The sequence below is a fragment of the Xanthomonas sp. BRIP62409 genome (assembly GCF_003992965.1).
Lineage (GTDB): Bacteria > Pseudomonadota > Gammaproteobacteria > Xanthomonadales > Xanthomonadaceae > Xanthomonas > Xanthomonas euroxanthea.
On record NZ_QEZJ01000012.1, the window covers coordinates 1 to 55,401 of the forward strand.

55 protein-coding genes and 2 pseudogenes (1 of these 57 only partly in view) are annotated in these 55,401 nt (G+C 67.0%); 21 read left to right on the forward strand and 36 right to left on the reverse strand.

Annotated elements, in window-relative coordinates:
• Positions 1–58 precede the first annotated feature (58 nt).
• The 5 genes from EO170_RS02285 to EO170_RS02305 are packed head-to-tail and all read left to right on the forward strand — an operon-like array spanning position 59 to position 3,117.
• On the forward strand, positions 59–550 hold the full coding sequence (locus tag EO170_RS02285) for a TPM domain-containing protein (protein ID WP_164739227.1): 492 nt from the start codon (positions 59–61) through the stop codon (positions 548–550).
• Between the two features lie 54 nt (positions 551–604).
• Entirely contained in the window at positions 605–1,495 is an 891-nt protein-coding gene (gene lgt, locus EO170_RS02290) for a prolipoprotein diacylglyceryl transferase (RefSeq protein ID WP_126942243.1), read from the forward strand.
• Positions 1,492–2,286, forward strand: a complete 795-nt coding sequence (locus tag EO170_RS02295) for a thymidylate synthase (RefSeq protein ID WP_126942246.1) — start codon at positions 1,492–1,494, stop codon at positions 2,284–2,286. Before lgt ends, EO170_RS02295 begins: the two co-directional genes overlap by 4 nt.
• Positions 2,287–2,338: 52 nt before the next feature.
• Complete coding sequence (locus EO170_RS02300) at positions 2,339–2,626, forward strand: hypothetical protein (protein WP_115676160.1); 288 nt, start codon at positions 2,339–2,341, stop codon at positions 2,624–2,626.
• A complete protein-coding gene (locus EO170_RS02305; protein ID WP_115676162.1) occupies positions 2,623–3,117 on the forward strand; it encodes a dihydrofolate reductase in 495 nt (164 codons plus the stop codon). Before EO170_RS02300 ends, EO170_RS02305 begins: the two co-directional genes overlap by 4 nt.
• A 73-nt stretch (positions 3,118–3,190) precedes the next feature.
• Here EO170_RS02305 and EO170_RS02310 read toward each other — a convergent pair whose 3' ends face one another.
• The 9 genes from EO170_RS02310 to EO170_RS02350 form a co-directional block, all read right to left on the reverse strand.
• Entirely contained in the window at positions 3,191–4,153 is a 963-nt protein-coding gene (locus EO170_RS02310; protein WP_104584972.1) for a symmetrical bis(5'-nucleosyl)-tetraphosphatase, read from the reverse strand.
• Positions 4,154–4,181: 28 nt separating this feature from the next.
• Positions 4,182–4,565 carry a Co2+/Mg2+ efflux protein ApaG gene (gene apaG / locus EO170_RS02315; RefSeq protein WP_115676164.1) on the reverse strand — a complete coding sequence of 128 codons (384 nt, stop codon included), beginning with the start codon at positions 4,563–4,565 and terminating at the stop codon, positions 4,182–4,184.
• 36 nt (positions 4,566–4,601) lie between these two features.
• On the reverse strand, positions 4,602–5,390 hold the full coding sequence (gene rsmA, locus EO170_RS02320; protein ID WP_104584976.1) for a 16S rRNA (adenine(1518)-N(6)/adenine(1519)-N(6))-dimethyltransferase RsmA: 789 nt from the start codon (positions 5,388–5,390) through the stop codon (positions 4,602–4,604).
• A gap of 114 nt (positions 5,391–5,504) precedes the next feature.
• Complete coding sequence (gene pdxA, locus EO170_RS02325; protein WP_126942249.1) at positions 5,505–6,473, reverse strand: 4-hydroxythreonine-4-phosphate dehydrogenase PdxA; 969 nt, start codon at positions 6,471–6,473, stop codon at positions 5,505–5,507.
• Positions 6,474–6,477: 4 nt separating this feature from the next.
• Complete coding sequence (locus EO170_RS02330) at positions 6,478–7,869, reverse strand: peptidylprolyl isomerase (protein ID WP_126942251.1); 1,392 nt, start codon at positions 7,867–7,869, stop codon at positions 6,478–6,480.
• Positions 7,866–10,298 (reverse strand): LPS-assembly protein LptD, encoded by a 2,433-nt coding sequence (lptD, locus tag EO170_RS02335; protein WP_104584987.1) that lies wholly within the window; start codon positions 10,296–10,298, stop codon positions 7,866–7,868. Before lptD ends, EO170_RS02330 begins: the two co-directional genes overlap by 4 nt.
• A 125-nt stretch (positions 10,299–10,423) precedes the next feature.
• On the reverse strand, positions 10,424–11,332 hold the full coding sequence (locus EO170_RS02340; RefSeq protein WP_104584989.1) for a histone deacetylase family protein: 909 nt from the start codon (positions 11,330–11,332) through the stop codon (positions 10,424–10,426).
• Between the two features lie 37 nt (positions 11,333–11,369).
• Positions 11,370–11,927, reverse strand: coding sequence for a cob(I)yrinic acid a,c-diamide adenosyltransferase (locus EO170_RS02345; RefSeq protein ID WP_126942254.1), 558 nt, complete (start codon positions 11,925–11,927; stop codon positions 11,370–11,372).
• Position 11,928: 1 nt separating this feature from the next.
• Positions 11,929–12,507: a hypothetical protein gene (locus EO170_RS02350; RefSeq protein WP_126942257.1), complete on the reverse strand. Its 579-nt coding sequence runs from the start codon at positions 12,505–12,507 to the stop codon at positions 11,929–11,931.
• Positions 12,508–12,795: 288 nt separating this feature from the next.
• Between EO170_RS02350 and ubiH the strand changes: the two genes are divergently transcribed.
• From ubiH to EO170_RS02375, 5 genes are all read left to right on the forward strand, one after another.
• Positions 12,796–14,004 (forward strand): 2-octaprenyl-6-methoxyphenyl hydroxylase, encoded by a 1,209-nt coding sequence (gene ubiH / locus EO170_RS02355; protein ID WP_126942260.1) that lies wholly within the window; start codon positions 12,796–12,798, stop codon positions 14,002–14,004.
• Positions 14,001–15,182: a UbiH/UbiF family hydroxylase gene (locus EO170_RS02360; RefSeq protein ID WP_126942263.1), complete on the forward strand. Its 1,182-nt coding sequence runs from the start codon at positions 14,001–14,003 to the stop codon at positions 15,180–15,182. The genes ubiH and EO170_RS02360 overlap by 4 nt, the downstream gene beginning before the upstream one ends.
• 115 nt (positions 15,183–15,297) lie before the next feature.
• Positions 15,298–16,020, forward strand: a complete 723-nt coding sequence (locus EO170_RS02365; RefSeq protein WP_104649456.1) for an alpha/beta hydrolase — start codon at positions 15,298–15,300, stop codon at positions 16,018–16,020.
• Positions 16,021–16,102: 82 nt separating this feature from the next.
• The gene (locus tag EO170_RS02370; protein WP_104649457.1) at positions 16,103–16,534 is read left to right on the forward strand and encodes a nuclear transport factor 2 family protein; all 432 of its coding nucleotides are present in this window, start codon (positions 16,103–16,105) and stop codon (positions 16,532–16,534) included.
• 128 nt (positions 16,535–16,662) lie between these two features.
• Positions 16,663–17,697: a transporter gene (locus EO170_RS02375; RefSeq protein ID WP_126942266.1), complete on the forward strand. Its 1,035-nt coding sequence runs from the start codon at positions 16,663–16,665 to the stop codon at positions 17,695–17,697.
• Positions 17,698–17,893: 196 nt separating this feature from the next.
• On the opposite strand, the gene EO170_RS02380 is transcribed toward EO170_RS02375, so the two are convergent.
• On the reverse strand, positions 17,894–18,568 hold the full coding sequence (locus tag EO170_RS02380) for a GntR family transcriptional regulator (RefSeq protein ID WP_104585007.1): 675 nt from the start codon (positions 18,566–18,568) through the stop codon (positions 17,894–17,896).
• A gap of 235 nt (positions 18,569–18,803) precedes the next feature.
• Between EO170_RS02380 and EO170_RS02385 the strand changes: the two genes are divergently transcribed.
• The 3 genes from EO170_RS02385 to EO170_RS02395 all read left to right on the forward strand — a co-directional run bounded on the left by EO170_RS02385 (position 18,804) and on the right by EO170_RS02395 (position 21,147).
• A complete protein-coding gene (locus tag EO170_RS02385) occupies positions 18,804–19,709 on the forward strand; it encodes a gallate dioxygenase (protein WP_104585009.1) in 906 nt (301 codons plus the stop codon).
• Between the two features lie 10 nt (positions 19,710–19,719).
• A complete protein-coding gene (locus EO170_RS02390; protein WP_039523676.1) occupies positions 19,720–20,079 on the forward strand; it encodes a protocatechuate 3,4-dioxygenase in 360 nt (119 codons plus the stop codon).
• Between the two features lie 66 nt (positions 20,080–20,145).
• Entirely contained in the window at positions 20,146–21,147 is a 1,002-nt protein-coding gene (locus tag EO170_RS02395; protein ID WP_104585011.1) for a LysR substrate-binding domain-containing protein, read from the forward strand.
• Between the two features lie 194 nt (positions 21,148–21,341).
• Here the strand turns inward: EO170_RS02395 and EO170_RS02400 are convergent, their stop codons facing one another.
• The 7 genes from EO170_RS02400 to EO170_RS02430 form a co-directional block, all read right to left on the reverse strand.
• Complete coding sequence (locus tag EO170_RS02400) at positions 21,342–22,820, reverse strand: AMP-binding protein (protein ID WP_126942269.1); 1,479 nt, start codon at positions 22,818–22,820, stop codon at positions 21,342–21,344.
• Between the two features lie 206 nt (positions 22,821–23,026).
• Positions 23,027–24,496: an aldehyde dehydrogenase gene (locus tag EO170_RS02405; protein WP_126942272.1), complete on the reverse strand. Its 1,470-nt coding sequence runs from the start codon at positions 24,494–24,496 to the stop codon at positions 23,027–23,029.
• An 83-nt stretch (positions 24,497–24,579) separates the two neighbouring features.
• Complete coding sequence (locus tag EO170_RS02410) at positions 24,580–25,407, reverse strand: p-hydroxycinnamoyl CoA hydratase/lyase (protein WP_016900748.1); 828 nt, start codon at positions 25,405–25,407, stop codon at positions 24,580–24,582.
• Positions 25,408–25,441: 34 nt separating this feature from the next.
• A complete protein-coding gene (locus EO170_RS02415) occupies positions 25,442–25,915 on the reverse strand; it encodes a MarR family winged helix-turn-helix transcriptional regulator (RefSeq protein ID WP_104585082.1) in 474 nt (157 codons plus the stop codon).
• 133 nt (positions 25,916–26,048) lie between these two features.
• Positions 26,049–26,444: an EF-hand domain-containing protein gene (locus tag EO170_RS02420; RefSeq protein ID WP_126942275.1), complete on the reverse strand. Its 396-nt coding sequence runs from the start codon at positions 26,442–26,444 to the stop codon at positions 26,049–26,051.
• 208 nt (positions 26,445–26,652) lie between these two features.
• On the reverse strand, positions 26,653–27,375 hold the full coding sequence (locus EO170_RS02425) for a hypothetical protein (protein WP_119130779.1): 723 nt from the start codon (positions 27,373–27,375) through the stop codon (positions 26,653–26,655).
• 81 nt (positions 27,376–27,456) lie between these two features.
• Positions 27,457–28,359, reverse strand: coding sequence for an SMP-30/gluconolactonase/LRE family protein (locus tag EO170_RS02430; protein WP_126942277.1), 903 nt, complete (start codon positions 28,357–28,359; stop codon positions 27,457–27,459).
• Between the two features lie 262 nt (positions 28,360–28,621).
• On the opposite strand from EO170_RS02430, the gene EO170_RS02435 reads away from it, so the two are divergent.
• A complete protein-coding gene (locus EO170_RS02435) occupies positions 28,622–29,731 on the forward strand; it encodes a Gfo/Idh/MocA family oxidoreductase (protein WP_115676190.1) in 1,110 nt (369 codons plus the stop codon).
• A gap of 344 nt (positions 29,732–30,075) precedes the next feature.
• On the opposite strand, the gene rlmM is transcribed toward EO170_RS02435, so the two are convergent.
• The 6 genes from rlmM to EO170_RS02465 all read right to left on the reverse strand — a co-directional run bounded on the left by rlmM (position 30,076) and on the right by EO170_RS02465 (position 35,501).
• On the reverse strand, positions 30,076–31,119 hold the full coding sequence (gene rlmM / locus EO170_RS02440) for a 23S rRNA (cytidine(2498)-2'-O)-methyltransferase RlmM (protein WP_126942280.1): 1,044 nt from the start codon (positions 31,117–31,119) through the stop codon (positions 30,076–30,078).
• Positions 31,120–31,155: 36 nt separating this feature from the next.
• Positions 31,156–31,716, reverse strand: a complete 561-nt coding sequence (locus EO170_RS02445; protein WP_104585025.1) for a nucleoside deaminase — start codon at positions 31,714–31,716, stop codon at positions 31,156–31,158.
• Positions 31,716–32,129: a hypothetical protein gene (locus EO170_RS02450; RefSeq protein WP_104585027.1), complete on the reverse strand. Its 414-nt coding sequence runs from the start codon at positions 32,127–32,129 to the stop codon at positions 31,716–31,718. Before EO170_RS02450 ends, EO170_RS02445 begins: the two co-directional genes overlap by 1 nt.
• Positions 32,130–32,301: 172 nt before the next feature.
• Entirely contained in the window at positions 32,302–32,553 is a 252-nt protein-coding gene (locus EO170_RS21420) for a hypothetical protein (RefSeq protein WP_126946864.1), read from the reverse strand.
• Positions 32,554–32,614: 61 nt separating this feature from the next.
• Positions 32,615–33,544, reverse strand: coding sequence for a DMT family transporter (locus EO170_RS02460; protein ID WP_104649468.1), 930 nt, complete (start codon positions 33,542–33,544; stop codon positions 32,615–32,617).
• A gap of 217 nt (positions 33,545–33,761) precedes the next feature.
• Positions 33,762–35,501, reverse strand: a complete 1,740-nt coding sequence (locus tag EO170_RS02465) for a glutamine--tRNA ligase/YqeY domain fusion protein (RefSeq protein ID WP_126942286.1) — start codon at positions 35,499–35,501, stop codon at positions 33,762–33,764.
• 315 nt (positions 35,502–35,816) lie between these two features.
• On the opposite strand from EO170_RS02465, the gene EO170_RS02470 reads away from it, so the two are divergent.
• Both EO170_RS02470 and EO170_RS02475 read left to right on the forward strand, forming a co-directional pair.
• Complete coding sequence (locus EO170_RS02470) at positions 35,817–36,458, forward strand: glutathione S-transferase family protein (protein WP_126942289.1); 642 nt, start codon at positions 35,817–35,819, stop codon at positions 36,456–36,458.
• Between the two features lies 1 nt (position 36,459).
• A complete protein-coding gene (locus EO170_RS02475) occupies positions 36,460–36,690 on the forward strand; it encodes a DUF2007 domain-containing protein (RefSeq protein ID WP_039409981.1) in 231 nt (76 codons plus the stop codon).
• 92 nt (positions 36,691–36,782) lie between these two features.
• Here the strand turns inward: EO170_RS02475 and EO170_RS02480 are convergent, their stop codons facing one another.
• The 3 genes from EO170_RS02480 to EO170_RS02490 are packed head-to-tail and all read right to left on the reverse strand — an operon-like array spanning position 36,783 to position 39,858.
• A complete protein-coding gene (locus EO170_RS02480; protein ID WP_104585035.1) occupies positions 36,783–37,247 on the reverse strand; it encodes a response regulator in 465 nt (154 codons plus the stop codon).
• Positions 37,244–39,154: an ATP-binding protein gene (locus tag EO170_RS02485; RefSeq protein WP_126942292.1), complete on the reverse strand. Its 1,911-nt coding sequence runs from the start codon at positions 39,152–39,154 to the stop codon at positions 37,244–37,246. Before EO170_RS02485 ends, EO170_RS02480 begins: the two co-directional genes overlap by 4 nt.
• The gene (locus EO170_RS02490; RefSeq protein ID WP_104585039.1) at positions 39,151–39,858 is read right to left on the reverse strand and encodes a response regulator transcription factor; all 708 of its coding nucleotides are present in this window, start codon (positions 39,856–39,858) and stop codon (positions 39,151–39,153) included. The genes EO170_RS02485 and EO170_RS02490 overlap by 4 nt, the downstream gene beginning before the upstream one ends.
• A 124-nt stretch (positions 39,859–39,982) precedes the next feature.
• On the opposite strand from EO170_RS02490, the gene EO170_RS02495 reads away from it, so the two are divergent.
• Entirely contained in the window at positions 39,983–40,498 is a 516-nt protein-coding gene (locus EO170_RS02495) for an SgcJ/EcaC family oxidoreductase (RefSeq protein ID WP_126942295.1), read from the forward strand.
• A gap of 82 nt (positions 40,499–40,580) precedes the next feature.
• Positions 40,581–41,231 (forward strand): peptide-methionine (S)-S-oxide reductase MsrA, encoded by a 651-nt coding sequence (msrA, locus tag EO170_RS02500; protein WP_104585043.1) that lies wholly within the window; start codon positions 40,581–40,583, stop codon positions 41,229–41,231.
• 351 nt (positions 41,232–41,582) lie between these two features.
• On the opposite strand, the gene EO170_RS02505 is transcribed toward msrA, so the two are convergent.
• The 6 genes and pseudogenes from EO170_RS02505 to ahpC form a co-directional block, all read right to left on the reverse strand.
• Positions 41,583–42,152, reverse strand: a complete 570-nt coding sequence (locus EO170_RS02505) for a type 1 glutamine amidotransferase family protein (RefSeq protein ID WP_126942299.1) — start codon at positions 42,150–42,152, stop codon at positions 41,583–41,585.
• A gap of 396 nt (positions 42,153–42,548) precedes the next feature.
• Positions 42,549–43,517: a transaldolase gene (gene tal / locus EO170_RS02510; protein WP_104585047.1), complete on the reverse strand. Its 969-nt coding sequence runs from the start codon at positions 43,515–43,517 to the stop codon at positions 42,549–42,551.
• Between the two features lie 56 nt (positions 43,518–43,573).
• Positions 43,574–44,015, reverse strand: a pseudogene (gene rnk, locus EO170_RS02515) (nucleoside diphosphate kinase regulator); the annotation flags it as partial.
• A gap of 394 nt (positions 44,016–44,409) precedes the next feature.
• Entirely contained in the window at positions 44,410–45,351 is a 942-nt protein-coding gene (locus tag EO170_RS02520; protein ID WP_024940621.1) for a LysR substrate-binding domain-containing protein, read from the reverse strand.
• A gap of 78 nt (positions 45,352–45,429) precedes the next feature.
• Positions 45,430–47,022 (reverse strand): alkyl hydroperoxide reductase subunit F, encoded by a 1,593-nt coding sequence (gene ahpF / locus EO170_RS02525; RefSeq protein WP_126942302.1) that lies wholly within the window; start codon positions 47,020–47,022, stop codon positions 45,430–45,432.
• A gap of 217 nt (positions 47,023–47,239) precedes the next feature.
• Positions 47,240–47,803 (reverse strand): alkyl hydroperoxide reductase subunit C, encoded by a 564-nt coding sequence (gene ahpC, locus EO170_RS02530; RefSeq protein WP_003488826.1) that lies wholly within the window; start codon positions 47,801–47,803, stop codon positions 47,240–47,242.
• A 200-nt stretch (positions 47,804–48,003) separates the two neighbouring features.
• Here ahpC and prmC point away from each other — a divergent pair, with 200 nt between their 5' ends.
• Both prmC and pip read left to right on the forward strand, forming a co-directional pair.
• Positions 48,004–48,867 (forward strand): peptide chain release factor N(5)-glutamine methyltransferase, encoded by an 864-nt coding sequence (gene prmC, locus EO170_RS02535; RefSeq protein WP_126942466.1) that lies wholly within the window; start codon positions 48,004–48,006, stop codon positions 48,865–48,867.
• 256 nt (positions 48,868–49,123) lie between these two features.
• Positions 49,124–50,065: a prolyl aminopeptidase gene (gene pip / locus EO170_RS02540; RefSeq protein ID WP_126942304.1), complete on the forward strand. Its 942-nt coding sequence runs from the start codon at positions 49,124–49,126 to the stop codon at positions 50,063–50,065.
• Between the two features lie 251 nt (positions 50,066–50,316).
• Here the strand turns inward: pip and EO170_RS02545 are convergent, their stop codons facing one another.
• From EO170_RS02545 to EO170_RS02560, 4 genes are read right to left on the reverse strand one after another with little or no spacing between them, the layout of a single operon-like run.
• Positions 50,317–51,102: an N-formylglutamate amidohydrolase gene (locus tag EO170_RS02545; RefSeq protein ID WP_126942307.1), complete on the reverse strand. Its 786-nt coding sequence runs from the start codon at positions 51,100–51,102 to the stop codon at positions 50,317–50,319.
• A complete protein-coding gene (locus tag EO170_RS02550) occupies positions 51,095–51,646 on the reverse strand; it encodes an NUDIX hydrolase (protein WP_164740884.1) in 552 nt (183 codons plus the stop codon). Before EO170_RS02550 ends, EO170_RS02545 begins: the two co-directional genes overlap by 8 nt.
• Entirely contained in the window at positions 51,643–52,629 is a 987-nt protein-coding gene (locus EO170_RS02555) for a 5'-3' exonuclease H3TH domain-containing protein (RefSeq protein WP_126942313.1), read from the reverse strand. The genes EO170_RS02550 and EO170_RS02555 overlap by 4 nt, the downstream gene beginning before the upstream one ends.
• On the reverse strand, positions 52,626–53,201 hold the full coding sequence (locus EO170_RS02560; RefSeq protein WP_126942316.1) for a nitroreductase: 576 nt from the start codon (positions 53,199–53,201) through the stop codon (positions 52,626–52,628). The genes EO170_RS02555 and EO170_RS02560 overlap by 4 nt, the downstream gene beginning before the upstream one ends.
• A 129-nt stretch (positions 53,202–53,330) precedes the next feature.
• Between EO170_RS02560 and EO170_RS02565 the strand changes: the two are divergent.
• Positions 53,331–55,401 (forward strand): annotated as a pseudogene (locus EO170_RS02565) (DUF1631 domain-containing protein) (it continues 181 nt past the right edge of the window).

Sequence of the window (55,401 nt, forward strand, 5' to 3'; positions counted from 1 at the left end):
GCGGCTGGGGTGGTGGTGGCGGATCATCGGGAGGCGGTGGCGCCTCGGGGAGCTGGTGATGCGGTGGCTCAGACACGTTTTCGCGCCCTCGGCGCAGCGCAGTTTCCCGGCCAGCTGCATGGATGCGATCGCCGCGGCAGTGGCCGCCAGCGAGCGCACCCACACCGGGCAGATCATGGTGGCGGTGGATGCCGACCTGCCGCTGGACGCGCTATGGCGTGGGCAGACCGCGCGCCAGCGCGCCGAACAGGTCTTCGCGCAATTGCGCACCTGGGACACCGAGGCCAATAACGGGGTACTGCTGTATCTGCTGCTGGCCGACCACGCCATCGAGGTGGTTGCCGACCGTGGCCTGCGCAGCCGGGTGCCGGAGGCGCACTGGGCCGAGGTGTGCCGGCGCATGCAGCAGTTCCTGCGCGATGGCGAGTACGAGGCGGCGGTGCTGGCCGGGATCGAGGCGGTGACCGCGCTGTTGACCGAGCATTTCCCTGCCGTCCCCGGCTCCCAGCATGAAGACGAGCTGCCCGATCGTCCCCAGCTCTTAGGCTGAGCGCGCGCGAGGTGTCAGAATAGACGCCTCGCTTTTTTGTGATCCGCGGTCCGCATGATCTATCTGCACGCCATCGACCCCATCGCCTTCTCGCTTGGACCGGTGCAGGTGCACTGGTACGGGTTGATGTACCTGGCCGCATTCTTCTCTGCCTGGGCACTGGGGCGCTCGCGCATCCTGCGCGGCCGCCTGCCGGGTGTGGACATGGACGGATTTTCCGACCTGTTGTTCTACGGCATGCTCGGCGTGGTGCTGGGCGGGCGCATCGGCTACATGCTGTTCTATGCGTTCGACAGCTTGCTGGCCAACCCATTGATCCTGTTCAAGGTATGGCAAGGCGGCATGAGCTTCCACGGCGGCCTGCTGGGCGTGCTGATCGCCTGCGGGTTGTGGGCGCGCAAGCATCGGCTGCACTTCTTCGACGTGATGGATTTCGTGGCGCCGCTGGTCCCGTTGGGGCTGGGCTTCGGGAGGCTGGGCAATTTCGTCGGCGGCGAGTTGTGGGGCAAGTTCACCCAGGCCGGTTGGGGCGTGATCTTTCCGCATGCACCGGAGCTGGCCAATGTCGCACCAGCGCAAATCCAGGCGCAATACGTTGCCGGTGCGTTGACCCAGTTCGCGCGGCACCCGTCGCAGCTCTATGAAGCGGCGCTGGAAGGGGTGGTGATGTTCGTGGTGCTGTGGGCGTTCTCGATGCAGCCGCGCGCCCGCTATGCGGTGTCCGGGTTGTTTGCGCTGCTGTACGGCGTGTTCCGCTTCATCGTGGAATTCGTGCGGGTACCGGATGCACCGATCGGCTACCTGGCCTTCAACTGGCTGACGATGGGGCAGATCCTGAGCCTGCCGTTGATTGCGGTGGGCCTGGTGCTGCTGGCGATGTCGCGCCGCGCGCCGGTGTTGCAGCCGGTGCGGGTGCAGCCTGCGGGCGTGGAGGCGGCCAAGTGAAGCCCTATCTGGACCTGCTGCAACATGTGCTGGAACACGGCGCCGAGAAGTCCGATCGCACCGGCACCGGCACGCGCAGCGTGTTCGGCTGGCAGATGCGCTTCGACCTCAACGACGGCTTTCCGCTGGTCACCACCAAGAAATTGCATCTGCGCTCGATCATCCACGAGCTGCTGTGGTTCCTGCAGGGCGATACCAATATCGGGTATCTCAAGGACAACCAGGTCCGCATCTGGGATGAGTGGGCCGACACCGATGGCAATCTCGGCCCGGTCTACGGCAAGCAGTGGCGGCGCTGGACCGGCCCGGACGGGGTCGAGATCGACCAGATGCAATGGCTGGTGGACGAGATCAAGCGCAACCCGGATTCGCGCCGGCTGGTGATCAGCGCCTGGAATGTCGGCGAACTGCCGCAGATGGCATTGATGCCATGCCACAGCCTGTTCCAGTTCTACGTGGTCGACGGCAAACTCAGCTGCCAGCTCTATCAGCGCAGCGGCGACATCTTTCTGGGCGTGCCGTTCAATATCGCCAGCTATGCCTTGCTGACGCATATGGTGGCGCAGGCGACCGGCCTGGGCGTGGGCGATTTCGTGCATACCCTCGGTGATGCGCACCTGTATTCGAACCACTTCGAGCAGGCACGCGAGCAACTGACACGCACCCCGCGCGCGCTGCCGACCTTGCGCCTGAATCCCGCCGTGACCGATCTGTTCGCATTCCGCTTCGACGACATCGCCATCGAGGGCTACGACCCGCATCCGGCGATCAAGGCACCGGTGGCGGTGTGACGAGCGAGTTGCGGCATGGTTCGTTGGTATTACCTGGGACAACAGGACTGTCATGACCAAGCATTCGATCAAGGCACGGGAAAAACTGGCTGATTCGCTGATGGCAATGCAGGCCAGCTTGTTGGTGAATCTCACGAGCATCCTGCTCATCGCACCGATCGGCTTTTTTGGTATTGCCTTGTACAAGGGCGAGCCCCTGCAGCTGACGAACGTATTAGGCAGTCAGTCTTCAGCGGTGCTGGCGATCATTGCAGTGTTGTACCTCGCCGCTTTCTGCCTCGGAATGATGGGCCGGCACGCCGCGATGAAAATCTACAACGCACTGTATCCGGACCGATGAAACTGACCTTGATCGTCGCCTTCGACCGCAACAACGCCATTGGCCGCGATAACGAGCTGCCGTGGAAATTGCCTGACGACCTGAAGCGTTTCAAGGCGCTGACCTTGGGCAAGCCGATCCTGATGGGGCGCAAGACTGCGCAGTCGTTGGGACGTGCCCTACCGGGGCGTTTGAACCTGGTGCTGACACGTTCGGGGCAGGTGCCGTTTGCGGACATGCAGGCAGTGACGTCGGTCGATGCCGCGATTGCGCAGGCCGAGGCGGCCGGCGCACAGGAGTTGTGCGTCATTGGTGGCGGCGAGGTGTATCGCCTGACCATGGAACGTGCCGACCTGCTGGCGGTGACCGACGTGGACACCAGCGTGGAGCAGGCCGACACCTACTTTCCGCCGATCGACCCGGCCGTGTGGGAAGCCGTGCAGCGCGAACCGCATGCGGCCGATGCCCGTCATGCCTTCGCATTCGATTACGTGGACTATCGGCGACGCTGAGGCGTGTGCTTCGACTGAAGCGCGGGTGGCTCAGCGCTTGGTTCGATTCATCTGACCAGACCCGTCTCTCAGCTCAGTCAGCAGCAGGAGCGGGCGGGGCGGTATCGGGAGCAGTGGTGGAACCGGCGCTCGCGTTCGCATGGTCCCCGCCGCCACCGCGCTGGCGTTGCCGCCGGCGCGGTGGCCGGTTGCGCTGCGCGGCCTGCGCCGGCTGCGTGATCGGGATTCCCGGTACCTGCACCACGCGCAATTCGTCGGTATCCAGCTGCAGCGCAGTGAGCTTGCCGCCCCACACGGCGCCGGTATCGATGGCATGCACGCCCTGGGTGATGGTCAGCCCGAGCGCGGACCAATGCCCGCAGACGATCTTCAGGTCGCGCTCGACCCGGCCCGGCACTTCGAACCACGGGTACAGGCCCTGTGCCTGCGTCCCCGGCGTGCCCTTGTCATCGGTGGCGATGCGCCCACGTGGGGTGCAATAGCGCATGCGCGTGAACAGGTTGATGATCGCGCGGCTGCGGTCGTACCCGCTCAGGCCCGGCGACCAGCCCGGCTGGTCGCCGTACATGTTGCGCAGCAGTTTGCGGTAGCCGCCGCCCTGCAGTTGCTGCTCGACCTCGCGTGCATGTTTCTCGGCCATCTGCGTGGTCCACTTCGGCGCGAGCCCGGCATGGATCATCATCCAGCCCAGGTCGCGGTCCACGTGTGCCAGCTTCTGCATCCGCAGCCAGTCGAGCAGCAGGTCGCGGTCTTCGGCCAGCACGATGCGCAGCAGATCCGGATTGACCTTGCGCTGCTCTTCTTCCGAGCGCGCGCCGATCGCCAGCAGCGACAGATCATGGTTGCCCAGCACCACCACGCTATGTGCGCGCAGCGAATGCACCAGGCGCAGCGTTTCCAGCGATTGACCGCCGCGGTTGACCAGGTCCCCGCAGAACCACAAGGTGTCCTGCGCAGGATCGAAGTTGATTTTTTCCAGCAAGCGCTGGGTGATGTCGTAACACCCCTGCAGATCGCCAATTGCCCAGACGCTCATCGCGTGCGCTCCATCAGTCCAGCATCCATCAGTGCAGCGTCCTGGGTACGCTCAGCACGAAGGAGGCGATCGGGGCGGTGAATTCGGTGCCATCGTCGGCCACCATGTCGTAGTGGCCTTGCATCTGCCCCTGCTCGGTCTCCAGCAGCACGCCGGAGGTATAACTGAACGCCTCGCCGGGACGCAGCCAGGGTTGCTCGCCGACCACGCCTTCGCCATCCACCCGCTCGGTGCGTCCGTTGGCGTCGGTGATCTGCCAGTGACGCGCGACCAGGCGCGCGGGCACGGCGCCCGCGTTCTGGATGCGGATGCTGTAGGCGAAGGCATAGCGGCCTTCGTCGGGGGTCGACTGATGGGCGAGGAAGCGGGGCGACACCTCGACCTCGACCCGGTAGCGTGGATCATCGTGCATGCGGAAAGTCTAAAGAAAACCGTGTGGGAGCGGCGCTCAAGCCAGCTCGACATTGGCCAGACGGATGAAATCCGCGACCTCGAGTTGTTCGGCGCGTGCATCCGGGCGGACCTGCGCGGCCTCGAAATGGGCGGGCTCGCAGACGTTGGACAAGGCATTGCGCAGGGTCTTGCGACGCTGGCCGAAGCCGGCGCGCACCACGTCGGCAAAGCGCCGCCGGTCCCTGATCAGCACCGTGGCCGGATCGCGCGGCACCAGCCTCACCACCGCCGAATCCACCTTCGGTGGCGGCCGGAATGCGCCCGGCGGCACCACGAACAGCGCGGTCACCTCGCAATACGCCTGCAGCATCACGCTCAACCGCCCGTACACCTTGCTGCCGGGGCCGGCGGCCATGCGGTCGACCACTTCCTTTTGCAGCATGAAGTGCATATCGGCCACCGCTGCGGCATGGTCCAGCGCATGGAACAGGATCGGCGAGGAGATGTTGTAGGGCAGGTTGCCGACCAAGCGGATCGGCGTGCCATCGGCCAGCGCAGTGAAATCCACACTGAGCACATCGCGGTGGATGATGCTCAGCGCGCCGATCGGTGCGGCCGCCTCGGTCAATGGGGCGATCAGGTCGCGGTCGAATTCGATCACGGTCAGGGCGCCGTGCTTGCGCAGCAGCGGAAAGGTGATCGCGCCCTGACCAGGGCCGATTTCGACCAGGTGCTGGCCGGCGCGCGGGTCCACCGCCTGCACGATGCGGTCGATGTAATACCGGTCGGCAAGAAAGTGCTGGCCAAGCGACTTCTTGGCCGGTGCGCTGAAAGAATGATTCATGCGCGCAGTTTAACGTGGCAGCGCCTGCACGCGGTGCCGGTTCTGCGCCTGCAAGACGCGACAGACGGGCTGCGTGCACGCGGCGCGCCGTCCGGCGCAGCGATCGCCCCTTGCTCAGCGGTGTGCCGCCAGGCGCGCGCATAGCTCGGTGGCCGCCATCAGGCTGGACGGGTCGGCAAGACCGCGCCCGGCCAGTTCCAGCGCGGTGCCGTGATCGACCGCCACGCGCGGATAGGGCAGGCCGAGCGTGATGTTGACCGCCTGCTCGAAACCGCTGTACTTGAGCACCGGCAGGCCTTGATCGTGATACATCGCCACCACCGCATCGAAACCGGTGAGCTTCTGCGGCAAGAATGCGGTATCGGCCGGCAGCGGGCCGATCAGCTGCATGCCGTCGCCGCGTAGCTGCTCCAGCACCGGAATGATGATGTCCAGTTCCTCGCGGCCCAGGTGCCCGTCTTCGCCGGCATGCGGGTTGAGGCCCAGCACCGCGATGCGCGGGCGTTCCAGGCCGAAGTCGCGTCGCAGTGCAGCGTCGGTGATGCGCAGGCAGCGCGTGACGGTGTCGGCGGTGATCGCATCGGCCACTGCGCGCAGCGGCAGATGGGTGGTCACCAGGGCGACGCGCACGATGGCATTGGCCAGCATCATCACCACCGGGCAGCCCGCCTGTTCGGCCAGCAGCTCGGTGGTGCCGGTGTAGGGAATGCCGCCGGCATTGATCACCGCCTTGTGCACCGGGCCGGTGACGATGCCTTGCAGCCTGCCGGACAGGCAGTCGCCGGCGGCGCCACGCAGGCCGGCAATCACCGCTGCCGCGTTGGCGGGGTCGGGCGTGCCGAAGCGGGTCGCCACGGCCTGGCGGATCGGATGCAGCGGCAGGTCGCCGGGCGCACGCGCGCGCTGGTTCGGATCGAGCAACCGCACAGACAAGGACAGCGCCTTTGCGGCGCTGTGCAGGGTGTCCGGATCGGCGTAGGCGACCAGGTGGGCGTCCGAGCGCGGCCGCTGGGCGAGCCGGACGCATAGTTCCGGCCCGATCCCGGCCGGCTCGCCTGGCACCAGCGCGAGCGACGGGAGCATCGAATCAGCGCGTCGGCTGTGCCGGCGGTGGGGTCGGTGCGGCAGGATCGGCCGGCTTGGCTGGTGCCGCAGTGGCATCGCCATCGGCGCGGTCGCCGGTGCGGAAGCTCACGTAGGCTTCGCCGCGCAGCTCCTGCAGGTAGCGGTTGTACTCTTCTTCCAGCTTGCGGCGGCCGATCGTTTCACGGATCTGCGCACGCTGGCTCTCGGCACTGACGTCGGTCTGACGGCTGCCCACGCGCTGCACGATGTGCCAGCCAGCCTGGGTGCGGAACGGCTCGGACACCGCGCCATCGGCCAGGCCTTCGACCTGCTTGCCGAAGTCCGGGCCAAACGCATCGGCCGGGAACCAGCCCAGATCGCCACCCTGGCCACGGCTGTTGGTGTCTTCGGACGACTCCTTCGCAACCGCCTGGAAGTCGGCACCGCCGGTGATGCGCGCACGCAGCGTGTCGATCTTGGCCTTTGCCTGCGCTTCGGTCTGGTTGTCGCCGATGCGCACCAGAATGTGGCGGGCGTTGTACTCGGTGACCAGCTTCTTCTCGCCGCCGGCATTGGCGTCGCGCATTTCCACCAGCTTGAGCAGCTGGAAACCGCTCGGACCACGCAGCGGACCGGCCACCTGGCCAGGCTGCATGTCGCGGATCAACTGGGCGAATGCGTTCGGGATTTCATCCAGGCTGCGCCAGCCCAGATCGCCGCCTTCCAGCGCATTGGGGCTGTCCGAATACCGTACCGCGGCTGCCGAGAAATCCAGCTCGCCCTTGTCGATCAATGCCTTGACGCCATCGACCTTCTTCTGGCCGGTGGCGATCTGATCGGCGGTTGCGCCTTCCGGCAGGCCCACCAGGATGTGCGCCAGGTGGTACTGGCTGCCGGTGGTGGCCTGCTGCGCCAGCGCGGTATCCACTTCGCCTTCGCTCACGCTGATGCGGCTCTGCGCGAAGCTCTGCCGCAACCGCTGCACGATGATTTCGTCGCGTACCGAGGCACGGAAGTCGCCATAAGCCATGCCGTCTGCCGCCAGCTTTTGCCGCAGGCCGTCCACGGTGGTGCCGTTCTGCTGGGCGATGCTGGCGATGGCGCGGTTGAGTTCCTCGTCGCTGACGCGGATGCCGCTGCCATCGGCGCGGCCGACCTGCAACTTGACCAGGACCAGACGCTCGAGCACCTGACGCTGCAGGACATCGTCCGGCGGCAGCTGGTTCTCCCGGCCGGCGTACTGCGACTTGACGTTGCGCACGGCGCGATCAAGCTCGCTCTGCAGCACCACGTCTTCGTCGACGATGGCGGCAATGCGATCCAGCGGCTGGGATTGCTGCGCCGAGGCCAACGGCGAGAGCGTGCTGGTGAGTACCAGCAGCGAGGCGAGAACAACGGAGAAAGGCTTGGTCATGGAATCAAGTTCGGATCGTAATCGTCCGGATTAGTCGTGGTGTTGCTGGGCGGGACCAGGTAGAGGTCGTCGCGGTAATAGCCGAGAATAGCACGGCGCAAAGTGCGGTCCGTGTTCTGCCCGAACGAGCTCAGGCCCTTCAGCACGAACTCGAACTGGATGGAGTTGTCCATCTCGCCATCGCGGTTGCGCACGAACCGGCGCACCAGCGCGCGCACCGCCAGGCAGCAGCTGTCCCACTGCACGCCACCGATCATTTCCAGCGGTTTGCGATCCAGCAGCGAGTAGTAGTAACGGCCGACCGCACTCCAGGTGGGGTTGATCGGATACAGGAACGAGAAATCGGCCTGCTCGAGCTGGTCGGTGTTGTTGGTCGGATTGCGGCGGTAGCGATAGGCCAGATTGATAATGCCGTCGTTGCCCAGCAGATAGCGCGTACGCAAGCTGGCCAGGTCTTCCTTGCGCGAGTTGGGGTTCCACTGGTAGGTGGCGCCCATCGACCAGCGGTCGTTGATCATGTAGTTGGCATCGGCCACCCAGGCGGACTTGCCCTGCTCGATGGGTTGTTCGCTACCGGCGGCCGAATTGGTGCTGTTGTTGATGGTGACCAGCGAGTCGTTGAAATACAGGATCTGGCCTGCACTCAGCGACAGCTTCTCGCGACCATCGTCCTGGCGCAGCCAGCGCGAGGTCACCGCCAGGGTCAGCTGGTTGGCATCGTTCTGGCGGTCGGCACCGGTGTAGCGCGTGTCGCGGAACAACTGGCTGTAGCTGAAGGTGAACGGGCGGGTATCGAAGACCGGAAGATCGTCCTGGTCGCGGTACGGCACGTACAAATAGTACAGGCGCGGTTCCAGCGTATTGAGATAGTTGGTGCCGAACACCGAGGTCTCGCGGTCGAAATACAGCCCGGCATCCAGCGAGGCGATCGGCAGGCTGCGCGAGGGCGAACGATCACCGGTCAGTGGCGCGGTGTTGGCCAGCGTCGAATCCAGCTGGTACGTGGTATAGCGCCATGCCACGGTCGGAGTGAAGAACCAGGCCGCGCCGGACAACGGCATCGAGATGTAGGGCTTGATGTCAAGGCGCGAACCGCTGCCATATTCCTTGTTGCGGATGTTGGTGCGGACATAGTCGTCATCATCGTCATCGCCGCTGGTGCTTCCGTTCAACGGGGGCCTGACGAAGTACGAATCGTCGTGCGTGAAGCGCACCGCTTCGGCATACACGCCGGCCTCGAAGATGCCGAACGGCTTGTCCCAGGTGAAATAGGCGCGCGGCTGGCGGTTGTACGGCAGCGACTGCTCGTCCAGCGTGTAGTCGGTGAGCTGCCAGCGGTCGGCCATCAGGCCGGCGGTCCAGGTCTCGCCGGTACCGTAGATGCCGATGGTGCTCTGCAGGCTGGAGGCCGAGCCCATGCCGTTCAGGCGGCTGGTGAAGTCTTCCACATAGCGGGTATCGCTGACCCAGGAGATGCTGCTGCGCGCCTGCCAGTGATCATTGATGTTGTGATAGCCACTATAGAAGACGCTGCCGCGGTCTTTTTTCCGCAGGTCGTCGTTGGGCAGGTAGTTGCCGGTGATCTCGCCGCGGCCGCCTTCGTACAGGTAGCGGAACTCGGTGCCGAACATGAAACCGCGCTTGCTCATATAGCGCGGCAGCAGGGTGGCGTCGTAGTTCGGCGCCAGGTTCAGGTAGATCGGCTGCAGGTAGTCGAAGCCGTTGCGGCCGGACAGGCCGAACTGCGGAAACAGCAGGCCGGTCTGGCGGCGGTCGTCGATCGGGAACTTGAACCACGGGAAGTACAGCACCGGCACCTTGCCGATCTGCAGCACGGCGTTGCGTGCGGTGCCGAAGCCTTCTTCGTTGTCGACGTCGATCTCCGGCGCGCGCACGCGCCAGATCGGCTGCGAGGGATCGCAGGTGGTGTAGGTCGAGCGGTGCATCTGCCCGACCTGGCCCTGCAGATCCACCGATTCGGCCGCACCATTGCCGCGCCGGTCCACCAACTGGTACTGGATGTTGGTGACCTTGTGGGCGTCGGTGTCCTGATTGCCTTCGGCGCGGTCGGCGACCATGCGGAAGGAGGTGTCCTGGTAGCGGACATTGCCTTCGGCGATGTAGTTGCCGGTCTCGGTGTCCATGCGCAGGTTGTCGGCACCCAGGAACTGGTCGCCGCGCTTGAGCGCCACGTTGCCCTGGTACTGCGGGGTGGTATCGGTACCGGAGAGCTGGTCGCCTTCGATGTCGGTCGGCAACTCCTGGCGCATTTCGGCGGCCTTGGCATCGGCGGCGGGGGCGCCGTCGAAGCCGGGCAGCGGATCCACCGCCGGGCACAGTCCCCAGTTCAACGGCTTGTCGGCAGCCATGGCCGGAAGGCAGATGGCGATGCTCAAAGGCAGGGGCAGCAGGCGGAGAACTCGGCGCACGCGTGATTCAACCAATAAAATGGCGACTAGCTTGCCGCATACCCCGCATAGGGGCAATGAAGAGCTCCCGGGTCGGGGGGGCGAGGTTCATCGCGATGGGGGCGCAAGCAGCGCGCCGTCGGGGTTCACCGCAGCGCGGCCACGTGCGCCACGCTGCTCTCGCGCAAGGCCTGCAGGTCGTAGCCGCCCTCCAGCATGGACACCACCCGGCCACGCGCATGGCGGTCAGCCAGGGTGCGCAGCGCGCCGGTCAGCCAGGCGAAATCGTCGGCATCGAGCATCAGATCGGCTAGCGGATCGCGCAGATGCGCATCGAAGCCGGCAGAGATCAGGATCAGCTGCGGGCGGAAGGCGTCGATCAGCGGCAGCATCTCGTCTTCCCACACATTGCGGAAGCGCAGCCCGTCGCTGCCTGGCTGCAGCAGCAGATTGTGGATGTTGCCGATGCCGCGCTCGTAAACGCTGCCCGAGTGCGGATAGAGCCCGGACTGGTGGGTGCTGAGATACTGCACGGCCGGGTCGCGCTCGAAGATCGCCTGCGTGCCGTTGCCGTGGTGGACGTCGAAATCCACGATGGTGATGCGTTCCAGCCCATGCCGGTCGCGCGCATGCGCGGCGGCCACGGCGACGTTGTTGAACAGGCAAAAGCCCATCGACACCTGCGCGGTGGCGTGGTGACCGGGTGGGCGCACTGCGCAAAAGGCGGTCCGGGTGGCATCCTGCATCACCGCGTCTACCGCGGCGACGCCGGCGCCGGCCGCGCGCAATGCCGCCGCGCGCGAGCCGGGCGACATCACGGTGTCCACGTCGAGCCGATGGTGGCCGTCGAAGGCGGTTTCCAGCACCGCATCCACCTGTTCGCGCTCGTGCACACGGCACAGGTCGCCGAGCTTGGCCAGTGGTGCCTCGCGCCAGTCCAGGTCCGGGAAGGCGTCGCGCAGCGCCTCCAGTACCGCTTCCAGACGGGCGGGGCGCTCGGGATGCTCGGGGCCGGCGTCGTGACCGAGGCAGGCGGGATGGGTAAAGACCAACATGGGGCAAATCTAGCCTGTCCGCCGTGCCATGTGCAGGTCAGCCGTGCCGGCGGTCGTGCCGCCACAGCACTTCCTGCTGGCCATCGGCACGCGCCAGCACGCGGGCGAGCACGAACAGCAGGTCGGACAGGCGATTCAAATAGCCGATCGCCTCGCTGCGCACGGTCTCCTGGCGCGACAGCGCAACGGTCTCGCGCTCGGCCCGGCGCACGATGGTGCGGGCCAGGTGGCAGCGCGCGGCGGCCTCGCCACCGGCCGGCAGGATGAACTCCTTCAGCGGGGGGAGCGTGTCGTTGAAAAGATCCAGCTGGCGCTCCAGTGCAGCGATATCGGCGCTATCGATCGCCGCATGGCCCGGGATGCACAGCTCGCCGCCCAGATCGAACAGCTGGTGCTGGAGGGTGGTCAGCAGCTCGGCAACCGGTTCCGGCACGCCGGGGGCGGCCAGCAGCACGCCGATGGCCGAGTTGGCCTCGTCCACGCTGCCATAGGCGTTGACGCGCAACGCGTCCTTGCCGGTACGGCTGCCGTCGCCCAGGCCGGTGCTGCCGTCGTCGCCGGTGCGCGTATAGATCCGCGAGAGCCGGTTGCCCATCTCAGCCGGCCTGGATCTGGCCGGGCGCGCCGGTCAGGCGCTCGGCGGCCACCTGGATCGCCGCGGCGGCGGCCACATACAGCGCGGCACTGCGCAGATACGGCCCCAGCCAGTCGCTGTAGTTCCTGAACCAGCCGGCCACGGTCGGCTCGGCCACGCTGGCGCTGATCCAGTAGAAGCTGCCCTGGGCGATCAACTGGCACAGCGCCACGGAGAGCAATAGCGCCGGCACCAGCCTGGCCAGCGCGCTCCATTGCGCGCCGTGGTACTGCCGGCGCAACCACATCCCACCGGCCCACAGCGCGAAATACGCCGGCACCAGGCACCAGTACGCCGGCGATACGCAGTAGTGCTGCCAGAAGCTCAGGCCCTGGCGGGTGATCACCAGCCAGTCCACCGCTACTGCCAGCAGCATCAGCAGCGGGAAGGCCAGCCTGGTGCGCGCGGTCAGATGGAAGCCGCCGATGAAGAACACTGCCCAGGACGCGTCCGGGACCGGCGCGAAGTGATTGATCCGCGTGGCCGCCATCAGGACGGCGAGTAGGCTCAAAATCAGGGTGTCGTGCGAGCGAGGAGTCATGCGCGGAGGTGGCCGGATCACAGGCTGGCGAGTGTAGCGTGGAACCCGGCACGCCCGCGCCTTGGCGGTCCTGCGGGAGTGGCTGGCGCAAGCGACCGTGGCAGCGCTGCCGTTGCCGCCGCCCACCCCGGATGCAGACCGGTGGGCGCCTGGTTGTGCCCTGCAGCGGCAAGGGTCGGGCAGCGGGGCCTGGGTGAGCAGCCGGCCGCGCTACGCCAAGCCCGGGCGCGGCAAGCTGTCCCACCCGGACGCGGCAACGGGTCATGGGCGAAGGCTTATCATGTGGCGATGACACATCTACATGACGTTCTGATCGTCGGCGGCGGCCTGGTCGGCTCCAGCCTGGCGATTGCGCTGGACCGCATCGGCCTGGATGTCGGGCTGGTGGAAGCCACCCCGGCCGGCACGCCGCCAGCGGTGTTCGACCAGCGCAACCTGAGTTTTGCCGCCGCCACCGTCAATGCGCTAGGCGTGCTGGGGGTGATGGCCAAGCTGCGCAGCGCCCCCGGCCCGATCCGGCGCATCCACGTCAGCCGCGCCGGCGACTTTGGCCGCGTGCAGCTGGACGCGGCCGATTACGGCCGCGACAGCTTCGGCCAGGTGGTGGTAGCGCGCGATTTCGGCGAGGCGTTGCAGGCCCGCCTGGACGAGCTGACCCGGCTGCGCCGCTATCGCCCGGCACGCTGCATCGGGGTCGAGCCGGTACAGGACGGTCTGCGTACGCTGCGGATCGCCACCGATGACGGCGAGCAGCGCGTGCAGGCACGGCTGGTGGTCGGCGCCGACGGCACCCATAGCGCAGTACGCGAGCTGCTGCATATCGGCAGCGATGCGCACGACTTCCTGCAGACCTTGTTCGTGGCGCGGGTGCGCGCCTCCCGCCCACCGGATGGCACCGCGTGGGAGCGCTTCGGCGCGCATGGGCCAACCGCGCTGTTGCCGCGCGGCGACCGCCATTACGGCGCGATCCACTGCGTGGCGCGCGGCGAGGCCGAGGCTGTGGCCGCGCTCGACGAGACCGGCTGGCTTGCCCGGTTGCAGCGGGCGGCCGGATGGCGCACCGGGCGTTTTGTCGCCAGCGGCGAGCGCAGCGCATATCCATTGGTGCAGGTGCTGGCCAACGCGCTGGTCGCCGAGCGCGTGGTGCTGCTGGGCAACGCCGCGCAGACACTGCATCCGATCGGCGCGCAGGGCTTCAACCTCGGCTTGCGCGATGCGCTGACACTGGCCGAATTGATCGAGCACGATCGCCGCGATGCCGGTGCGGGCGCGTTGCTGGCCGAGTACCTGGCGCGCCGACGCGTGGACCGCGAACAGACCATCGGCTTTTCCAGTGGGCTGGCGCGGCTCACCGGCAATCCGGCGCCGTTGTTGCGGCCGCTGCGCAGCCTCGGCCTGCTCGCGACCTCGCAGGCGGCGCCGCTGCAGTCGATGCTGGTCGGCGGGGCGATGGGGTTCCGTGGCGATGTGCCGCAGTTGTGCAGGGGCGTGGCATGAGCCGCCGTGGTAGCCGCGATGCGTTGATCGTCGGTGGCGGCGTGGTCGGGGCCGCCTGCGCGCTGGCCCTGGCCGATGCCGGCCTGAGCGTGGCCCTGGTCGAAGGCCGCGAGCCCGCGCGCTGGCGGGCCGACCAGCCCGATCTGCGCGTGTATGCCTTCGCTGCCGATAATGCCGCGCTGCTCGACAGCCTGGGCGTATGGGCCGCCGTGCGCGCTGCCCGCGTGCAGCCGTACCGGCGCATGCGGGTCTGGGACGCCGGCGGTGGCGGCGAACTGCGCTTCGACGCGGATACGCTGGGCCGCGAACAACTGGGCTGGATCATCGAACACGCGGTGCTGGTCGATCGCCTGTGGGCGGCCGTGCATGCGGCCGGCATCCAGGTGCATTGCCCGGCACGCGTGGTCGAGCTGGAACAGGATGCACACGGCGTGCGCCTGCGCCTGGACGATGGCAGCCGCCTGGAAGCGGCGGTCGCCATCGCTGCCGATGGCGCCGCATCGACCTTGCGCGAGCTCGCCGGCCTGCCGGTGTCGCGGCATGCCTACGCGCAGCGTGGCGTGGTTGCCTTCGTGGAGACCGAGCAGCCGCATCAGGCCACTGCCTGGCAGCGCTTTCTGACCACCGGCCCGCTGGCATTCCTGCCGTTCGCCGATGGCCGCAGTTCGATCGTATGGACCTTGCCGGATGCCGAGGCCGGGCGCGTGCTGGCGCTGGACGATGCCGACTTCGCGCGCGAGCTGACCCAGGCCTTCGCGGCGCGGTTGGGGCAGGTGCGCGTGGTGTCTGCACGTGCAGCGTTTCCGCTGCAGCGGCAGTTGGTGGAGCAATACGTCAGCGGCCGCGTGCTGACCCTGGGCGATGCCGCGCACGTGGTGCATCCGCTGGCCGGGCAGGGCGTCAACCTGGGCCTGCGCGATGTCGCCGCGTTGCGCGCGGAGGTGCGCCATGCGCTGGCAAAGCGTGCGGACTGGGCCGCCCCGCATCGGCTGCAGCGCTGGGCACGCACCCGCCGCAGCGAGAACACCGTGGCCGCCTATGGCTTCGATGCGATCAACACGGTGTTCTCCAACGACGAGATGCACCTGACGCTGTTGCGCGGGTCGGTCCTCGGGCTGGCCGGCAGGTTGCCGCCGCTGGTGGATGTGCTGTGGAAGCGCGCCTCCGGCAGCGCGTGACCGACATGCCGGCCGACGCCACCGTCGTCGGCCCCGTCTTTGTATGTTGATTCGCTTATAGCGCAGGCAGCATGTTCCATACGACGGGCGCAGCCGGCGTGGCTACAGTCGAGCCATGTCATCTTTCGCCACCCGTTCGTCCAGGCCCAACGTGCTGCTGCTCTGCGGTTTGCTCTGCGATGCCACCATCTGGCAGCCGCAACGCGAGGCGCTGAGCGATCTCGCCGCGGTGCAGGTGCTGGACTTCGCCGGCTTCGACAGCATCGCGCGGATGGCCGCACACGTGCTGGCCGTCGCCCCGCCGCAGTTCGCCGTGGCCGGCCATTCGATGGGCGGGCGGGTGGCGCTGGAGATCATGCGCCAGGCGCCGCAACGCGTGCAGCGCCTGGCCTTGCTGGACACCGGCATTGCGCCACGCCGCGATGGCGAGCGTGAACAGCGCGCAGCTTTGGTGCAGCTTGCCCACACGCAGGGCATGCAGGCGCTCGCACGGCAATGGCTGCCACCGATGCTGCATCCGGACCGGCACGACGATGCCGGGTTGATGAATCCCCTGATCGCGATGGTGCAGCGGCATAGCGTGCAGGCCTACGCCGGGCAGATCCATGCGTTGCTGGAGCGCCCCGACGCCGCGCCGGTGCTGGCGCAGATTCGCTGCCCGACCCTGCTGGGCGTGGGCCGGCAGGACGCCTGGAGTCCCCTGGCCCAGCACCAGCAGATGGCGCAGCAGATCCCGCACGCACGGCTGGTGGTCTTCGAAAACAGCGGGCATATGGCGCCGCTGGAAGCCCCCGCCGCCGTCAGCGCAGCAATGCGCGACTGGCTGCAGGAGGCGTGATGGCAATCGGGTCCGGCCGGCGACGCGCGCGCTGTCGTTGACCAGGATTGCCGGTTTATCAGCAGCGACTTGAGGAGGCTGCATGCACGACGATGCATCGATCATCATTGCCTGCGAGCAGGTGATTCGCCAATTCGCATTGCTCAACGATCGGCATGACCATGAAGGCCTTGCCGCATTGTTCACTGCCGACGGCGTGTTCGCCCGGCCCAGCGCACCGGAGCTGCCGGTGCACGGCCGCGAGGCGATCCTGTACTCCTTCCGCGCCCGCCCGCCGCGCACCACTTGCCATCTGATGCTCAACACCCTGGTCAGCATCCAATCGCCGACCGTGGCGCACGCGCACAGCAAGGTCCTGCTCTATACCGCCGCGGACACTTCGACAGCACCGCCCTGGGCGGCCCAGTCGCCTGCGTTGCTCGGCAGTTTCGACGACGTGCTGGTGCGGGAGCAGGAGCGCTGGCTGTTCAAGCAGCGGCTTGGCGCCTTGCTGATGCGCATCGGCGCCGATTGATCAACTGCCTCGCATCCGTTCCTGGACACACAGCCGGATGGCGCCCCCGTCGTCGCCTGCCGCAGCACCGCTTTCCTCCCCCACGTCGCGCCCGCAGTCATCCATCCATCGCATTGGAGAATCGCCTAGTGGAACGCGTGAGCTCATCTGCCCGTTGTGCCGTTGCACTGCCACGGTTGTCGTCGCATCGGCATCGTGTCCTGACCCTGGTCACCCTGCTGGGTGCCGGCCTGCCCGTTGCGGTGTCCGCGCAAGCGGTGCCGGAAACCGCTGCACCGCCGCAGGGCATCAATCTGGGCGGGACGAGTTTTCTCGATGGCTTCGGCTCCTCGACGCCGGGCTGGACGGTGATCGAATATCTGCGCCATTACGACTTCGACGCGATCAAGGACGCGCGCGGCGACGATGCGGCCGCCTTCCGCGATCCCAAGGTCGGTGTCAGCGTCCTGCTGACCCAGCTGATCTACGTCACGCCCTATCGCTGGAAGCGCGCGTCGCTGAGCTTCAATACGATCGTGCCGCTGGTCAACTACGACACGTCCTTCGCTGCAGACAGCCCGGTGCAGCTACGCGGCAACGGGTTCGGGATCGGCGATATCTCCTTCGGGCCGGCGCTGCAGATCGACCCGGTGATGCGCAACGGACGTGTCCTGTTCTTCCAGCGCTTTGCGATCGATGCGTTCGCCCCGGTGGGCAAGTTCGATCGCGATGCCGCCATCAACCAGAGCACCGGATTCTGGTCGGTGGCGCCGCATTGGGCATTCACCGTGCAACCCAGCGACACCTGGGAGATCAGCATGCGGGTCAACTATCTCTACAACTTCCGCACCGATCGCGCCGGCGGCGTACCGCCGATCCCGGGGTTCGGTTTTCGCAATGGTCAGGCCGGCGATCTGGTGTGGGCCAATCTGGCCAGCTCGGTGAAGGTCAGTGAGCAGCTGCGCCTGGGCATCAACGGGTATTACCTGCAGCAGCTGCAGGACAACCGCACCAACGGGCAGCGTGTACCCGACAGCAAGCGCATGCAGTTCTATCTCGGGCCGGGGCTGTCCTGGCGGCTGGATGCCGACAACCTGCTGAATTTCAATGTCTACCTGCCGGTGGAGGTGAAGAACTCGGTGGCCGGCACCAGTGTCAATCTGATGTTCGTGCATTCCCTTTAACGTGGAAGCACGCACATATGCGCAGCATGCACGCCGGGGCGTCCGCGTGCGTGCTGCGGCGCAGACGGATGCAGCACGCTGCTGCAGGCAACGCTGCATGCAGCGCAAGCCCGGGTAGTCCTACGTTCGAGTTCTGAGCTGTGCAGGCTGCTGCGCCAGGCCAGTGCACGCTGTCCGCACCAAACCCCTGCGCGCGTCAGATGCCCATGCTGTGGCGCTGGGTATTGGCGTGCTCGCGGAACAACAGCTCCGCACGCGCGCCATCGCGTTGTTCGATGGCCGAGACGATGGTGCCGTGCTGCCGATGTCCGTAGTACAGATCGTCGTAGGCCAGCGTGGGCGAGCGTTGACCGAACACCACATTGACCGGGCTGACGAAGGGCACCACGGTGCAGCGGTCCACGGTCTCGGTCAGGATCGGTTTGTCGGCGGCCACCACGATGGCGCGGTGGAAGCGGGCATTCATCGCGCCATAGGCCTGCTCGTCGTCGGCATTCAGGCTGCGCGTGGCCAGGATCCGGTCGCCTTCGGCGAGACAGGCATGCAAGGTGGCCAGCAGCGTGGCGGAAGCGCCCCGTTCGGCGACGGCGCGTGCGGCCATGCCTTCCATCAAGGCGCGCACCGCCAATGCGTCCAGGCTTTCCTGCTGGCTGAAACGTCGCACTGCATAGCCGCGGTTGCCTGCCTGTACCAGCAGGCCTTCCTGGCACAGCGCGGGCAGGGCCTGACGGATGGGAGTGCGCGAGATGGCCAGTCGCTCGGCCAGGGCAGCCTCGGTGATGCGCTCACCCGGGGCGAAGGTGCCGCACAGGATCAGTTCGCGTAGCTGCTGGACCGCTTGCAATCGGTGGTTGTTCGCCATTGGCTCCATTCTCTCGCGCCGTACTGCGGCGCACGTTCCTTCGAAGGGGAAAACTCGCAATCCCGGTATAAAAAACCTTGCAGATCAGATCGCTTGGTGGCACTTTGGATCCCAAGGATACCGTTTTGGCGGTCCCGAGTGGCCAGTCGGCGCTATTGGGATCCCGTGGCAGGACGATTTCGGCTCAATCAATGATGCGCAATCGGTCACTGCCAGTGGCCGGCACGTATCGCAGGAGTGCAGCATGGCAAGCATCATCGGCGGCATCGGAACCTCGCACGTTCCCACCATCGGGGTGGCCTACGACAAGGGCAAACAGCAGGATCCCTTGTGGAAGCCGTTGTTCGACGGCTACACACCGGTGGCTGCCTGGTTGGCCGAGCAGCAGGCAGACGTGCTGGTGTTCTTCTACAACGACCATTGCACGACGTTCTTCTTCGACCTGTACCCGACCTTCGCCTTGGGCATCGGCGAGCGCTTCCCAGTGGCCGATGAAGGCGCAGGGCTGCGCAATCTGCCGCCGATCCGCGGCGATGTGCAGCTGCAGGCGCATATCGCCGAATGCCTGGTCAACGACGAATTCGATCTGACCGTCTTTCAAGACAAGCCGATCGACCATGGCTGCGCGGCGCCGCTGCCCTTGCTGTGGCCGCACGTGCCGGACTGGCCGGGCACGGTGGTGCCGATCGCGATCAACGTGCTGCAGTACCCGCTGCCGACCGCGCGCCGCTGCTATCGCCTGGGCCAGGCAGTGCGGCGGGCGATCGAGTCCTATCCGGAGGATCTCAAGGTGGTGGTGGTGGGCACCGGCGGGCTGTCGCATCAGATCCACGGCGAGCGCACTGGCTTCAACAACACCGAGTGGGACATGGAATTTCTGGACCGCTTCCAGCATGCGCCGGAAACGCTGACCGATCTGACCCATACCGATTACGTGCGCCTGGGTGGGGCCGAGAGCGTGGAGCAGATCATGTGGCTGGCGATGCGTGGCGCGCTGGGCGGGCCGATCCGCAAGCTGCACCAGAACTACTACCTGATGACCACCACCGCGATGACGGTGGTGTTGTACGAGCCGGGTGTCGAAGCTGCTGACGCGCCGTCTTCGGCGCAGTTGCTCGCACACGCCGCGCATACCGCAAACGCGGCATGAGGGCCGACCCATGAATCCGCAAGTACAGGGCATGGACCAGATCGGCGGGACCTACCTGTTCGATCTGCGCACCAGCAACCGCGCGTTGCGCATCAACCGATTCTTCTGGCATATGATCCGCGCCCCGTGGCGCGATCGCTTTCTTGAGGATTCCGAAACCCTGATGCAGGAAGCCGGCCTCACCGAGCACGAAAAGGCGCTGATCCGTGCACGCGACTGGCTCGGCCTGGTGCAGTACGGCGCCAACTTCTTCGTCATCGAAAAATTCGCACGCGTGGTGCGCATGACGAATCTGCAGGTCTACGCCATCATGCGTGGCGAGTCCTTCGAAGACTTCATGCAGACACGGCGTGTGCCCGATGCACGCTGATCTGCAGGCGGCGGCCAGGTGCCGTCGCGCCGCACTACCTGACTTCCCAACGTAAGGTCTACCCCCATGACCATGTCCTCCGTGTTCTTCGAACACCGCATCAAGGTCCGGCATCTACGTGTCATCGAGGCGCTGGACCGGCAGAAAAGCCTGCTGCGCGCCTCACGCGTATTGAACGTCACCCAGCCCGCGTTGACGCGTGCCCTGCAGGAGATCGAGGAGATCGTCGGCGCGCCGCTGTTCGAGCGTCACTCGCGTGGCGTGCGCCCCAACGCGATGGGCGAGGTGCTGGTACAGACCGCGCACGTCGTGCTTGGCCAGTTGCGCCGCGCGCAGGACACCTTCGAGGGTCTGCTGCAGGATGACGCACTCACCATCACCGTGGGCGCGTTGCCGGTCGCGGCGAGCGGCCTGTTGCCGGCCGTGCTGGCTGCGTTGTATCGCGCCGAACCCACGCTGCGGGTGCGCCTGCTGCATGGGCGTACCGACGAGCTGCTGCCCAAGCTGGCCGGCAACGAGATCGACCTGGTGGTGGGCCGGCTGTATCCGCTGGCCCGCTACGACGCATTGATCCGCAAGGTGCTGTACCAGGATCCGATCGCGCTGGTGGCGCGCAGCGATCATCCGCTGTTTGCCAACGGCCAGGTGCGCATCGGCGAAGCCGCCGCGTATCGCCAGGTGCTGCCGACGCTGAGCCAGCATGTGGAGCGCGACGTGGCGCAGGTGATGCGCGAGCACGGGCTGGCCACGCGCGATCAACTGCGTTCCAGTTCGGCCAGCTTTACCCGCGAGATCCTGCTCGGCACCGACAGCGTTGCCGTGATGCCAAGCATGATGGTGGCCGGGGATATCGCACGTGGCGAGCTGCGGGCCTTCCAGCTGCAACAGCCGTCGCAGGCGCGCGCAGGCGGGGTGATCTATCGCGATGGCAGTGCCATCCACAAGCCCGGCGTGCGCTTGCTGATGCGTGAGCTGGAGCGCCAGCTGGCGGTCATGGCCGGGCAGGGTGCGGTGTGGGTGGACGACCAGATCAGCGAGGACAACCTGTTGCTGGACGAGTCCGCGTGATCGATTGAGCGCTGCAACCGCGGCAGCAAGCTGCGGCTGCGTCGCAAGCCGCCGCCGCCGCGCCGGATGCATACGACGGGCAGCGCAGGCTGCCCGTCGTGCTGTCGGGGCGTTGGTCGCTGCCGCACCTGGGCAGTGCGGTGCGAAAACGCGGGGCGTTGCCAGCTGCGCGCGGCGCGATCGCCCGGCATGCATCACGCCTCGCTGGCCAGGGCATCTTTCAGGCGCGCTTTCTGCAGCTTGCCGGTCGCGGTGCGCGGCAGCGCCTCGACCACGCGCAGATGCTTGGGCACCTTGTACTTGGCCAGTCGTTCGATCAGATAGGCGCGGATCTGCTCCAGATCCGGCGCGTCGTCGGCCGGCACGATCGCCAGGTAGCCCACTTCCCCCCATTGCGGGTCGGCGATCCCCACCACCGCGCATTCGCGTACCTGCGGATGGTCGGCAAGCACCGCCTCGATCTCGGCCGGATACACGTTCTCGCCGCCGGAGATGAACATGTCCTTCTTGCGATCGACGATCCAGAAAAATCCATCGGCATCGCGTCGCACGATGTCGCCGGTGTGGAACCAGCCGTGGGCGTCGCGCGCGTCGGCGCTTGCCTGCGGATCGCGCCAGTAGCCGGGGCTGAGGTTGGGGCCGCGCAACAACAGCTCGCCGGGCACGCCGACCGGGCAGTCGTTGCCATCGCCATCGACCACGCGCGTCTGCACCGACGGCGCCGAAATGCCGACCGCGCCCAGCTTGTCGCGGATCACCGCGCAGTCCACCGACATGCCGAACACCGTGCCGGCCTCGCTCATGCCAAAGCCGCTGACCATCGGGATGCCATCGTCCAGCCAGCCGAGCAGGTCATCGCTGGCATGCGGCGCGCCGCCGCTGACCAGCGCAGTGAGATGCCGCAGCGCGGCTGCATCGAAACCGGGCTGGCTGCGGAAGGCCTGCATCATCTGCGGCACGCCGACGTAGTGGGTGATGCCCAGCGACTGGTCGCTCAGCCAGCCCAGCGTGCGCCTGGGTTCGAAGCCGTTGGAGACCTGGATCGAGCCGCCCACCGCCAGCACCGGGCGCACGTTGGTGGCCAGGCCGATGATGTGGAACATCGGCGCTTCGCACAGGAAACTGCTGCCGGCCTCCACGCGCGTGGTGACGCCGAAGTTGTGTGCCACCTGCTGCAGGTTCTGCTCGCTCAGCATCACGCCTTTGGGCTGGCCGGAGGTGCCTGAGGTGAACAGGATCAGGCTGACGCGGTCGGGGGGAATCGCCGCCGTGTCTGCCGGTTCCAGCGTCTTCGCCGCGTCGACGAAATCGGCCAGCGCCTCGACATCGGCGCGCCCTGCAGCAACGTCGTCACCCAGCAGCAGGCGCGGCTCTGCGCGTTGCAGCAATGCATCTAGTTCGGTTGCACTCAGCCGCCAGTTGAGCGGCACGTAAATCGCGCCGACGCGTGCGCAGGCGAAATGCAGCGCCACCTGCCAGACCGAGTTGCGTGCCAGCACGGCGAGCCGTTCGCCATCGATGCAGCCGCGCCTCTGCAGCAACGCGGCCAGACGGCCGATCAAGGCGTCCAGCTCTGCGTACGTCCATTGCTGGTCCAGCAGCAGGTCGCGGGCGGCAAGCCGGTGCGGGGTGAGGCGGGCGTGGAAGGAGATCGAGTCGGTCGGCATGGTCATGGCGCTGTCTTCCGAATGCAGATGGGGGAGTGACTGGCGTGAGTGCGACGGCTGCGGCTGAAGGTTGATACGTGCGCCCGATCCGCCTGGCGAACGTTCACCAGAGAGTGCGGGTGCGCCGCAGGAGGCGATGGACGAGGCGGTGGCTGCCACCGCGTTGCGACCGCACTTGCTCTGGTATCTGTGCGGTCGCTGGGCTGAAGGGCCTAACTGAGATAGATGGTCTTGGTCTCGAGGAAGGCATGCAGTCCTTCGATGCCGCCTTCGCGGCCGATCCCGGAGTGCTTGACCCCGCCGAAAGGCATGTCGAAGTCTACCCACATGCCATTGATCGCATGACTGCCGCTGCGCACGCGGCGGGCGATGCGATAGGCGCGATCGGGATCCTCGCTGTAGACCGTGCCGTGCAGGCCGAAGTCGCTGGCATTGACCTTGGCGATCAGGTCGGCCTCGTCGTGATAATCGATAAAGCTCACCACCGGGCCGAAGATCTCCTCGCGGGCGATGGTCATGTCCGGGGTCACCTCGGCAAACACCGTTGGTTCGAGGAAGAAGCCGCGCGGCAGATGCGTGGGGCGGCCGCCACCCATGACCAGGCGCGCACCCTCGGCGCGGCCCTGTGCGATGTAGGACTGCACGCGTTCGAGCTGGCGGCCAAGCGCCAACGGACCCATGCCGGTCTCGGCAGCGAACGGATCGCCGAGCTTGAGCGCGCCGATGGCCGCGCAATACGCCTGCAGGATGTCGTCGCGTCGCTGCGCCGGCACCAGCACGCGGGTGAGCGCGAAGCACACCTGGCCGGTGATCGGCATCGAGTAGGGCACCAGGCTGGGCAGCACCTTGGCGATGTCTGCATCGTCCAGCACGATCGCGGCGGACTTGCCGCCCAGCTCCAGCCCGACCCGCGCCAGACGCTCGGCGCAGGCCATCCCGATCAGCCGCCCGGCCTGGGTGGACCCGGTAAAACTCACCTTGTCCACCTGCGGATGGCGGATCAGGTGTTCGCCGACCTCGCGACCACCCGGCAGCAGATTGAACACGCCATCGGGCACGCCGGCCGCGCTGATGCACTCGGCCAGGATGTAGGCATCGATCGGCGTTTCCGGCGAGGGCTTGGCCACCACCGTGCAACCGGCCGCCAGGGCGGCAGCGACCTTGTAGCAGAGCAGCACCAGCGGGGCGTTCCAGGGGGTGATCGTGGCGACCACGCCCACCGGCTCCTGCACGATGTGCACGCGGCCGCCGTTGGCGCGTGCACGGGGCTCCACGAACGGATGGGTCGCGATCAGGTCGCCGTAATAGTCGAACAGGCCGGGCGCCTGCTGCGAGGCGCGGCGACTGAAGCCGATGGTGGCGCCGACCTGTCCGGTCCAGGCCTCGGCCAGTTCCGGTAGGCGCGCACGCAACTGCGCGGCCACGCGCTTGAGCACGACGCCACGCTCTTGTGGCGATAGCTGCGGCCAGGGGCCGGTGTCGAACGCGGCGCGCGCGGCGGCGATGGCCGCCTCGGTGTCGGCAGGCGCGGGCTCGGTGTAGCGCAGCAGGCGTTGTTCGGTGTGCGGTGCAATCACATCGACGTCGCGATCGCCGCTGCTTGCGCGCCACTGGCCGTCGATGAACAGGCCCAATGGCCCACGCGCAGCGATCCCGCGCAGGGTTGCGGACAAGGCTTCCATACTCCCTCCTCGGTGCAGAAAACCACTGGCAGCGCCAGCGATGCGTGGGGTGCACGCATCGCTTCAGGCGCCCTGGGAACTGCTCAGGCGCTGTTTTTGGTCAGGTCGTATTCGCCCAGGCCGGGCTTGTAGCTCTTCTCGTCGATGAACTGACGGATGCCTTCCTTGCGGGCGTTGTTGTCGAACGAATTGGCCGCTTCCTGCATGCGCACCAGATAATCTTCGGCTTCGTCGTAGGTCATGGTGCCGACGCGACGCACGGCATCCTTTGCATACTTCAGTGCGACAGGGTTCTTCTTGAGCAGCAACTGGGCCACTTCGCGGGTCCGTGCTTCCAGCCGTTCCAGCGGCACGCTTTCGTTGACCAGGCGCCATTCGGCGGCCTTCTTGCCGTCGACCATTTCGCCGGTCAGCGTCATCCACATCGCATCGCGCATGGACAGCAGCTCCACCGCGACCTTGGTGACGCCGCCGCCGGGCAGGATGCCCCAGTTGATTTCCGACAGGCCGAACTGCGCCTCGTCGGCGGCGATCGCCAGGTCGCAGGCGAACAAGGGCCCGAAGCCGCCGCCGAAACACCAGCCATTGACCATTGCGATGGTGGGTTTCTGGTACCAGCGCAGGCGGCGGAACCATCCGTAGGACTCGCGCTGCGAGCGACGCACGCCACGCAGGCCCTGTGCCTCGGTCTCGCGGAAGTATTCCTTCAGATCCATGCCGGCCGACCAGGCCGTACCTTCGCCGCCGAGCACCAGCACGCCGACGTTGTCGTCGAATTCCAGCTCGTCCAGCACGTCCATCATGCGGCGGTTGAGCGCCGGGCTCATCGCGTTGCGTTTGTCGGGGCGTGCGAACTTCACCCAGGCAATGCGGTTTTCGATGCGGACCGATACCACGTCATGCTCGTTCAAGCGGCGTCTCCTTCGAGTCGGTACAAGGTGGGAATCACAGGTCTTCGGCGAGCGCGGTGTCCGCCACGTTTGCCCGTTCCAGCGTGGCGCTGGCGTTCAACTTGCAGAGCAGGCGCAGCAGGGTCTGCTGCTCGCTGGCTTGCAGGCCGGTGCAGGTACGCGCAACCGCCCGTGCCAGGCAGCCCTGGGCAGTGGCGAGCGTGCGCTCGCCAAGCGAGGTGAGATACAGGCCCTTGCTGCGTCGGTCGCGGCCGGCCAGGCGTTCGATCAGGCCCTGCTCGGCCAGCGCGTTGGCGATCTTCATGCCGGCAGCGCGATTGACCAGCAGGCGGTTGCCCAGTTCGGTCTGGTCGCAGCCGGGCTGGTCGCGGATATGGATCAAGGCGGTGACGCGCGCCGGAGTCAGGTGCAGTTCGGCCAGTTCCTGGCGCGCGGCGTGGCTGGAGGCCAGGGTCGCCAGTTGCAATTGATAGCCAAGGTCTGCGGCAAGGGCCAGGCGAGCAGTCATCGATCCGTCCAAATTGTATCCGTTAAATACAATCTAGCCGACCGAAGCGGGCACTGCAAGAGGTTGTCGCGGTCACAAACGAAGCAGCGTGCGCGCCTGCGTAGCGCAGCCGCGCACGCTGCTGACCAATACCTTACTGAATCAGCCAGCCGGCCATCTGCTCGCGGCTCAGGTGGCCGCTGTGACGCGTGTCGAGCGCGTCGAATTCCTCTGCCAGTGCCGGGTTGGCCTGGGCCTCGGCGCGACTGATGCGGCCGTCGCCATCGGTATCCAGCGCCTGGAAGTCGATGCGGTAGCTGCCGACCACGCTATTGGGCTGGATCGAGCGCACGATCACGCTGGCCTCGCCGCGTGGACGCTCCAGCTGGGCCTGATGGGTGACCTCGCCGCTGGACAGCGGCTGAGTGCGAATCACATTGGGAACCTCGATCAGCGGCACGCTGCTGGTCGGCGTCGGCGTCTGTTGCGCGAGCGCGTGGCCGCCGAACAGCAGCAGTACGGAAAACGAGGCAATACGAACGGTGGTCATCAGGTCCCCCTGATGTGGAACAGCCCGCAAGCATAGAGGCTGGCGGGCGTGTTGAGGTGCGTGCACGCTGCGCCCGGCGTACGGCGACAGCGTCTGCGTGTGCCAGGCGACCGTCGGTGCGGCACGAGATGCGCCATCGGCCAACCGGGACCGGAGCCGGGAACCCACCGCCGCACCGCAGCTTCGGACAGTGCACCCGGCTCGCCGCTCAGCCCGGGATGAACGGAAACACGATCTTCAACAAGCCCTTCAGGCCACCCTCGGCAGTGCTGGTCACCGCCTTGGCGCCGAGGCTGTTGAGCGCGCGCCGGACATCTTCCCAACGCAGTTGCGCGATGTCCTTCTTCAGCAGATCCGCCACTTCCTCTGCCGTGGGCGTGAGCTTTTGCAGTTCGCGCACGGTGGCCTGCGGATCCGGCTGCAGATAGCCCCAGCGCTCGGCGACTTTCAGCAGCGTGTCGAAGCGCACCGCGACCACTTCGCGATTGCGCTCGTACACCGGCAAGGCACCGACATCCAGGATGGCCTGCTCGAATTGCTGCGCGTCATCGGGGTGTTCGATGCGCACCGCCAGAAACCCTTCCTTGCGGCTACGTTCGCTGACGTGCTTGGCGCCGGAGCGCAGGTTGTCTTCGGTGAGCACGTTGGCGACGATGCGCTGCATCGCCGCGTCGCCTTCCTCGGGCACCAGCGAGCGCCAACGCGCATAGCCGTCGCGACGCAATGCCTTGACCTTGGCCGAGGTCACCCGCAGCTGCAGCGCGACCATCGCGTTGGAGCTGTTGCGCGAGATGGCGCCATCGCGTTCGAGCAGCACGAAGATCAGCAATTCCAGGTCGCGCTTGGTCAGCGACTGGAATCCCTGCAGCAGGGTCAGGCGCAGGAATTCGTTGCCGAAGGCGGCCGCGTCCTTGAGTTCGATCGGTTGCATGGGGAGTCCTCCACGGGTGACCTGCAGGATGCCAGCGCGCTGTTGCGCGACCTGAGAACCGTTGCGACGCGCGCAGCAGTTTCAGCGTCCGGTTTCGCGGCCCGGGCGATCGGACCTGAACGTTTCAACTGCGCCACGATCCTGCAGGGTGACGAACACCTGTTTGCCATCGCTGCCGCCGAACGCCACGTTGCTGGCCTTGCGGCCCTTCAACGCGACCGTGCGCAGCAACGTGCCCTGCGGCGAGACCACCGCGATCTGCCCGGCATCGTAGCGGGCGATGTAGAGATTGCCGTCGGCATCGCAACGCATGCCATCCATGCCGAAGTCCGGGAAGCTGATCAGCAGGCGTTTGTTGCGCAGGCCGCCATCGACGCGGTCGTACACCCAGACCTTGCGCGACATGCTTTCGTTGACGTAAAGATGCTTGCCGTCGGGGCTGACGTCCAGCCCGTTGGGCGTGGTCATGCCCGACTCCATCAACTGGACCACGCCCTCGCGGCTGATGTGCCACAGGCGGCCGCTGTTTTCCTTCCAGTTCGGGTCGCTTGCATAGAAGCTGCCATCGGGCGCAAGCGCCAGGTCATTGGGACCATCGGCGTCGGGCAGCGAGGCGAAGGTGCTGACCGCACGCGTGCGCAGGTTCACCTGCAGGATCTTGTGGCCGGTGAAATCGGCCACGTACATCGTCCCGTCGCGGAAGCGGATGCCATTGCCGGTGCTGCCGTCGGGCAAGGTCACGAAGACCTCTGCCTTCGCGCTGCCATCGGCGTGCAGCGCAATGCGCGCGATGGTGCCGTCCTTGCCCAGATTCACTGCATACAGCGCGCCATCCGGTCCTGCCGCAGGGCCTTCGGCATTGTGGGTGAAGGCGCCATCGCCGATCAGGTCGCGCGCAACGAAGGGCGCATCGTCAGCGATTGCCAGCGAGCTGGACAACAGCAACGCCAGGGGCAGGAAACGACGGCGGGCGACAGCGGTCATGCGGCATGCTCCAGATGGGATCGTTGCCAGTGTGCCAGAACGTGCGCAGCGGCCATGGCGGTGATCACGCGCGATCAAGTAAGGTGCCCGGGCAGTATTGGCCGACCAGCGACCAACAGCACCACTGCGCCCATCTGCGGGCAGTGCGATTGGGACGTGGTGCGGCATGTATCCACTGACACTCCGGTGCGCGTGCGTCGTCATCGACTGATGACCGCACGCGATGGTGTCAGCCGCTCTCAATCTTGCGAAGGAGGTTTGCATGTCCGTGGAATCGATCACACGTCGCCGTCTGCTTGCCGCGTTCGGCGGTGCAGGCATCCTGCTGGCTGCGCCCGGCTGGGCATTGCCGAAGAAAAAGCCGGGCAAACCGCTGAATGTGGCGCTGGCCGGCCTGGGCAGTTATGCCAGCGAGCAACTCGCGCCGGGCCTGGCACTGACCAAGCATTGCAAGCTGGCGGGCATCGTCACCGGCACGCCCTCGAAGATTCCGCAGTGGCAGGCCAAGTACGGCATCGCCGATCGCAACGTCTACAGCTACGAGAACTTCGACCGGATTGCCGACAACGACGACATCGACGTGGTGTACATCGTCACGCCCACCCACCTGCATGCGCCGCTGACCCTGCGCGCGGCGGCGGCCGGCAAGCATGTCTGGTGCGAAAAGCCGATGGCGATGCATGCCGGCGAATGCGAGGCCATGATCGCGGCATGCAGGCGCAACAAGGTGGCGCTGGCGATCGGTTACCGCATGCAGCACGAACCCAATACGCGCCGCCTGATCGCGATGGCCAGCGAGAAGCCGTTCGGCGCGATGCAACGCGTGCGTGCCGAGGCCGGGTACAACGGCTACCACGATGCGACCAAGGCCGATCGTCCGTGGCGCTTGCGTTCCCAGTTCGGCGGCGGGGCGATGTACGACATGGGCGTGTATCCGCTCAATGCCGCGCGCTACACGGCGGGCAGCGAACCGTTGGCCGTGACCGCCAAGCGCTGGACCGATCGCCCGGAGCTGTTCGACGAAGTCGACGAGCATATGGACTTCACGCTGGAATTTCCGAATGCGGTGCGTGCCGAGTGCAAGACCAGCTTCGGCAAGAACATGAATGTGCTGCGCGCCGAGTGCGAGCGCGGCTGGTATGAGTTGTCGCCGTTCCAGAGCTACCAGGGCGTGACCGGCAAGGCCAGCGACGGGCGCGTGTTCGACGCCAAGGTGCCGCACCAGCAGGCACTGCAGATGGACGAGGACGCGCTGGCGATCATCAACGGCACTCCGCTGCGCGCACCTGGCGAAGAAGGCCTGCGCGACATCCGCATCGTCGATGCGATCTACCGCTCGGCCCGCGAGGGCAGCAAGCGGATCGTGCTGTGACCGCAGCCTGCTCCGTCGAGCGACGGAGCGGGCTGGCCCTGATCTGAGAGAGCGGACTGGCTCAAGCCAGCTTGCCGCCACCAAGAGCTAAAAAGGCCTTCGCGTACGAGGAGGCCTTTCAATCCGACGCTGGAGCACATGCTGTGCCATCGTGCGGGACCAGCGCCTGCTGCGAGCCGTACGCCTACTCAGGTGCTCTGCATGGGCCCCAGGAGTGGTGTCATGCACATCAGCACGCTGCCACTGGCCAGTACCACAGCAATTCCGCCGCCAATCACCCGCCTTTACGATTCCCGATTCCCGATTCCCGGCTCTTACGATTCCCGAATCCCGAATCCCGGCCCTCAGCCCCGCATCGCCAGCACCGTGATCTCCTCACGATCGTGATACAGCTGCTTGGCACGCACGATCAGCGATTTTTCGGCCTGCTGTTCGAACAGGTCCAGGCATAGCCGGGTTTCGTCCCAGCGCTTTTTCATCGGCAGCTTGAGGTTGAAGATGGTGTTGCGGCACCAGCCTTCGCGGATCCAGGTGGCCATGCGTTCGGCCACGCGGCGCGGTTGCTCGACCATGTCGCAGACCATCCAGTCCAGCGCCTGCGCAGGCTTCCAGTGAAAGCCGTCGGCACGCAGATGCTCGACCAGGCCGGTTTCCAGCACATGCTCGCGGAGCGGGCCGTTGTCGACGCTGGTGACATGCAGGTGCTGGCGGGTGAGCACCCAGGTCCAGCCGCCGGGCGCCGCGCCCAGATCGGCGGCGCGCATGCCTGGCTTGACCAGCGCTTCGCGTTCTTCCGGTGCGAGCAGGGTGAGCAGGGCTTCGTCGAGCTTGAGCGCCGAGCGCGATGGCGCCTCCGGCAACAGCTTCAGGCGCGGAATGCCCAACGGCCACGGCGCGCTGTCGGCACTGTCGGCCACCGCCAGCAAGGCATGGTCGCCATCGAGAAAACAGACATGCAGCCGCGCCAGGCGCGGCTGCGGTTTGTCGGTCAGCAGGCCGGCCTTGCGCAAGGCCGGACGCAAGGCATTGCCGAAACTGCGTGCCAGCCCGGCCAGCGGCTTGCCCGCGTCCGAATCCGGGTGTTCCACCCACAGGTCGCCGAAACGCGGCTGGCCTTCCAGTGCGGCCAGGATCGGCGTGATGCGGTCCTTGGGGTCGATGCCCTTGAGTTCGGCAACCACCACCAGCTTCTGCCGCGCGAAGATCAGCTCGCGCCAGTGCAGCCTGGCGGCCAGTTGCGCGGCCTCATCGCAGACGAACAGCACATAGCCGTCGTTGCGCTGGGTTCGCGCATAGCCGGCGATGCCGACGAAGGCGGCGCGCGCGCTCAACTCGGCGGCCAGCTCCGGCTCGAAGCCCTGGCGGCAGTAACACAGCAGGCCGCTCATCGCAGGGCCTGGCGTGCGCGATCGTTGCGAGGCAGGTCAATAATGGTCACCGCCGCCCTCGCCATAGGTGCGCAACACCGCGCAGGCCTGGTCGCGATGCACGTCGCGCACCACCTCGATGCCGCGACGGGTGAGCTCGCCCACCCAATCGGCCGGCAAGGGGCCTTCGTCGAATTCGGTCAGCGCCATCACGTCTTCGGCGCGTGCGCCGATCAGCAGGCGGTCGATGCCGGCCCACACCGTGGCGCCGTAGCACTGGCAGCACGGCTGTGCCGAGGTGGCCAGCGTCACCGGCGACAGCACATCGTTCAGGCGCGGCGTCTGCAGGCGTTGCTGGGCAAGCATGTAGGCCATGTTTTCGGCGTGCGCCAGCGAGGTGGTCTGCGGCACCACGCGGTTCACCGCCGCGGCGATGATGCGGTGGTCCGGGCCGAACACGACCGCCCCGAACGGGCCGCCGCTGCGCTCATGCACGTTCATCCGCGACAGGTCGATTGCCAGCGCCACCTTGTCCTCGTCGCTGGGATAGGCGCGGCTGTCGTCGACATGCGCGTGAATCCAGTCGGGCAGCGTGAGGTGGACTTGCGCGTAAAGCATCAGTGGACCATTTCTGTAGAGGGGGGAGCGGGGCGCAGTGTATCGGCCTGGGCGTCCTTTGCGGCACATTGCCCGGCCACGCACTGGCAGGCGCTGATCTCGCGGAAGCCGCACACGCTCATCATGCCGCTGGCCTGGCATTGCGCCTGCACGCCCTTGGGGTCGGTGGCACTGTTGACGTTGACGCAGGCCGGAAATGCGCCGCAGCAGTTGCCGACGTTCTTCACCGTGCAGTCGGCGTCGGTGCGACAGGTGGTGGTGACGGTGATCGGCTTGCCACTTGCCGGACTGGTTGCCGAGCCGGTCGCTGGAGGCGGCGTGGCCGTATCGGCCGGCGGTGCGGCGCAGCCGACCGACACCAGACAGGCCAGCAACAGCATCGAGCTCAGACACCGGGACAAAAGACGGGACATGCGGCCGCTCCGATCAGGACAGGTGAACGGCCATGGTAAGCCCCTGCTGCGTGGAGTGCGGCTGGACCTGGGCACCGGCACACATCCGGGGCGCCGGGGCCTGCGCGCGTTGTGCCCGATGGGCCGGCTGTGGCGGGCGCGTGGCCGGAACACGCCTGCGGCGTCGGTGCAGTCAGCGCTGTCTGCGCAGTGCCCGGTTGCAGCGGGTGGCAAGGTCCAGTTGCTGCATGCTTTCGTCGCGGCGATCGCTGGGCAGATCGTCCTCTGACCGGCCCGGAAGCAGCGTGCAGAACACCTCGGCCGGGGTCACCGCGGTCGAGGCGGGCGGCTGCGGCGAGCAGGCCGCCAGGCCGATCGACAGCGAAAACACCGCGCTGCGCAGCGTGTTTGCAGGCGGGCGTGAACATGGTTGGGGGAGACACATGGCGGCGTTCCTGACGGGCACAGCCTGCAATCTAGGCCGCTACGCGCATCAGCCGCCGGCGTCATTTCGCTTCCGCATGCAGTGCTGCGCACCACAGCACGCCGACCAGCAGGCAGGCGATGGCGGCCAGCTCCAGCGGCGTGGGCAGGCGCATTTCCCAGGCAAAGCCGTACAGCAGCGCAAAGACCGTTTCGAACACGATCATCTGGCCCACCAGGGTCAGCGGCAGCACGCGGCTGGCCCGGTTCCACAAGGCGTTGCCGATCACCGAGGCCAGGATGCCCAGCAACAGCGAAATGCCCCAGAAACCCGCCCAGTCGATCGGCGCATGTGGTGCGCTGCCGAGCAGGGCAGCCGGCGCCAGCAGGAGTGCCAATGCGCCGGTGACCACGCCGGTCAGCAGCGACCAATCGCCCCCGGACAGGTCCGGCCGCCGTCGTAGCCAGCGCGCATTGCCGATGGAATAGGCCGACCACGACGCCAGCGCACCGAACGCACAAAGCAGGCCGGCGATGCGGGTGGCGCGATCGCTGGCGTGGTGACCGGCATCGTGCTGCAAGGTGTCCAGGGCGACCAGCGCCACGCCGATGACGCACAACACGCATGGCGCAGCCAGGCGTCGCAGCTGCACCGCGCCTGCGGCGCGCGTGCCGATCACGGTGACCACCACCGGCAACAGGCCGATGATCAGCGCGGTCGCCGCGCTGCCGGCCCACTGCACCGCGCTGCCGAGCAGCACGTAATAGATCAGGTTGCCCAGCAGGCTCAGACGCACCAGCGCCCACCATTCGGCCCGCCCCAGCCGTGCAGCGGTCTGCCGCGCGCGCGGTGCCAGTACCAGGGCGGCGACCGCGCCATAGGACAGATAACGGGCAACGGCCAGTTGCAACGGCGTAAATGCCGCCAGCAACTGCGGCGCCAGAAACACCAGTCCCCATAACGCGCCTGCACCGATGCCGCAGGCAACACCGACCATCAAGCGCTCACGCATCGTGCTGCTCCTTCATGCCATGCGCCATGCAATGAAGTGCGGCACGCAGTCTCCATTGCGCTTGTTCATTACTTCAAAAGACACCGCGCTGCGGTGGCTTCGCGCTGCTTGCCTATTTGCGGTGACAGCCATCAGCGGCCGATCGCGCCAGCCAGGCCGGCTTGGCTGCCTGCCGCCATATCCGCGCCGGATGGCTGGCCCCCGGCGCGGTTCCGACTCACTTGGCCCAGGTGTCGCGCAGGGTCACGCTGCGGTTGAACACCGGCGTGGCGGCGCTGTGGTCGCGGCGATCGGCAACGAAGTAGCCGGTGCGCTCGAACTGGAACGACTGCTCGGGCGCCGCCTGCGCCGCGCTCGGCTCCACATAGCCGCGCACGCTGCGCTTGGACTCCGGGTTGAGATAGTCGCGGTAGGTCTTGCCTTCGGACTCGTCATCGGGCTTTTCCACCGAGAACAGACGGTCGTACAGGCGGATTTCCGCTTCCACCGCATGTGCGGCGCTGACCCAATGAATGGTGCCCTTGACCTTGCGGTTGGAACCGATCATGCCCGGACGCGATTCCGGGTCCAGCCAGCCGCGCAGCTCGACGATCTCGCCCGCAGCGTTCTTGATCACCTCGTCCACGCGCGCAATGCCGGCGCCGCGCAGGCGAATCTCGCCACCGGGCACCAGACGCTTCCAGCCCTTGGGCGGAACCTCGGCAAAATCCTCGCGCTCGATCCACAGCTCGCGCGCAAACGGCACCTCGCGCGTGCCGAAGCTGTCGTCCTTGGGGTGATTGGAAAACTGCAGCGTCTCGGCGTGGCCCTCGGGCAGGTTGGTCAGCACCAGCTTGAGCGGGTCGACCACCGCCATGCGGCGCGCCGCAGCCGCATCCAGGTCCTCGCGCAGGCAGCCTTCCAGCACCGAGAAATCGATCAGCGAGTTCTGCTTGCTGATCCCCACACGATCCACGAACAGGCGCATCGCCGCCGGCGTATAGCCGCGCCGGCGCAGGCCCTGCAGCGTGTACATGCGCGGGTCGTCCCAGCCATCCACCAGCTGTTCTTCCACCAGCGCGGTGAGCTTGCGCTTGCTCATCACGGTGTAGTTGATGTTCAGGCGCGAGAACTCGATCTGGCGCGGCTTGGCGGCCTCGCGCGGCAGGCCCTTGTCCAGCAGCGGCTGCAGCAGCTCCGGATGTGCGGCCAGGTCCACCTTGTCCACGCACCAGTCGTAGAGCGGGCGGTGGTCTTCGAATTCCAGCGTGCACAGCGAATGGGTGATGCCTTCCACCGCATCGCCCAGCGAATGCGCGAAGTCGTACATCGGGTAGATCGGCCAGGCGTTGCCGGTGTTCTGGTGCTCGACATGCTTGATGCGGTACAGCGCCGGGTCGCGCAGGTTGATGTTGCCGCTGGCCATGTCGATCCTGGCGCGCAGGGTGCGCGCGCCATCGGGGAATTCGCCGGCACGCATGCGCCGGAACAGGTCCAGGTTTTCCTCGACGCTGCGCTCGCGAAACGGCGAATTGCGGCCGGGCTCGGTCAGCGTGCCGCGGTACTCGCGCACCTGTTCGGCGGACAGGTCGCAGACGAAGGCATGGCCGTCGCGGATCAGTTTTTCCGCAGCCAGGTAGTACACCTCGAAGTAGTCCGAGGCATGGCGCAGCTGCGCCCATTCGAACCCCAGCCAGCGCACGTCGTCCTGGATGGCGACCACGAACTCGGGGTCTTCCTTGGCCGGGTTGGTGTCGTCCAGGCGCAGGTTGCACAGCCCGCCGAATTCGGCCGCCAGGCCGAAATCCAGGCAGATCGCCTTGGCGTGGCCGATGTGCAGATAGCCGTTGGGCTCGGGCGGGAAGCGGGTGCGGATGACCGTGTGCTTGCCGCTGGCCAGATCCTCGCGGACGATCTGGCGGATGAAGTCTTTCTTCTCCGCCGGGGCGGTGGCGTCGGTGGCTAGGGTCTCGGACATGCGCGCATCAGCAATAGGTAAACCGCAAGTTTAGGCGGTGGCACCGGTTTAGGGGTAGGCGGCGGGGGATGTTGCGTGGTGGGCCGGTGCTTTCCGCTGTGGCGTGAAGCGCCAGCAGGCCCGTTGGCCGGTGCCACCAACGCCACCCGGTGGGGCCATGGGCCTGCTCAAGTCCGCTATTGGCTGAAACATGTGGCTGTCGGCGAGACGGTCGCGCCGGTGGGTGAAGGCGGGCCGGGAGCGCCCGATCGGCCACGGCTGGCGGTCGCCGGCCCCGACGCGTACGCTGCGCCGACCTTCTGCAGCGAGCAGCGCATGCCTTTGCCCCGCCTGGTGATCGGCGACAAGACCCTGTCTTCCTGGTCGCTGCGCCCGTGGCTGCTGCTGCGGCACTTCCAGGTACCGTTCGAAGAAGTCCGCCTGCCGCTGGACACGCCCGAGTTCCAGGCGCGCATTGCCGGTTATTCGCCGACGCGCAAGGTGCCGGTGCTGTGGGACGACGCCCTGCATGTCTGGGACTCGCTGGCGATCTGCGAGTACGTCAACGAGCGCTGGCTAGACGGTCGCGGCTGGCCCGTGGACCTGGCCGTGCGGGCGCAGGCGCGCGCGGCTGCGGCTGAGATGCATTCGGGCTTCGTCGCGTTGCGCACCCAGCTGCCAATGAACCTTGCTCGTCAGCCCGGCCCCGCCCACTGGGACGCGGCCGCCGAGCGCGACATCACCCGCATCCAGGCGCTATGGGCCAGCCTGCGCGCCGAGCACGGCCATGCCGGGCAGTTCCTGTGTGGCGACTTCGGCATTGTCGATGCCATGTTCGCCCCGGTCGCGTTGCGTTTTGCCAGCTACGGCGTACCACTGTTCGAGACTGCCGGGGATTACCTGGCCGCGCTGGATGCGCTGCCGGCACTGCGCGAGTGGACGCAGGGCGCCGAGCGCGAACGCCTGGAGCGCGGCTGACATGCAGATCGCGTACCGCGCCAGCCACATCATCGACGCGCACCTGGCCAAGCACGCGTTGGAAGATGCCGGCATCACCGCCTTCGTGTTCGGCGAATCGCTATTGGGCGGTGCCGGCGAGCTGCCCGCCTTCGGCGTGCTGCAGGTCTGCGTGGCCGACCTGCACCTGAGCCAGGCGCAGGCGGTGCTGGCAGACATCGGCCTGTGCGGCGAGGTCACCCGCGCGCTGTAGCGCAGCACCAGTCGTAGGAGCGCACCCGGGCGCGACGGGCGTTACCGGGAAAGCCTCGTCGCGCCCCGGTGCGCTCCTACGACGTGCACCCATCATCCTGGCTGACGCCACCCGGGCGGCGCGGCCTCCGGCGCCGCCAGCGCCCGCAGGCGTTTGAACAGCACGGTGGTTTCGGCCACGTTCCAGACCCGTAGCGCGACCTCGAAGGTGTCCAGCGGCTTGGTCAGAAAGTCCTTGGCGCCCAGGCCCAGGGCGCGATGGCGCGCGCTGCGGCTGGGGTCGGCGGTGAGCACGATCACCGGCAGGAAGTGGCCCGGATCGGACAGCCGCGCCAGTTGTTCCAGCAGCGCGTAGCCGTCGAGTTCGGGCATCTTCAGGTCCAGCAGGATCAGGTCGGGCGCGAATGCCGACACCAGCCCCATCACCCGCAGCGGGTCGGTGGTGGCGATGACCTGCTGGAAGCCTTCGCGCTGCAGCAGGTCTTCGAGCAGCCGCACATTGGCCGGCTCGTCGTCGACGATGAGGATGCGCGAGCCGAGGATTTCGTCGCGTGTCATGCCAGTAGTCCGTCGATCACAGTGAAGAATTCCGCCACGTCGAGCGGCTTGGTCAGATACGCACGCACGCCCTGGTTGCCGACGCGCGCCAGGGTGGCGGAGGTGGCATCGGCACTGATCACCACCACCGGCACGCCAGCCGTGGCCGCCTGCGCCTGCAGCTCGCGCAGCAGGTCTTCGCCGCTGCCATCGCTCAGATGCAGGTCCAGCAGGATCAGGTCCGGGACACCGTGCTGCAGCAGTTCGCGCGCCTGCGCCAGGCTGGCCGCCTCCAGCAGCTGCCATTGCGGGCGACGTTCGCTGAGGGTGCGGATCAGGGCCTGGTTGGACGGGTTGTCCTCGATGCTCAGCAGCCGGCACACGCCGCTGCCCGTGTTACTCGGCGGCACGCTGGCGCGCGCCGGCTCGCGGCGCTGCGGTTCGCCCTGCGGCAGCGCGATCCAGAAGCGTGCGCCATCGCGGCTGCTGTCCACGCCGATGCGCCCACCCATCGCCTCGATCAGCCGCTTGCTCAGTGCCAGGCCCAACCCGGTGCCTTCCACCGCCGAGCGCTCTGCACCCAGCCGCTCGAACGGCGTGAACAGCCGCTCGATCTGCGCCGGCGTCAGGCCCGCGCCCTGGTCTGCGACCGTGATGCGCACCTGCTCGCCGTCCGGCTGCGCGCTCACCTGCACTTGGCCGCCGGTGCGGTTGAACTTGACCGCATTCGACAGCAGGTTGAGCAGCACCTGGCGCAGCCGCTGCGCATCGGCGCGCACCGTCCACGGCCCGTCGATGGCCGCCGGTTGCAGCGCGATGCCGTGCTTGTCCGCGTCCGGCGCGATCAGGCCCAGGGCCTCGTGGACGGCCGCACGCACCGAGATCGGCTCCGGGCTCAGGTCCAGTTGATCGGCCTCGATGCGCGCGATGTCCAGCAGCTCGGTGATCAGCCCCAGCAGGTGCCGGCCGGCGCCGAGGATATGCTGCAGATGACGGCGGTGCCCGGGTTCGGGCAGATCCATTTCCAGCACCTGCGCATAGCCCAGGATCGCATTGAGCGGCGTGCGCAATTCGTGGCTGCTGCGCGACAGGAATTCGGTCTTTGCGCGGTTGGCGGTTTCCGCCTCGCGCCGCGCCAGTTGCGCTTCGGCCGCACGTGCGGCGAGCAGCTCGCTGGCCTGGGCCAGGCGCTGACCGACCTGGCCCAGCTCATCGCCGGCACGCGGCTGTGGTGCCAGCGGCAGGCCTTCGCCCAGCCGGTCGGCGTTGGCGGCCAGCGTGCGCAGGCGCCCGGAGAGCGCCGAGGCAAACCACGCCACCGCAAACACCGCGCCCAGGCCGCCGAGCATTGCCGCACTCAGGGTGATGATCAGGTTGCGCTGGCGCAGCCCTTGCGCCTTGGCGGTACGCACCTGCAATTGCGCGGTTTCGTAATTGCGCAGTTCGCGCAGTTCGGCACGCAGGATGTCGAGCTTGTACTTGCCGTCCCACAGCTGGCGGATCTCTTCCTTGCGGCTCAGATCCGGCGCCAGCAGACGGCGCCAGCCCTGCATCTTTTCCGCAAACAAGGGCTTGATGCGCGCGAACCGCTGCGCCTGCCCCGGGTCGGTGATGCGTTGCGACAGTCGCTCGGCCACCTGTTGCAGGCGCGGCTCGGCATCGCGGTACGGGGTGAGGAATTCATCGCGGCGCACCAGCCGATAGCCGCGCACGCCGGCTGCGGTTTCGGCCAATAGCGCGTGGGCTTCGTACAGATCGCTCAGCACTTCCAGCGTCTGCCGCACATCGTTTTCGGCAGCGATGTTCTGCCGCTCCACGCTGTAGATCGCCATCAACGCGACCGCCAGCAGCAGCAAAGGCAGGGTCACCACCGCCAGGCTCTTGCGGGTGATCGGCCAATCGTTCCAACGCACCGCCACTGCATTCATAGCGCGAGTCCGGCTTGGACCGCGTACACCGCGGCCTGGGTGCGATCTTTTACCTCAAGTTTCTGCAGGATTCGCTCCACATGCACTTTGACCGTGCCGGGAGAAATCCCCAGTTCAGCTGCCAGGGTGGCATTGGTGAGGCCGCGCGGCAGCAGTGACAGCACCTGTTTCTCGCGCTTGCTGAGCGTACCGAGGCGGTCGTCCTGCACCGGCTTGCGCCGACGCGTGGCGAGCGGTTTGGCCGGTTCGGCCACCATCGCCGGCAGCAGCAGTGCGAAGGCCTGCAGCGCCTGGACGTCATCGTTGCCGGGGGCGGGACGGTTGTCGTTCCAGGCCACGCACAGCATGCCGAGGGTGCTGCCCAGCGCATGGATCGGCATCTTGGCCTCGCGGATATCGGCCGGGCGCGGCGGCATCAGCCATGCGGCCTCATGGCTGTCGCCGGCCGCGCTGGCTCCGGGCGGCAATGCGCGGCCGCGGCTGGCCAGCACCTGCGCACGCGGCCCGCGCTGTGCCAGCACCGCGCCATGTTCCAGGCCCAGCAACAGCAGCACCCGGCCCAGCACCGCGTCGCAGGCCTGCTCCGGCGTCTGTGCCTGGCGCAGCGCCACCGCCGCCTCCCACAGCGCCTGCCAGCGTGCGCTGTCGGATGCCTCGCGTCGCAGCGTCAGGCGCCAATCGCCAGCATTCGTAGGGGTTTCCATAGGGTTGCTCTAGGCCGATCAGCATATTTGAGTATATGCCACCCGGCAGAATTGTTGGGGCCGCTTGGTTTCGATACTGCGCTTGCCCGATGAGGCACCCCCATCCACCACACGGAGATTTCCCATGCGTCGCACTCTGTTCTCTCTGGTTCTGGCTCTGGCTGCCACCCCGGCGCTGGCTGGCGGCGTGATGCACTACACCGACAAGGCCACGTTGCCGGCAGGCGGCGAAGAACGCGAAGTCGCGTCCCTGTTCGACACCTGGAACGCGGCGCTGGCCACCGGCAATCCGGACAAGGTGGCCGATCTGTACGCTCCGGACGGCGTGCTGCTGCCGACCGTCTCCAACGAGGTACGCGCCTCGCGCGCGCAGATCGAAAAGTACTTCGAGATGTTCCTGACCAAGAAGCCGCAGGGCGTGGTGAACTACCGCACCGTGCGCGTGCTCGATGACGACAGCGCAGTGGATGCCGGCGTCTATACCTTCACGCTGACCGACAAGGACGGCAAGAAGAGCAAGGTGCAGGCGCGTTACACCTTCGTGTACGAAAAGCGCGACGGCAAGTGGCTGATCATCAACCACCACAGCTCGGCGATGCCGGAAGTGGACACCGCCACCGCCTCGTTGACCAGGAAGTGATGCCGCATCGGTCGTAGTGGCTTGAAAGCCGCTACGGCCGGCGCCATCCAGCAGGCAATCCTCACGATTGCGGAGTTGCACCATGCTGGGAATCGGCGCTTTCAAACAACGTATGCCACGTCCGGGCGAGGCGTTACCCGGACGCGAGCAGGCACTACCGCTCCACAACACCCACCTGATCAACGGCCATCCGTTGCGCGGGGAATTCACCGGCCTGGCCCAGGTGCAATTCGGGCTTGGCTGCTTCTGGGGTGCAGAACGCAAGTTCTGGAACCTGCCAGGGGTGTACACCACGGCAGTGGGCTATGCCGGCGGCGAAACACCCAACGCCACCTACGGCGAAGTGTGTTCCGGGCAGACCGGCCACACCGAGGCGGTGTTGGTGGTCTATGACGCAGAGAAGGTGTCGTTCGCGCAACTGCTGCGCACGTTCTGGGAAAGCCACGACCCCACCCAGGGCATGCAGCAGGGCAACGATGTGGGCACGCAGTACCGCTCGGCGATCTATTGCACGACACAGGCGCAATACGACGCCGCGCTTGCCAGCCGCGATGCGTACCAGCAGCAGCTGGACGCCGCCGGGTATGGCGCCATCACCACGGAGATCCGTTTCCCGGCGCCCACGTTCTATTACGCCGAAGACGATCACCAGCAGTATCTCGCCAAGCACCCCAACGGCTATTGCGGGCTTGGCGGAACGGGAGTGAGCTGCCCGATCGGGCTGGATGCCTGACGGAAAGGCGGGCCGGATTGAAGCGCTGTCATCCACGTGATCGTGGCGGCGTGCCGATGGCCAACAGTGACCGGCAGCGTTCTCACGATCAGGCAGCGCATGGGAGTGCATGCCAGGCAACTCGAATGGCTACGTCGGAGACGACGTGGCCATCTTTTTGTGTGGGGCGTACGCAAGACGCGCCGGCACCGCTGCGGGTGGCCGAGCGGCGAACCGGCCCGGCGGATCATTGCGGTCAATCCCGACGGCCAATCGGTGCAATGGATCGGTGCGGCGACCCGCTCCATCCAGTCAGCGCAGCCAATGCGCCCCAGTGCAGCCAATGCGCCAGGGGCGACTGAATCCGCTGGATCAGACGAACTCACCGGCGAACATGCCGCGCAACTGGGCCAGCATGTCGGTGCGTTCCGGATGCAGCAGTCGCATGCAGGCAAGCGCGAAGCCGACCGGGCTGGTGCCGGGCGCGGTGATCACGCCATCGGCGGTCACCACCTTTTCGTGCCGGTATTGCGCAGCACCGGCGTACGGCACCACATGTTCCTGCAGGAAGGCCAGCGCGTTGCTGGTATGCGCGCGTTCGTCGAGCAGGCCGGCATAGGCCAGGGCGATGGTGGCACCGCAGATCGCGGCGACCGGGCGCTGGTGCTGCACGCGCTCGACCAGCAGGCCGCTCAGTCCGGGGATTTCGCCGGCTTGCCAACGCTCGCTGCCGGGCAGGATCCACAGATCGGCATCCAGCGGCGCCAGATCGGAGAGGGCGAAGTCCGGGCTGATGCGCAGCCCGCCGATCGACTGCACCGGCTGACCATCGATGCTGGCGATGGCGACCTGGTCGCCGAACCATTCGCGCGCCGCCGGCAGGACGATGCCAATTTCCCAGTCGGCCACGCCGTCGACCATCACCACTGCAATGTTTGCCATTGTCCGCTACGCCAGTTGAGGAACCCGGATTCTAGGCAGTGCGAGTTGCGCGGGTGTAAGCGATGTGTGGAGAGCGACGTCGATGTGCTCTTCGATCAGACCAAACAGACGCTTGGCAGCCCGGCGGCGGCCGCGCAGGCGTCAACATGCCCGCACGCTCAGCGATGCCCGGCAAGTCCACCCTTGGCCGGATGCAGTTCCCGCGCCAGTCTCGCACGCCGAGCTGGGCGAGAATGGCCGCGGTGGAACGGGCGTATTCGCCTTCGAGAAAGCCATCGATCGGCCGGCATCGCCACGCGTCGTGGCGTCAGCATGTCGCGCAGCCAGACGATGCAAATCAAAACGCCTGCAGCCAGGAGGCTGCAGGCGTCGTCGGTGCGACCCGTGGCGCTGCAATCAGCCGGCGAGCTTGTCGGTGATGGTCTTGCGCAGTGCCTGCAGATCCTTGGCGAAGGCGTCGATGCCGCTGGCCAGCTTTTCGGTGGCCATCGGGTCGGCCGCCAGGTCGGTGGCGAAGCGGTCGCTGTCGATCGGGGTGATCTGCGCGTTGTCGGCCTGCGCAGGCGAGAGCTTGCGCGGCAGCTGGCCGTGTTCGGCATCGAGCTTTTCCAGCAGCTCCGGCGAGATGGTCAGGCGATCGCAACCGGCCAGCGCTTCGATCTGCGCGGTGGAGCGGAACGAGGCGCCCATCACCACGGTGGACGAGCCACGCTGCTTGAACTCGTTGTAGACCGTGCGCACGAACACCACGCCCGGGTCTTCGTCGATGCTGGCCGGGGTCTGGCCCTGGGCGACGTAGTAGTCCAGGATCCGGCCCACGAACGGCGAGATCAGGAACACGCCGGCCTCGGCACAGGCCAGCGCCTGCGAGCGGTTGAAGATCAGGGTCAGATTGCAGTCGATGCCTTCGCGCTGCAGCTGGCGGGCGGCTTCGATGCCTTCCCAGGTGGCCGCGATCTTGATCAGGATCTTGTCCTTAGACACGCCACGCTCGGCATACATCGCGATGAACTTGCGCGCCTTGGCGATGGTCGCCTCGGTGTCGTGCGCCAGGTCGGCATCGACCTCGGTGGAGACACGGCCCGGCACCAGTTCGGCCAGCTTGACGCCGACACCGATGGTGAGGCGGTCGGCCACTTCGTTGACGGTGGCGGTGCGGTCTTCGCCGCCATGTTCGCGGCCCCAGGCCAGTTCGCGCTCGATCAGATCGGCATAGACCGGCAGGTCCAGAGCCTTCTTGACCAGGGTGGGATTGGTGGTGCAGTCAACCGGCTTCAGACGCTTGATGGCGTCGTAGTCACCGGTGTCGGCAACGACGACGGACAGGTCACGCAGCTGGGCAAGCTTGGAAGGAGATGCAGTCATGCGGGTTCTCTCGAATCGTGGAACGGGTCGTGGATAGGACGCAGCGCGCTACGGTAGCGCGCCTGGCGTGGGAAGTCAGGCGCCGGCCAGCGCATGTTGATCGTGCACGGCGCTCACGCGCAGACGCAGGTTGCGCCCGTCGGGCGTGCGCCAGTCGATGCTCTGGCCGACCGATAGGCCGAGCAGCGCACTGCCGACCGGCGCAAGCACCGAGATGCGGCCGTGCTGCACATCGGCCTCGTGCGGATACACAAGGGTGAGCGTATGCCGTTCGCCATGCAGCTCATCTTCGCAATCGATGCGGGAGTGCATGGTGACGACATCGCCGGGAATCTGGTCGGGCGGCACGACGCGTGCACGGCCCAGTTCGTCACTCAGCGCGGTGGCGGCCGGGTGCTTGTTGAATGCGGGGGAATCGAGCAAGGCCTCAAGCCGGGCGAGGTCATGGCTGGAAACCAGGATGGACGGCGGCAAGCCGCTGTGGTGCTGCGAAGTCATGGCAATCTCCTTGACGACTACCGCTCGCCGACATGGTGAGCGTCACTCACCAGATGAGGGCGCCCCTGCCCGATCGCAATGCATGGCGAGATGGGGCAGCGCATGCCACCGTTGAGGCCGGCGCGGCACCGCGCGTTTCGGGCCGTGGCCAGGGATCAGGCAAGCGCGGCAATGCGTCAGCACACGCCGCGCGCGTCAGCGCCCTGCGACGGGATGAAGTCCGTCGCACGTCAATGACGCCGCAGCTGCCGGCCGTGTCCAGATGCATCACATCGTCACCAGCGGCCAAACAAAAAACGACGCTTGCGCGTCGCTTCTGTCCACTAACAGGTGAAAACGCATCACGCCAAGCGACCGCAGCCGTGACACGATCCCGATTCCCGATTCCCGATTCCTAGGCCGCAACCGCCTTGGGACCCGTCGCCGGCTGGTCCAGCGTAAACAGGCTCTCCGGCAACTCCTTGAACAACTGCGCCAGCTGCTCCAGGAACGCGGTCATGGCCGAGCTGCGGCGCCAGGCCATGGCGATGCGGCGGCTGGGTTGCTTGTCCTCGCGGAAGCGGATCAGGCGGATGTTCTCCGAGCGTGCGACCGGTGGCTTGACCGCCAGCAGCGGCAGCAAGGTCACACCGACGTTGGCGGCCACCATCTGGCGCAGCGTCTCCAGGCTGGTGGCCTGGAACTCGGATTTTTCCAGGGCGCCGGCAAGATGGCAGACATCCAGCGCCTGCTCGCGCAGGCAGTGACCATCTTCCAGCAGCAACAGCCGCTGCTCGGACAGATCGTCCAGCGTCATGCTGTCATGGCGCGACAGCGGATGACCTTCCGGCACGGCCAGCACGAAGGGTTCCTCGAACAGGAATTCGGCATGCAACTGCTCATCCTGCAACGGCAGCGCAAGCAGCGCCGCATCCAGGCGGCCTTCGCGCAGCTGGTGCACCAGCTGATCGCTCTTTTCCTCGATCAGCAGCAGTTCCAGGCGCGGGAAGCGCTCGCGGATCCGCGGCACCACATGCGGCAACAGGTACGGCGCCAGGGTGGGAAAGATGCCCAGCCGTACCGTGCCCGCTTCCGGATCCTGGCTGCGCCGTGCGGCTTCCTTCATCTGTTCCACTTCGGCCACGATGCCGCGTGCGCGCATCGCCGCCTCGCGGCCGGCCGGGGTCAGCATCACCTTGCGCGGTGCACGTTCCACCAGCGGGACGCCAAGTTCGTCCTCAAGTTTCTTGATCTGTGTGGACAGCGTCGGTTGACTGACGAAGCACGCCGTCGCGGCACGGCCAAAATGCTTGTGGTCGGCCAGGGCGACCAGATATTTCAGGTCACGCAGATTCATGTGCAGCAGCCCTCATTGCGGTGACGGGGACGCCTGGAGCGTAGCGCCCGGCCGGGCCGGGCGCTGACTCGAGTGCGCTTACGCAGCCTGGGCGACGTTGTCGGCGCTGACCGGTGCGCTGGAGCGGATCAGGTGGTCGAACGCGCTCAACGCAGCCTTGGAACCTTCGCCCATCGCGATCACGATCTGCTTGTACGGCACCGTGGTGGCGTCGCCGGCCGCGAACACGCCCGGAACATTGGTCTGGCCGCGATCGTCGACGATGATCTCGCCGCGTGGCGACAACGCAACCGAACCCTTGAGGAATTCGGTGTTGGGCAGCAGGCCGATCTGCACGAACACGCCTTCCAGATCGACTTGCTGGATGTCGCCGCCGGTGCGGTCCTTGTAGACCAGGCCGGTGACCTTCTGCCCATCGCCCAGCACTTCGGTGGTCTGCGCACTGGTGATGATGCGCACGTTGTGCAGGCTGCGCAGCTTGCGTTGCAGCACTTCGTCGGCGCGCAGCTTGTCGTCGAACTCCACCAGCGTGACATGCGCCACGATGCCGGCCAGATCGATCGCGGCCTCGACACCGGAATTGCCGCCGCCGATCACCGCCACGCGCTTGCCCTTGAACAGCGGGCCATCGCAATGCGGGCAATAGGCCACGCCCTTGTTCTTGTACTGGTCTTCGCCCGGCACGTTCATCTGCCTCCAGCGCGCGCCGGTGGACAGGATCACGGTCTTGCTCCTGAGCGAGGCGCCATTGGCCAGCTTGATCTCGATCAGGCCATCGGCACCGGCCGGGATCAGCTGCTCGGCGCGCTGCAGGTTCATGATGTCCACGTCGTATTGGCGCACATGCTGCTCGAGCGCGGCAGCCATCTTCGGGCCTTCGGTTTCCGGCACCGAGATGAAGTTTTCGATCGACATGGTGTCCAGCACCTGGCCACCGAAACGCTCGGCGGCCACGCCGGTGCGGATGCCCTTGCGTGCGGCGTACACGGCCGCTGCCGAGCCGGCCGGGCCACCGCCGACCACCAATACGTCGAACGCGTCCTTCGCAGCGATTTTTGCGGCATCGCGCTTGGCCGCATTGGTATCGAGCTTGGCGACGATCTGCTCCAGCGTCATGCGGCCCTGGTCGAACAACTCGCCGTTCAAATACACGGTGGGCACCGACATGATCTGGCGGGTTTCTACCTCGTCCTGGAACCACGCGCCATCGATGGCCACGTGCTTGATGCGCGGGTTGAGCACGGCGGCAAGGTTCAGCGCCTGCACCACGTCCGGGCAGTTCTGGCACGACAGCGAGAAATAGGTCTCGAATTGATAGTCGCCATCCAGATGCTGCACCTGCTCGATCACGTCGGCGGCAGCCTTGGACGGGTGCCCGCCCACCTGCAGCAGCGCCAGCACCAGCGAGGTGAACTCGTGGCCCATCGGCAGGCCGGCAAAGCGCAGCGAGATGTCCTGACCGGGCGTGGTCAGCGCGAACGAAGGCTTGCGCTGGTTGTCGTCGCGGTGGATGTCCAGGCTGATCTTGTCCGACAGCAGCACCAGGTCCTCGAGCAGGTCGAGCATTTCGCGCGAGCCGGCGCTGTCGTCGATCGAGGCATTGATCTGGATCGGCCGCGTGACCCGTTCCAGGTAGGCGGTCAGCTGGGTCTTGAGGTTGGCATCCAACATGGAGAACTCCTGGGAATGGGCAAGGGGAGGGCGTGGCGTCGCTGCGGTGGGGCAGGTCGCCGGGGAGGAGGGGATGAACCGCAGCCGGCGCGATGTCGGGAATGCGTGCTGGCGATGGCTGGCGGGCAGCCCGGCACCGGCTCCGGTTCACCCCCGGCCCTGTGCTGGGCCGGAGATGTCCTTGCGGCCTGAGGACAGGCCGCAAGGGATGGTCGATTTAGATCTTGCCGACCAGGTCCAGCGACGGAGCCAGGGTCTTGGCGCCTTCCTTCCACTTGGCCGGGCAGACCTGGCCAGGGTTGTTGGCGACGAACTGGGCAGCGGTCAGCTTGCGCAGCGTCTCGGTGACGTCGCGGGCGATGGAGTTGTCGTGGATTTCCAGGGTCTTGATGACGCCTTCCGGATTGATGATGAAGGTGCCGCGCAGGGCCAGGCCTTCTTCTTCAATGTGCACACCGAAGGCACGGGTCAGCTTGTGGGTCGGGTCGCCGATCAGCGGGAACTGCGCCTTGCCCACGGCCGGCGAGGTTTCGTGCCACACCTTGTGCGAGAAGTGCGTATCGGTGGTGACGATGTAGACCTCGGCGCCTGCCTTCTGGAACGCGGCATAGTTGTCGGCGGCGTCTTCCACTTCGGTCGGGCAGTTGAAGGTGAAGGCGGCCGGCATGAAGATCAGCACCGACCACTTGCCCTTCAGGCTGGCCTCGGTGACTTCGATGAAGTTGCCGTTGTGGTACGCATTCGCCTTGAACGGCTGGACCTGGGTGTTGATGAGAGACATTGAGTTTCCTCGTGCGGTGAAGGGGACGGGGGATGGAACAGTCGCCATGGTAGGCAGGATCGATAGATTTCTCAAATCGATTGATGGAATTGTATAGATAGGCTGTGGCTATCGAGTGTGCAGACGGCGTCTGCCGCTGCGGGGGCAGATTCCATCTCCGATAATGGTTGGCCGATGTTGCGCAGGAGTGAATGAACCGTATGAGCCAGGACCCGCACGCTCTTGCCGCTGAGCAGTTGTTGCGGCGGGCAGTGGAGCGAATCGACCGCAGCGATGCCGAGCCGCTGCTGCTGCACGCGCTGGGCCGCGACCGCGCCTGGTTGTTCGCGCATGGCCGTGACCTGGTCGACCCGTCTGTGGCCCGGGCGTTCGAAGCGCTGGTGCAGCGGCGCCAGGGCGGCGAGCCGGTGGCGTATCTGACCGGCAGCCGTGGGTTCTGGACGCTGGAGCTGGCGGTCTCCACTGCCACGCTGATCCCGCGCGCCGACACCGAGCTGCTGGTCGAACTGGCACTCGAGCGCCTGGACAACCTGTTTGGCCGCCGCGTTGCCGATCTGGGCACCGGCAGCGGGGCGATCGCGCTGGCCATCGCCAGCGAGCGGCCGCAGGCACAGGTGCTCGCCACCGACGCCAGTGCGGCGGCGCTGGCAGTTGCCCAGCGCAATGCCGACAGCCACCGGTTGCGCAATGTCGACTGCCGGCAGGGCAGCTGGTTCGCGCCGCTGGCCGGCGAGCGCTTCGATTTGGTTGCCAGCAATCCGCCGTATATCGCCGCGCAGGATCCGCATCTGGGTGAGGGCGATCTGCGCTACGAGCCGGCCAGTGCGCTGGCCTCCGGCCCCGACGGCCTGGACGACATCCGCCTGATCGTTGCCGATGCGCCCGCGCATCTGCTGCCGGGCGGCTGGTTGCTGCTCGAACATGGCTGGGACCAGGGCGCGGCGGTGGCCGAGCTGCTGCGGGCGCGCGGCTTCGATGCGGTGGCGACCCATCAGGACCTGGAACAGCGCGATCGGGTGACGTCAGGGCGCTGGTCGCGCGCTGCGGACGGACTAGGCGGCTAGCCACAGTTAGGCTAGCCACGGTGAAAAGCGGTCGTCAGATGGGTGCAGACGGCGCGCTCTGCCCCGGGCCAGGTGCACGGGGCAGTCCGTTCCGGGCGGCGACCGCGCCTGCCTGGCGGCGCCTGCGGGCGTCTTGGATCAGCTGCACCAGGCCTTCGTGTACCGCCGTGCACCTGCCCTTGGTCGATCGCGTGGATGCGCCCGGCGTGGGTGCGCCGGCTGCCGATACACTAGCGGTTTCCCGCAGGACCGACGCATGCGCACGCTCTATCCCGAGATCACGCCGTACGACCACGGCACCCTCCAGGTCGACGACCGCCACACCCTGTATTTCGAGCAGTGCGGCAATCCGCAGGGCAAGCCGGTGGTGATGCTGCATGGCGGCCCCGGCGGCGGTTGCAACGACAAGATGCGGCGCTTCCATGACCCGGCCAAGTACCGCATCGTGCTGTTCGATCAGCGTGGCGCAGGCCGCTCCATCCCGCATGCCGATCTGGTGAACAACACCACCTGGGACCTGGTCGCCGATATCGAACGCTTGCGCACGCACCTGGGCATCGCGCGCTGGCAGGTGTTCGGCGGCAGCTGGGGCTCGACGCTGGCGCTGGCCTACGCGCAGACCCATCCGCAACAGGTCACCGAGCTGGTGTTGCGCGGCATCTTCCTGCTGCGCCGCTTCGAGCTGGAATGGTTCTACCAGCAAGGCGCCAGCCGGCTGTTCCCGGATGCCTGGGAGCACTACATCAACGCGATTCCGCTGGTGGAACGCGCCGATCTGATCTCCGCCTTCCACCGCCGCCTCACCAGCGACGACGAAGCCACGCGGCTGGCCGCGGCCAAGGCGTGGAGCGTATGGGAAGGCGCCACCAGCTTCCTGCATGTGGACGATGATTTCGTCACCGGGCATGAGGACGCGCATTTTGCACTGGCGTTCGCGCGCATCGAGAACCACTACTTCGTCAACGGCGGTTTCTTCGAGGTCGAAGACCAGCTGCTGCGCGATGCGCACCGCATCGCCGATATCCCCGGCGTGATCGTGCAGGGGCGTTACGACGTGGTGTGCCCGATGCAAAGCGCCTGGGATCTGCACAAGGCCTGGCCGAAGGCGCAGCTGCAGGTCAGCCCGGCCGCCGGTCATTCGGCATTCGAGCCGGAAAACGTCGATGCGCTGGTGCGCGCGACCGATGGGTTTGCCTGAGCGCAACCGGGAGCGTGCACGGGAAGCTGCAGCAGTGCTCGCGCGCCAGCGGTAGGAGCGCACCCGGGCGCGACGTAGGGTAACGGGACGGCCTGTCGCGCCCGGGTGCGCTCCTACGAGGCAACCGTCGTCACCGAGGCTGCGGATCAGCGCCGCCGCCGCATGCCCCGTAGGAGCGCGCCTGCGCGCGATGAGGCGTTACCGATAACGCCCCATCGCACGCGGGCGCGCTCCTACCGTGATTGTCGGTTTCAGGGCGGCAGCAATGCCTGTGCCAGTGGCGGCAGGATGCGTGCCAGTCGCCGTGCCCAGGCCTGCTGGCCGGTCGCGTCAGCGATCAGGTCCTGGCGCAGTTCCAGTTCCACATGCAGCAGGCCGCGGCCTTCGCCGTAGACCGGAATCGCGTAGTCGCTGGTGTCGCTGACCGCATACGGCTGGTTGTCGCCGACCACCAGATCCGGCTCCTCGCGCAAGGCCTGCAGCAGCCGGTGTGCCAGCCGGGTGTCGCGGTTGTACAGGACGCCGGCATGCCAGGGCCGCGCATTGCCGGCCATGATCGGTGTGAAGCTGTGCATCGACACCAGCACGGTCGGTTGCCTGCGCTGTGCACGCGCATCCAGCTCCGCCGCGATGCGCGCGTGGTACGGCGCGAAGATCTCGTCGATGCGTTGCTGCCGCGCGTCGGCCGACAGCTGCAGGTTGCCCGGAATCGAGGTGCCGTCGCTGACCTCGGGCATCAGCGTGGCCGAACCGTGCGGGCGATTGCAGTCGATCACCAAGCGCGAATAGGTCTGCGCGATGGCGATGGCATCCAGCGCATCGGCCAGCAGGCGGGTGACCCCGGCAATGCCGATATCCCAGCCGATATGGCGGTCCAGCGCATGCTGCGGCAGGCCGAGATTGGCCAGCCGCGCCGGCACGCGTTGACCGGCGTGGTCGGCGATCAACAGCCACGGCGAGGCGGCCTGCGGGTTGTGCACGCTGAAGGCTGCCGGATCGTCGGCGCCCAGCAGGCGGTCAGCGGTCGCTTCAGCCACGCGGGGTGCCGTCCAGTGCGTGATCGACCAGATACAGCCCGGCCCACAGCTTGGGATCCATCTGGTAGCCCTCGGCCATCTTCTGCACCAGCCAGGCGCCGACCTGCGCGCGCGGGATCTCGTGCACGGTGATGTCCTCGCTGGCATCGCCGCCGCCCGCGCCGACCTTGCGCAGGCCGGTGGCGCGCACGAAGGCGATCTTCTCGCTGCTGGCGCCGGCCGAGGTGGGACCGATCATCATCACTTCGGCGTGCTCGGCGGTCCAGCCGGTTTCTTCTTCCAGTTCGCGAATGGCCGACAGCTCGATCGACTCGTCGGCATGCACGTCGCCGACCAGGCCGGCCGGCATTTCGATGGTGCGTGCCTGCAGCGGCACGCGGAACTGTTCGACGAACAACATCGCATCATCCGGGGTCACCGCCACGATGATCGCGGCCAGGCCGCCGGCATGCACGCGCTCGGAATATTCCCAGGTGCCGCGCACGACCATGCGCTGGTACTTGCCTTCGTAGACCACGGTGGGCGGGGTATCGTGTCGGTTCATGGATGCAGACCTTGTTCCAGGGAAACGGGAGTGCGCGGTGCCGGCGCGCCACTGCACGCGGCCAGCAACCGGCGCCGGGTGAGCGGGCCAAAGCGCAGGCTCTCGCACAATCGGCCCAGCATGTCCGTATCGGCTTGCGCGCGCGTGAAACCGGCACCGGTCAGCGCCAATGGCGCGTCGAGGGCGATGGTGGTGAGCTGGCGCCACAGCAATGCGTGTTCACGTTGCTCGCGCAGGCGCGCGGCCATCTGCGCCGCGCCGCGCAGGCGCAGGAACTGAATCTCGTCGATGCGTTCCAGCAACGCATCCAGGCTGCCGAAATGCGACAGCAGGACCGCCGCCGATTTGGCACCGATGCCGGTGACGCCGGGAATGTTGTCGATCGCATCGCCGCACAGCGCCAGGTAGTCGGCGATCTGGTGCGCATGCACGCCGTGGCGCGCCTTGACCCCGTCCATGCCCCAGCGCAGGTTGCGCGCGTAATCCCACTGTTCGTCGTGCTCGAGCAGCAGCTGCGACAGATCCTTGTCGGCCGACACGATCACCCCGCGCAGGCCGTGCGCACGCACGCTGTGCAGGGCACTGCCGATCAGATCGTCGGCCTCGTAATCGCGGTGTGCCAGCACGCTCAGGCCCAGCGCGGCGCACAGCGCCTTGCAGTGCGCGAACTGGCGCCGCAAGGCATCCGGTGCCGGGGTGCGATTGCCCTTGTAGGCCGGGTAGATCGCATGCCGAAAACAGCTGTCCAGCGCCTCGTCGAAGGCGATGGTGATGTGCGCGGGATCCTCGCGCTCGAGCAGGTCGAGCAGGAAACGGGCAAAGCCGTGCACGGCATTGGTCGGCCAGCCCTGCGCATCCTGGAATTCGTCCGGGATCGAATGCCAGGCGCGGAACACGTACAGGCTGGCATCGACCAGATACAGCGGGGTCGGGCGAGTGACCGCCAGGGGCGCGCCCGCAAGCGTGGGGGTGTGCGTGGTCACGGGGTCCAGTCGCGCAGCAGCGCACGCGGGTCCGGGCGCTCGCGCTCGGGCACCTGCATGCGCGGGGTGCCGATATGGATGAAACCGGCGATGCGCTCGTTCTGCTCCAGGCCCAGATAGCCGGTCACCGCCGGGTCGTAGGCCATCCATGCGGTCAGCCACTGCGCGCCGAAGCCATGCGCCTGCGCGGCCTGCAGCAGCGCGAAACACACGCAGCCGGCGGTGAGCAGCTGTTCCTGCTCGGGCACCTTGTGCCCGGGGCGCAGTGTGGCGATCACCACGACCACCAGCGGCGCATCATTGAAACGGTTGCGGTCTTTTTCCACTGCTGCGGGCGGCGCCAGCGGGTCGGCGGCCTGGGTGCGCTCGGCCAGGAAATCGCCCAGTGCCTGGCGTGCGTCACCGCTGATGCGCAGAAAGCGGAACGGCACCAGCTTGCCGTGGTCGGGCACGCGCACTGCCGAGGCGAGCATGCGCAGCAAGGTGTCGTCATCCGGGCCGGGTTCGCCCAGCTGTTTGGATGGGACCGAGCGGCGCGCGTCCAGCGCCTGGAGCGAATACGGTGCGTGCATAATTTCGGGTCGAGGCGAGGATGCGGGCAAGTATAGACGGGCCCTTCCCAACGTCCGCCGCATCATGGGCGGCGGGCCGAGGTCGGCCCGGTCGTGAATCCCTTCCGTGTTCGTCCTGTGCGCTGCCCGATGACCCAGTTCGTGTCCACCCCCGTGCTTCCCAGCCGCAACCCGCAGCTGCTCGATCAGGTACGCGAGATCGTGCTGGTGCCGCTGGCCGATGCCTTTGTCCAATTCCAGGATGCATTGGCCGAGGCACTGTTCCGGCTGGCGGCCGATGCCGGCACGGCCCAGAACGACTTCCTAGAAGCCATCCAGGCGGTGCGGCAGCAGCGCGAGCCGATCACTGCGCGTTTTCGCGGGCATCTGGCCAAGGCCTGGCAGGGGCTGGAAGCCGGGCGGCCGTTGTCGGCCGATCGCAGCCTGGGGCGCGGTGCGGCCGGGCTGACCCTGCTGCCCGAGCAGGATCTGGAGGTGCGCCTGGCGGTACGCAATCTGGCCGGCGCGCTGCAGCACCAGTGGCGCCCGGAGCTGATGCGGCTCAATCGCTATCTCGGCTTCATTGCCGGCGGGCTGCGTATCGACGGCGACAGCAATCCGTTCGGGCCGGAGCATCTGGGCGTGGCCTTGTACGACGCCTTTCAGGGAGTGCCGCTGGCGCCGAAGGCGCATCTGGCGGTGATCAAGGTCTGCGAGCAGCACCTGATGGAGCGCATCGGCCAGCGCTATGGCGCGCTGGAACAGGCGCTGGTGCAGGTGGCGCGCTTGCGCGAGCTGCCGCAGCCACGCAGCCGGCGGCGTGGCATTCCGCGCCAGGACGACGGCGCAGGCGCGCAGGCCGCCGAGACGCCGGACTGGATTGCGCGCTTCTTTGCCGGCTGGTCGGGCGGGCAGGGGGCGTTGGCCGGCGGCGGGGCGATCGACGTGCATCTGCGCAGCGGCCGCGCGCTGCTGCCGGCGGGCCTGCACCAGTTGCTGCAGCATGCACGCCGCCAACGCGAACCCGATGCGGATATCGATACGCCCGCCTTTGCCGAGCGGCGTCTGCTGTCGCCGCGCGAGGTGGTCTCGGCGCTGTCGCTGCTGCAGACCATGCCTGCGGCCGGTTTCGACGCCATCGACGGCACCGGCCTGGGCCTGGCGCGTGGCCTGCGCCAGCAGGTCAGGCGTGCCGCTGCCGCGCTTGGCGTGGATCCGGCCACCACCTGCCTGAACCCCGACGATGAAGACGCGCTGGATCTGGTGGCCCTGCTGTTCACCGCGATCCTGGTGCAAAGCCATCTGTCCGATGCGCAGCGCAGTGTGCTCGGCCAGTTGCTGGTGCCGATGGCCAAGCTGGCGATGCTGGACGGCCTCCTGTTCGTGCGCGATGGCCACCCGGCGCGTCGCCTGCTCAACCTGTTGGTGGAGGCCTGCGACGGCAATGCCGGCGAAACCGCGGCAGAACAGGCCTTGCTCGACCAGGTGCAGGCGGTGGTCGATACGCTCGTGCGTGATTTCGACGAGCATCCGGGGGTGTTTCTGACGCTGGAAGCCGAGTTCGGTGCCAGTTACGCGCACTACCGCCGTCGGGTGGAGATCGCCGAGCGCCGTGCCAACGAATTGCAGCACGCCGAAGAGCGCCGCGAACGCGCACGCAGCACCGCCGCGCAGGCGCTGGCCGAACGCCTGGCGCGTGGGCCGCTGCCGCCGCTGGTGGCGCATTTTCTCGGCCGCGTCTGGCAGCCGTATGTGCAACAGGCGGCGTTGCGCGGCGACGGCGGCGGCCCGGCGCTGGAGGCCGCGGTGGCCCTGGGCGATGCGGTACTGGCGCAACTGACGGCTGCCCCTGGCGACACGGCGCTGGAGGCGCAGCGCGCGCAGCTGGTGCAGGCCTTCACCCTGGCCGGGCTGGCGCCATGCGAGGCCGGGCGGGCCGTGCAGGAGTTGCAGCATGCGCTGGTATCCACGCCCCCGGTCGCGGTGACCGGGCCGCCCGATCCGGTCCTGCGCGCGCCAACCCTGGCCGCGCTGCTCCCGAGCCCCGCTCCGGCCGACCCGGTCGACGCGCCGCTGACCCCGTTGCTGGACGCCAGCGCGCAGGTGGCATTCGATCGCGTCACCGCCGATTTCTTCCGTGCCATGCCGATCGGCACCTGCCTGGACTTCATCGACCGGCAGGGCGTGCGCAGGCCGGCAAGCTGTCGTGGATCAGCCCGAT

Excerpts from the sequence above, each read along its gene's own strand:
- EO170_RS02305 (WP_115676162.1), top strand. The coding sequence starts at position 2,623 with ATGAAACTGACCTTGATCGTCGCCTTCGACCGCAACAACGCCATTGGC.
- EO170_RS02475 (WP_039409981.1), top strand. The coding sequence starts at position 36,460 with ATGCAGATCGCGTACCGCGCCAGCCACATCATCGACGCGCACCTGGCC.
- EO170_RS02310 (WP_104584972.1), bottom strand. The coding sequence starts at position 4,153 with ATGAGCGTCTGGGCAATTGGCGATCTGCAGGGGTGTTACGACATCACC.
- rsmA (WP_104584976.1), bottom strand. The coding sequence starts at position 5,390 with ATGAATCATTCTTTCAGCGCACCGGCCAAGAAGTCGCTTGGCCAGCAC.
- EO170_RS02385 (WP_104585009.1), top strand. The coding sequence starts at position 18,804 with ATGGCAAGCATCATCGGCGGCATCGGAACCTCGCACGTTCCCACCATC.
- EO170_RS02425 (WP_119130779.1), bottom strand. The coding sequence starts at position 27,375 with ATGCAACCGATCGAACTCAAGGACGCGGCCGCCTTCGGCAACGAATTC.
- tal (WP_104585047.1), bottom strand. The coding sequence starts at position 43,517 with ATGACTGCATCTCCTTCCAAGCTTGCCCAGCTGCGTGACCTGTCCGTC.
- EO170_RS02360 (WP_126942263.1), top strand. The coding sequence starts at position 14,001 with ATGAGCCGCCGTGGTAGCCGCGATGCGTTGATCGTCGGTGGCGGCGTG.
- msrA (WP_104585043.1), top strand. The coding sequence starts at position 40,581 with ATGCTGGGAATCGGCGCTTTCAAACAACGTATGCCACGTCCGGGCGAG.
- EO170_RS02430 (WP_126942277.1), bottom strand. The coding sequence starts at position 28,359 with ATGACCGCTGTCGCCCGCCGTCGTTTCCTGCCCCTGGCGTTGCTGTTG.
- lgt (WP_126942243.1), top strand. The coding sequence starts at position 605 with ATGATCTATCTGCACGCCATCGACCCCATCGCCTTCTCGCTTGGACCG.
- EO170_RS02345 (WP_126942254.1), bottom strand. The coding sequence starts at position 11,927 with ATGGGCAACCGGCTCTCGCGGATCTATACGCGCACCGGCGACGACGGC.
- ahpC (WP_003488826.1), bottom strand. The coding sequence starts at position 47,803 with ATGTCTCTCATCAACACCCAGGTCCAGCCGTTCAAGGCGAATGCGTAC.
- EO170_RS02435 (WP_115676190.1), top strand. The coding sequence starts at position 28,622 with ATGTCCGTGGAATCGATCACACGTCGCCGTCTGCTTGCCGCGTTCGGC.
- EO170_RS02350 (WP_126942257.1), bottom strand. The coding sequence starts at position 12,507 with ATGACTCCTCGCTCGCACGACACCCTGATTTTGAGCCTACTCGCCGTC.
- EO170_RS02560 (WP_126942316.1), bottom strand. The coding sequence starts at position 53,201 with ATGCACGCACCGTATTCGCTCCAGGCGCTGGACGCGCGCCGCTCGGTC.
- EO170_RS02300 (WP_115676160.1), top strand. The coding sequence starts at position 2,339 with ATGACCAAGCATTCGATCAAGGCACGGGAAAAACTGGCTGATTCGCTG.
- EO170_RS02480 (WP_104585035.1), bottom strand. The coding sequence starts at position 37,247 with ATGACACGCGACGAAATCCTCGGCTCGCGCATCCTCATCGTCGACGAC.
- EO170_RS02550 (WP_164740884.1), bottom strand. The coding sequence starts at position 51,646 with ATGAACCGACACGATACCCCGCCCACCGTGGTCTACGAAGGCAAGTAC.
- ubiH (WP_126942260.1), top strand. The coding sequence starts at position 12,796 with ATGACACATCTACATGACGTTCTGATCGTCGGCGGCGGCCTGGTCGGC.
- EO170_RS02400 (WP_126942269.1), bottom strand. The coding sequence starts at position 22,820 with ATGACCATGCCGACCGACTCGATCTCCTTCCACGCCCGCCTCACCCCG.
- rlmM (WP_126942280.1), bottom strand. The coding sequence starts at position 31,119 with ATGAGCGGCCTGCTGTGTTACTGCCGCCAGGGCTTCGAGCCGGAGCTG.
- EO170_RS02450 (WP_104585027.1), bottom strand. The coding sequence starts at position 32,129 with ATGTCCCGTCTTTTGTCCCGGTGTCTGAGCTCGATGCTGTTGCTGGCC.
- pip (WP_126942304.1), top strand. The coding sequence starts at position 49,124 with ATGCGCACGCTCTATCCCGAGATCACGCCGTACGACCACGGCACCCTC.
- EO170_RS02520 (WP_024940621.1), bottom strand. The coding sequence starts at position 45,351 with ATGAATCTGCGTGACCTGAAATATCTGGTCGCCCTGGCCGACCACAAG.
- EO170_RS02390 (WP_039523676.1), top strand. The coding sequence starts at position 19,720 with ATGAATCCGCAAGTACAGGGCATGGACCAGATCGGCGGGACCTACCTG.
- EO170_RS02465 (WP_126942286.1), bottom strand. The coding sequence starts at position 35,501 with ATGTCCGAGACCCTAGCCACCGACGCCACCGCCCCGGCGGAGAAGAAA.
- EO170_RS02505 (WP_126942299.1), bottom strand. The coding sequence starts at position 42,152 with ATGGCAAACATTGCAGTGGTGATGGTCGACGGCGTGGCCGACTGGGAA.
- prmC (WP_126942466.1), top strand. The coding sequence starts at position 48,004 with ATGAGCCAGGACCCGCACGCTCTTGCCGCTGAGCAGTTGTTGCGGCGG.
- ahpF (WP_126942302.1), bottom strand. The coding sequence starts at position 47,022 with ATGTTGGATGCCAACCTCAAGACCCAGCTGACCGCCTACCTGGAACGG.
- EO170_RS02340 (WP_104584989.1), bottom strand. The coding sequence starts at position 11,332 with ATGTTGGTCTTTACCCATCCCGCCTGCCTCGGTCACGACGCCGGCCCC.
- EO170_RS02460 (WP_104649468.1), bottom strand. The coding sequence starts at position 33,544 with ATGCGTGAGCGCTTGATGGTCGGTGTTGCCTGCGGCATCGGTGCAGGC.
- EO170_RS02490 (WP_104585039.1), bottom strand. The coding sequence starts at position 39,858 with ATGGAAACCCCTACGAATGCTGGCGATTGGCGCCTGACGCTGCGACGC.
- pdxA (WP_126942249.1), bottom strand. The coding sequence starts at position 6,473 with ATGCTCCCGTCGCTCGCGCTGGTGCCAGGCGAGCCGGCCGGGATCGGG.
- EO170_RS02485 (WP_126942292.1), bottom strand. The coding sequence starts at position 39,154 with ATGAATGCAGTGGCGGTGCGTTGGAACGATTGGCCGATCACCCGCAAG.
- apaG (WP_115676164.1), bottom strand. The coding sequence starts at position 4,565 with ATGCACGATGATCCACGCTACCGGGTCGAGGTCGAGGTGTCGCCCCGC.
- EO170_RS02395 (WP_104585011.1), top strand. The coding sequence starts at position 20,146 with ATGACCATGTCCTCCGTGTTCTTCGAACACCGCATCAAGGTCCGGCAT.
- EO170_RS02470 (WP_126942289.1), top strand. The coding sequence starts at position 35,817 with ATGCCTTTGCCCCGCCTGGTGATCGGCGACAAGACCCTGTCTTCCTGG.
- EO170_RS02405 (WP_126942272.1), bottom strand. The coding sequence starts at position 24,496 with ATGGAAGCCTTGTCCGCAACCCTGCGCGGGATCGCTGCGCGTGGGCCA.
- EO170_RS02330 (WP_126942251.1), bottom strand. The coding sequence starts at position 7,869 with ATGACCAAGCCTTTCTCCGTTGTTCTCGCCTCGCTGCTGGTACTCACC.
- EO170_RS21420 (WP_126946864.1), bottom strand. The coding sequence starts at position 32,553 with ATGTGTCTCCCCCAACCATGTTCACGCCCGCCTGCAAACACGCTGCGC.
- EO170_RS02415 (WP_104585082.1), bottom strand. The coding sequence starts at position 25,915 with ATGACTGCTCGCCTGGCCCTTGCCGCAGACCTTGGCTATCAATTGCAA.
- EO170_RS02370 (WP_104649457.1), top strand. The coding sequence starts at position 16,103 with ATGCACGACGATGCATCGATCATCATTGCCTGCGAGCAGGTGATTCGC.
- EO170_RS02495 (WP_126942295.1), top strand. The coding sequence starts at position 39,983 with ATGCGTCGCACTCTGTTCTCTCTGGTTCTGGCTCTGGCTGCCACCCCG.
- EO170_RS02365 (WP_104649456.1), top strand. The coding sequence starts at position 15,298 with ATGTCATCTTTCGCCACCCGTTCGTCCAGGCCCAACGTGCTGCTGCTC.
- EO170_RS02445 (WP_104585025.1), bottom strand. The coding sequence starts at position 31,716 with ATGCTTTACGCGCAAGTCCACCTCACGCTGCCCGACTGGATTCACGCG.
- EO170_RS02380 (WP_104585007.1), bottom strand. The coding sequence starts at position 18,568 with ATGGAGCCAATGGCGAACAACCACCGATTGCAAGCGGTCCAGCAGCTA.
- EO170_RS02285 (WP_164739227.1), top strand. The coding sequence starts at position 59 with ATGCGGTGGCTCAGACACGTTTTCGCGCCCTCGGCGCAGCGCAGTTTC.
- EO170_RS02420 (WP_126942275.1), bottom strand. The coding sequence starts at position 26,444 with ATGACCACCGTTCGTATTGCCTCGTTTTCCGTACTGCTGCTGTTCGGC.